At 56.5% G+C, this 55351-nt stretch carries 57 protein-coding genes, 1 tRNA gene and 1 pseudogene (1 of these 59 cut by a window edge); 31 read left to right on the forward strand and 28 right to left on the reverse strand.

Annotation, left to right across the window (positions count from 1 at the left end; all coding sequences use genetic code 11):
- Nucleotides 1–241: 241 nt before the first annotated feature.
- The 8 genes from metK (at nt 242) to ruvX (ending at nt 7301) form a co-directional block, all read left to right on the forward strand.
- Nucleotides 242–1396 carry a methionine adenosyltransferase gene (gene metK, locus ACMGG5_RS02005; RefSeq protein WP_010435443.1) on the forward strand — a complete coding sequence of 385 codons (1155 nt, stop codon included), beginning with the start codon at nt 242–244 and terminating at the stop codon, nt 1394–1396.
- Between the two features lie 335 nt (nt 1397–1731).
- Nucleotides 1732–3129 carry a galactose/proton symporter gene (gene galP / locus ACMGG5_RS02010; RefSeq protein ID WP_048991665.1) on the forward strand — a complete coding sequence of 466 codons (1398 nt, stop codon included), beginning with the start codon at nt 1732–1734 and terminating at the stop codon, nt 3127–3129.
- 58 nt (nt 3130–3187) lie between these two features.
- Entirely contained in the window at nt 3188–3685 is a 498-nt protein-coding gene (locus ACMGG5_RS02015; protein WP_032650144.1) for a SprT family zinc-dependent metalloprotease, read from the forward strand.
- Nucleotides 3686–3779: 94 nt separating this feature from the next.
- Nucleotides 3780–4487, forward strand: a complete 708-nt coding sequence (endA, locus tag ACMGG5_RS02020; RefSeq protein ID WP_248272393.1) for a deoxyribonuclease I — start codon at nt 3780–3782, stop codon at nt 4485–4487.
- Between the two features lie 51 nt (nt 4488–4538).
- Nucleotides 4539–5270 (forward strand): 16S rRNA (uracil(1498)-N(3))-methyltransferase, encoded by a 732-nt coding sequence (gene rsmE / locus ACMGG5_RS02025; protein ID WP_024906558.1) that lies wholly within the window; start codon nt 4539–4541, stop codon nt 5268–5270.
- A 19-nt stretch (nt 5271–5289) separates the two neighbouring features.
- Nucleotides 5290–6237, forward strand: coding sequence for a glutathione synthase (gene gshB / locus ACMGG5_RS02030; protein WP_420277425.1), 948 nt, complete (start codon nt 5290–5292; stop codon nt 6235–6237).
- An 87-nt stretch (nt 6238–6324) separates the two neighbouring features.
- Nucleotides 6325–6885 (forward strand): YqgE/AlgH family protein, encoded by a 561-nt coding sequence (locus tag ACMGG5_RS02035; RefSeq protein WP_032645077.1) that lies wholly within the window; start codon nt 6325–6327, stop codon nt 6883–6885.
- Nucleotides 6885–7301, forward strand: coding sequence for a Holliday junction resolvase RuvX (gene ruvX / locus ACMGG5_RS02040; RefSeq protein WP_235402081.1), 417 nt, complete (start codon nt 6885–6887; stop codon nt 7299–7301). The genes ACMGG5_RS02035 and ruvX overlap by 1 nt, the downstream gene beginning before the upstream one ends.
- 10 nt (nt 7302–7311) lie before the next feature.
- Here the strand turns inward: ruvX and ACMGG5_RS02045 are convergent, their stop codons facing one another.
- Complete coding sequence (locus ACMGG5_RS02045; RefSeq protein WP_267217302.1) at nt 7312–8292, reverse strand: type IV pilus twitching motility protein PilT; 981 nt, start codon at nt 8290–8292, stop codon at nt 7312–7314.
- Nucleotides 8293–8309: 17 nt separating this feature from the next.
- Between ACMGG5_RS02045 and ACMGG5_RS02050 the strand changes: the two genes are divergently transcribed.
- The 6 genes from ACMGG5_RS02050 (at nt 8310) to ACMGG5_RS02075 (ending at nt 12026) form a co-directional block, all read left to right on the forward strand.
- Nucleotides 8310–9011 (forward strand): YggS family pyridoxal phosphate-dependent enzyme, encoded by a 702-nt coding sequence (locus ACMGG5_RS02050; RefSeq protein WP_420277427.1) that lies wholly within the window; start codon nt 8310–8312, stop codon nt 9009–9011.
- Between the two features lie 21 nt (nt 9012–9032).
- The gene (locus ACMGG5_RS02055; protein WP_090418613.1) at nt 9033–9599 is read left to right on the forward strand and encodes a YggT family protein; all 567 of its coding nucleotides are present in this window, start codon (nt 9033–9035) and stop codon (nt 9597–9599) included.
- Complete coding sequence (yggU, locus tag ACMGG5_RS02060; protein WP_023333349.1) at nt 9596–9892, forward strand: DUF167 family protein YggU; 297 nt, start codon at nt 9596–9598, stop codon at nt 9890–9892. The genes ACMGG5_RS02055 and yggU overlap by 4 nt, the downstream gene beginning before the upstream one ends.
- Before the next feature lie 3 nt (nt 9893–9895).
- Nucleotides 9896–10489: an XTP/dITP diphosphatase gene (locus tag ACMGG5_RS02065; protein ID WP_420277430.1), complete on the forward strand. Its 594-nt coding sequence runs from the start codon at nt 9896–9898 to the stop codon at nt 10487–10489.
- A complete protein-coding gene (hemW, locus tag ACMGG5_RS02070; RefSeq protein WP_061714494.1) occupies nt 10482–11624 on the forward strand; it encodes a radical SAM family heme chaperone HemW in 1143 nt (380 codons plus the stop codon). The genes ACMGG5_RS02065 and hemW overlap by 8 nt, the downstream gene beginning before the upstream one ends.
- A gap of 63 nt (nt 11625–11687) precedes the next feature.
- Nucleotides 11688–12026 (forward strand): endonuclease domain-containing protein, encoded by a 339-nt coding sequence (locus tag ACMGG5_RS02075; protein WP_157189709.1) that lies wholly within the window; start codon nt 11688–11690, stop codon nt 12024–12026.
- An 82-nt stretch (nt 12027–12108) separates the two neighbouring features.
- Here the strand turns inward: ACMGG5_RS02075 and ACMGG5_RS02080 are convergent, their stop codons facing one another.
- The 3 genes from ACMGG5_RS02080 to trmB are packed head-to-tail and all read right to left on the reverse strand — an operon-like array spanning nt 12109 to nt 13927.
- The gene (locus ACMGG5_RS02080) at nt 12109–12825 is read right to left on the reverse strand and encodes a DUF2884 domain-containing protein (protein WP_024906551.1); all 717 of its coding nucleotides are present in this window, start codon (nt 12823–12825) and stop codon (nt 12109–12111) included.
- Nucleotides 12826–12881: 56 nt separating this feature from the next.
- Nucleotides 12882–13208 carry a YggL family protein gene (locus ACMGG5_RS02085; RefSeq protein ID WP_014885198.1) on the reverse strand — a complete coding sequence of 109 codons (327 nt, stop codon included), beginning with the start codon at nt 13206–13208 and terminating at the stop codon, nt 12882–12884.
- Complete coding sequence (gene trmB / locus ACMGG5_RS02090) at nt 13208–13927, reverse strand: tRNA (guanosine(46)-N7)-methyltransferase TrmB (RefSeq protein WP_023333355.1); 720 nt, start codon at nt 13925–13927, stop codon at nt 13208–13210. The genes ACMGG5_RS02085 and trmB overlap by 1 nt, the downstream gene beginning before the upstream one ends.
- A gap of 138 nt (nt 13928–14065) precedes the next feature.
- On the opposite strand from trmB, the gene mutY reads away from it, so the two are divergent.
- The 4 genes from mutY to ACMGG5_RS02110 all read left to right on the forward strand — a co-directional run bounded on the left by mutY (nt 14066) and on the right by ACMGG5_RS02110 (nt 18031).
- Nucleotides 14066–15124, forward strand: coding sequence for an A/G-specific adenine glycosylase (mutY, locus tag ACMGG5_RS02095; RefSeq protein WP_370884336.1), 1059 nt, complete (start codon nt 14066–14068; stop codon nt 15122–15124).
- A gap of 26 nt (nt 15125–15150) precedes the next feature.
- Complete coding sequence (locus tag ACMGG5_RS02100) at nt 15151–15423, forward strand: oxidative damage protection protein (RefSeq protein ID WP_023309138.1); 273 nt, start codon at nt 15151–15153, stop codon at nt 15421–15423.
- A gap of 56 nt (nt 15424–15479) precedes the next feature.
- Nucleotides 15480–16556, forward strand: coding sequence for a membrane-bound lytic murein transglycosylase MltC (gene mltC / locus ACMGG5_RS02105; RefSeq protein WP_024906549.1), 1077 nt, complete (start codon nt 15480–15482; stop codon nt 16554–16556).
- Between the two features lie 218 nt (nt 16557–16774).
- Complete coding sequence (locus ACMGG5_RS02110; protein WP_008499767.1) at nt 16775–18031, forward strand: nucleoside permease; 1257 nt, start codon at nt 16775–16777, stop codon at nt 18029–18031.
- A gap of 79 nt (nt 18032–18110) precedes the next feature.
- Here the strand turns inward: ACMGG5_RS02110 and citG are convergent, their stop codons facing one another.
- From citG to ACMGG5_RS02150, 8 genes are read right to left on the reverse strand one after another with little or no spacing between them, the layout of a single operon-like run.
- Nucleotides 18111–18914 carry a triphosphoribosyl-dephospho-CoA synthase CitG gene (gene citG / locus ACMGG5_RS02115; RefSeq protein ID WP_420277431.1) on the reverse strand — a complete coding sequence of 268 codons (804 nt, stop codon included), beginning with the start codon at nt 18912–18914 and terminating at the stop codon, nt 18111–18113.
- Nucleotides 18892–19431, reverse strand: a complete 540-nt coding sequence (citX, locus tag ACMGG5_RS02120) for a citrate lyase holo-[acyl-carrier protein] synthase (protein ID WP_420277433.1) — start codon at nt 19429–19431, stop codon at nt 18892–18894. Before citX ends, citG begins: the two co-directional genes overlap by 23 nt.
- On the reverse strand, nt 19428–20951 hold the full coding sequence (gene citF, locus ACMGG5_RS02125) for a citrate lyase subunit alpha (protein ID WP_048029064.1): 1524 nt from the start codon (nt 20949–20951) through the stop codon (nt 19428–19430). The genes citX and citF overlap by 4 nt, the downstream gene beginning before the upstream one ends.
- Nucleotides 20952–20961: 10 nt before the next feature.
- A complete protein-coding gene (gene citE / locus ACMGG5_RS02130) occupies nt 20962–21837 on the reverse strand; it encodes a citrate (pro-3S)-lyase subunit beta (protein ID WP_029740740.1) in 876 nt (291 codons plus the stop codon).
- Nucleotides 21834–22127, reverse strand: coding sequence for a citrate lyase acyl carrier protein (gene citD, locus ACMGG5_RS02135; RefSeq protein ID WP_148768549.1), 294 nt, complete (start codon nt 22125–22127; stop codon nt 21834–21836). The genes citE and citD overlap by 4 nt, the downstream gene beginning before the upstream one ends.
- A 16-nt stretch (nt 22128–22143) precedes the next feature.
- Nucleotides 22144–23166 (reverse strand): [citrate (pro-3S)-lyase] ligase, encoded by a 1023-nt coding sequence (gene citC, locus ACMGG5_RS02140; protein ID WP_407859021.1) that lies wholly within the window; start codon nt 23164–23166, stop codon nt 22144–22146.
- 13 nt (nt 23167–23179) lie between these two features.
- Nucleotides 23180–24043 (reverse strand): fumarylacetoacetate hydrolase family protein, encoded by an 864-nt coding sequence (locus ACMGG5_RS02145; RefSeq protein WP_420277435.1) that lies wholly within the window; start codon nt 24041–24043, stop codon nt 23180–23182.
- 17 nt (nt 24044–24060) lie between these two features.
- Complete coding sequence (locus ACMGG5_RS02150) at nt 24061–25422, reverse strand: 2-hydroxycarboxylate transporter family protein (protein WP_032650157.1); 1362 nt, start codon at nt 25420–25422, stop codon at nt 24061–24063.
- Between the two features lie 345 nt (nt 25423–25767).
- On the opposite strand from ACMGG5_RS02150, the gene ACMGG5_RS02155 reads away from it, so the two are divergent.
- Nucleotides 25768–27393: a sensor histidine kinase gene (locus ACMGG5_RS02155; RefSeq protein WP_248272401.1), complete on the forward strand. Its 1626-nt coding sequence runs from the start codon at nt 25768–25770 to the stop codon at nt 27391–27393.
- Nucleotides 27383–28075 (forward strand): response regulator, encoded by a 693-nt coding sequence (locus tag ACMGG5_RS02160; protein WP_090418633.1) that lies wholly within the window; start codon nt 27383–27385, stop codon nt 28073–28075. Before ACMGG5_RS02155 ends, ACMGG5_RS02160 begins: the two co-directional genes overlap by 11 nt.
- Before the next feature lie 54 nt (nt 28076–28129).
- Here ACMGG5_RS02160 and ACMGG5_RS02165 read toward each other — a convergent pair whose 3' ends face one another.
- The gene (locus ACMGG5_RS02165) at nt 28130–30265 is read right to left on the reverse strand and encodes an ornithine decarboxylase (RefSeq protein ID WP_420277436.1); all 2136 of its coding nucleotides are present in this window, start codon (nt 30263–30265) and stop codon (nt 28130–28132) included.
- A 181-nt stretch (nt 30266–30446) separates the two neighbouring features.
- Between ACMGG5_RS02165 and ACMGG5_RS02170 the strand changes: the two genes are divergently transcribed.
- The 3 genes from ACMGG5_RS02170 (at nt 30447) to ACMGG5_RS02180 (ending at nt 32089) form a co-directional block, all read left to right on the forward strand.
- On the forward strand, nt 30447–31163 hold the full coding sequence (locus ACMGG5_RS02170) for a DUF554 domain-containing protein (protein WP_048989588.1): 717 nt from the start codon (nt 30447–30449) through the stop codon (nt 31161–31163).
- Nucleotides 31164–31258: 95 nt separating this feature from the next.
- A tRNA-Phe gene (locus ACMGG5_RS02175) sits at nt 31259–31334 on the forward strand.
- Between the two features lie 272 nt (nt 31335–31606).
- A complete protein-coding gene (locus ACMGG5_RS02180; protein ID WP_061714485.1) occupies nt 31607–32089 on the forward strand; it encodes an Hcp family type VI secretion system effector in 483 nt (160 codons plus the stop codon).
- A gap of 24 nt (nt 32090–32113) precedes the next feature.
- On the opposite strand, the gene ACMGG5_RS02185 is transcribed toward ACMGG5_RS02180, so the two are convergent.
- The 3 genes and pseudogenes from ACMGG5_RS02185 to ACMGG5_RS02195 all read right to left on the reverse strand — a co-directional run.
- Nucleotides 32114–32431 carry a DUF1493 family protein gene (locus tag ACMGG5_RS02185; protein WP_024906537.1) on the reverse strand — a complete coding sequence of 106 codons (318 nt, stop codon included), beginning with the start codon at nt 32429–32431 and terminating at the stop codon, nt 32114–32116.
- A complete protein-coding gene (locus ACMGG5_RS02190; RefSeq protein ID WP_024906536.1) occupies nt 32431–32883 on the reverse strand; it encodes an STM2901 family protein in 453 nt (150 codons plus the stop codon). The genes ACMGG5_RS02185 and ACMGG5_RS02190 overlap by 1 nt, the downstream gene beginning before the upstream one ends.
- A gap of 108 nt (nt 32884–32991) precedes the next feature.
- Nucleotides 32992–33192, reverse strand: a pseudogene (locus tag ACMGG5_RS02195) (hypothetical protein); the annotation flags it as partial.
- A 321-nt stretch (nt 33193–33513) separates the two neighbouring features.
- Between ACMGG5_RS02195 and ACMGG5_RS02200 the strand changes: the two are divergent.
- The gene (locus ACMGG5_RS02200) at nt 33514–34332 is read left to right on the forward strand and encodes a DUF4225 domain-containing protein (protein ID WP_024906534.1); all 819 of its coding nucleotides are present in this window, start codon (nt 33514–33516) and stop codon (nt 34330–34332) included.
- Here the strand turns inward: ACMGG5_RS02200 and ACMGG5_RS02205 are convergent.
- Together ACMGG5_RS02205 and ACMGG5_RS02210 are read right to left on the reverse strand one after the other, a co-directional pair.
- Complete coding sequence (locus ACMGG5_RS02205; protein ID WP_071994442.1) at nt 34310–34636, reverse strand: hypothetical protein; 327 nt, start codon at nt 34634–34636, stop codon at nt 34310–34312. The genes ACMGG5_RS02200 and ACMGG5_RS02205 overlap by 23 nt on opposite strands.
- A gap of 284 nt (nt 34637–34920) precedes the next feature.
- The gene (locus ACMGG5_RS02210; protein WP_048990453.1) at nt 34921–35448 is read right to left on the reverse strand and encodes a helix-turn-helix domain-containing protein; all 528 of its coding nucleotides are present in this window, start codon (nt 35446–35448) and stop codon (nt 34921–34923) included.
- Nucleotides 35449–36120: 672 nt separating this feature from the next.
- Between ACMGG5_RS02210 and pgaA the strand changes: the two genes are divergently transcribed.
- Genes pgaA through pgaD form a run of 4 tightly spaced genes read left to right on the forward strand, consistent with a single transcriptional unit; the run spans nt 36121 to nt 42257 of the window.
- On the forward strand, nt 36121–38559 hold the full coding sequence (pgaA, locus tag ACMGG5_RS02215) for a poly-beta-1,6 N-acetyl-D-glucosamine export porin PgaA (protein WP_420277437.1): 2439 nt from the start codon (nt 36121–36123) through the stop codon (nt 38557–38559).
- Between the two features lie 8 nt (nt 38560–38567).
- Nucleotides 38568–40505, forward strand: coding sequence for a poly-beta-1,6-N-acetyl-D-glucosamine N-deacetylase PgaB (pgaB, locus tag ACMGG5_RS02220; RefSeq protein ID WP_420277438.1), 1938 nt, complete (start codon nt 38568–38570; stop codon nt 40503–40505).
- Nucleotides 40498–41829: a poly-beta-1,6-N-acetyl-D-glucosamine synthase gene (pgaC, locus tag ACMGG5_RS02225; protein WP_208763251.1), complete on the forward strand. Its 1332-nt coding sequence runs from the start codon at nt 40498–40500 to the stop codon at nt 41827–41829. The genes pgaB and pgaC overlap by 8 nt, the downstream gene beginning before the upstream one ends.
- Nucleotides 41826–42257: a poly-beta-1,6-N-acetyl-D-glucosamine biosynthesis protein PgaD gene (pgaD, locus tag ACMGG5_RS02230; protein ID WP_061714482.1), complete on the forward strand. Its 432-nt coding sequence runs from the start codon at nt 41826–41828 to the stop codon at nt 42255–42257. The genes pgaC and pgaD overlap by 4 nt, the downstream gene beginning before the upstream one ends.
- A 52-nt stretch (nt 42258–42309) precedes the next feature.
- Here the strand turns inward: pgaD and gss are convergent, their stop codons facing one another.
- The 6 genes from gss to ACMGG5_RS02260 all read right to left on the reverse strand — a co-directional run bounded on the left by gss (nt 42310) and on the right by ACMGG5_RS02260 (nt 49667).
- Nucleotides 42310–44172: a bifunctional glutathionylspermidine amidase/synthase gene (gene gss, locus ACMGG5_RS02235; RefSeq protein WP_024906527.1), complete on the reverse strand. Its 1863-nt coding sequence runs from the start codon at nt 44170–44172 to the stop codon at nt 42310–42312.
- Between the two features lie 111 nt (nt 44173–44283).
- On the reverse strand, nt 44284–45261 hold the full coding sequence (locus tag ACMGG5_RS02240) for an ABC transporter ATP-binding protein (protein WP_090418654.1): 978 nt from the start codon (nt 45259–45261) through the stop codon (nt 44284–44286).
- On the reverse strand, nt 45258–46235 hold the full coding sequence (locus tag ACMGG5_RS02245; protein ID WP_024906525.1) for an ABC transporter ATP-binding protein: 978 nt from the start codon (nt 46233–46235) through the stop codon (nt 45258–45260). Before ACMGG5_RS02245 ends, ACMGG5_RS02240 begins: the two co-directional genes overlap by 4 nt.
- Complete coding sequence (locus ACMGG5_RS02250; protein ID WP_248272407.1) at nt 46228–47073, reverse strand: ABC transporter permease; 846 nt, start codon at nt 47071–47073, stop codon at nt 46228–46230. Before ACMGG5_RS02250 ends, ACMGG5_RS02245 begins: the two co-directional genes overlap by 8 nt.
- A 5-nt stretch (nt 47074–47078) precedes the next feature.
- A complete protein-coding gene (locus ACMGG5_RS02255; protein WP_024906524.1) occupies nt 47079–48032 on the reverse strand; it encodes an ABC transporter permease subunit in 954 nt (317 codons plus the stop codon).
- 45 nt (nt 48033–48077) lie between these two features.
- Nucleotides 48078–49667, reverse strand: coding sequence for an ABC transporter substrate-binding protein (locus tag ACMGG5_RS02260; protein WP_420277441.1), 1590 nt, complete (start codon nt 49665–49667; stop codon nt 48078–48080).
- Nucleotides 49668–49912: 245 nt separating this feature from the next.
- On the opposite strand from ACMGG5_RS02260, the gene yghU reads away from it, so the two are divergent.
- Together yghU and ACMGG5_RS02270 are read left to right on the forward strand one after the other, a co-directional pair.
- Nucleotides 49913–50779: a glutathione-dependent disulfide-bond oxidoreductase gene (yghU, locus tag ACMGG5_RS02265; protein WP_008499796.1), complete on the forward strand. Its 867-nt coding sequence runs from the start codon at nt 49913–49915 to the stop codon at nt 50777–50779.
- A gap of 158 nt (nt 50780–50937) precedes the next feature.
- Entirely contained in the window at nt 50938–51270 is a 333-nt protein-coding gene (locus tag ACMGG5_RS02270; RefSeq protein WP_008499797.1) for a glycine zipper domain-containing protein, read from the forward strand.
- A 119-nt stretch (nt 51271–51389) separates the two neighbouring features.
- Here ACMGG5_RS02270 and ACMGG5_RS02275 read toward each other — a convergent pair whose 3' ends face one another.
- The 3 genes from ACMGG5_RS02275 to ACMGG5_RS02285 form a co-directional block, all read right to left on the reverse strand.
- Nucleotides 51390–51662 (reverse strand): hypothetical protein, encoded by a 273-nt coding sequence (locus ACMGG5_RS02275; RefSeq protein ID WP_024906522.1) that lies wholly within the window; start codon nt 51660–51662, stop codon nt 51390–51392.
- Between the two features lie 202 nt (nt 51663–51864).
- The gene (locus ACMGG5_RS02280; protein ID WP_024906521.1) at nt 51865–52119 is read right to left on the reverse strand and encodes a hypothetical protein; all 255 of its coding nucleotides are present in this window, start codon (nt 52117–52119) and stop codon (nt 51865–51867) included.
- A 126-nt stretch (nt 52120–52245) separates the two neighbouring features.
- Nucleotides 52246–53793 carry a methyl-accepting chemotaxis protein gene (locus tag ACMGG5_RS02285; protein ID WP_024906520.1) on the reverse strand — a complete coding sequence of 516 codons (1548 nt, stop codon included), beginning with the start codon at nt 53791–53793 and terminating at the stop codon, nt 52246–52248.
- 219 nt (nt 53794–54012) lie between these two features.
- Between ACMGG5_RS02285 and ACMGG5_RS02290 the strand changes: the two genes are divergently transcribed.
- Nucleotides 54013–55053, forward strand: a complete 1041-nt coding sequence (locus tag ACMGG5_RS02290) for an aldo/keto reductase (RefSeq protein WP_420277442.1) — start codon at nt 54013–54015, stop codon at nt 55051–55053.
- Between the two features lie 61 nt (nt 55054–55114).
- Here ACMGG5_RS02290 and ACMGG5_RS02295 read toward each other — a convergent pair whose 3' ends face one another.
- Nucleotides 55115–55351 carry the final stretch of a TIGR00645 family protein gene (locus ACMGG5_RS02295; RefSeq protein ID WP_023333400.1) on the reverse strand. 252 nt of this gene lie beyond the right edge of the window, so 237 of the gene's 489 nt are visible here — the last part of the coding sequence; its start codon lies off the right edge, out of view; its stop codon occupies nt 55115–55117.

Here is a 55351-nt window from a genome sequence, read left to right on the forward strand (position 1 = left end):
TGCCGGGGCCGTCAGGAATTATTGCCAGCAGCAATTTCAACTGAGTGAGAGGTTAGTCAAAAAAAACTGGAAATCGGGCGAAGAAGTGACCTAAAATAGCCATCCAGATGTTAATCCATCTATACTGATTAACACTCATACTGCCAGTGTCAAAAACCTGCAGGCCTTGGTAGAATTATCTCCTTTGGCTATTCCACACAGCAGCTTGAGCTAACCAAATTCCTCTTAGGTGAAATAAAACATGGCAAAACACCTGTTTACGTCCGAGTCCGTATCAGAAGGACATCCTGATAAAATTGCTGACCAAATCTCCGATGCGGTGCTGGATGCGATCCTGGCGCAGGATCCAAAAGCGCGCGTAGCGTGTGAAACCTATGTCAAAACCGGCATGGTTCTGGTTGGCGGTGAGATTACCACCAGCGCATGGGTTGATATCGAAGAGATCACCCGTAACACGGTGCGTGAGATCGGCTATGTGCATTCTGATATGGGCTTTGATGCCAACTCCTGCGCGGTACTGAGCGCGATTGGCAAACAGTCTCCAGACATCAACCAGGGCGTTGACCGTGCCGATCCGCTGGAACAGGGCGCGGGCGACCAGGGTCTGATGTTCGGCTATGCAACCAACGAAACCGACGTGCTGATGCCAGCACCGGTCACCTACGCACACCGTCTGGTGCAGCGTCAGGCTGAAGTTCGTAAAAACGGCACCCTGCCGTGGCTGCGCCCGGATGCGAAAAGCCAGGTCACTTTCCAGTACGACGACGGCAAAATCGTCGGTATTGACGCGGTAGTGCTTTCTACCCAACACTCCGAAGATATCGATCAGAAATCCCTGCAGGAAGCAGTGATGGAAGAGATCATCAAGCCGGTTCTGCCGACCGAATGGCTGAGCTCTGCGACCAAATTCTTTATCAACCCAACCGGACGCTTCGTTATCGGCGGCCCAATGGGTGACTGCGGTCTGACCGGTCGTAAAATCATCGTTGATACCTACGGCGGCATGGCGCGTCACGGTGGCGGTGCGTTCTCCGGTAAAGATCCGTCTAAAGTTGACCGTTCTGCGGCGTACGCTGCACGTTATGTGGCGAAAAACATCGTTGCCGCCGGCCTGGCTGACCGCTGTGAGATCCAGGTTTCCTACGCTATCGGCGTGGCTGAACCAACCTCCATCATGGTTGAAACCTTCGGTACTGAAAAAGTGCCTTCAGAACAGCTGACGCTGCTGGTGCGCGAGTTCTTCGACCTGCGTCCATACGGCCTGATTCAGATGCTGGATCTGCTGCACCCAATCTACAAAGAAACCGCGGCATACGGTCACTTTGGTCGTGAACATTTCCCATGGGAAAAAACCGACAAAGCCGCCCTGCTGCGTGAAGCTGCCGGTCTGAAGTAATCGACTGACATCGCTTTTAAAAGGCCAGCCTTCGGGCTGGCCTTTTTTTATGTTTGAAACCGATTACACCATGCCAAATATATCCCGCTTTCAGAATAATCTCTTTGCCTGATCGCCTTTCTTCTGCTGTTACATTTCATTTCAGTTAAGTCCGAAATTATAACAAACGCGATGCACATCACCTCGTTTACCTCTATATTTTCAAAGCTTTAATTATTTTTACGGTTCCACGTTAGTGTAACCGATTACACCTATGTGATTAATCTCACATATTTTTACGAGTTGCTCACCTACCCTTTACATCAATAAAACTGATAACCCAACTGGAGGGCATAATGCCTGACAATAAAAAACAGGGGCGTACGTCCAACAAGGCGATGACATTCTTCGTCTGTTTCCTCGCCGCCCTGGCAGGATTACTTTTTGGCCTGGATATCGGCGTGATTGCCGGTGCATTACCTTTCATCACTGACGAGTTCCAGATCAGCGCTCACACCCAGGAATGGGTGGTCAGCTCCATGATGTTTGGCGCTGCCGTCGGGGCCGTCGGCAGCGGCTGGCTCTCCTTCAAGCTCGGGCGTAAAAAGAGCCTGATGATCGGCGCGATCCTGTTCGTTGCCGGTTCACTCTTCTCGGCCGCTGCGCCTAACGTTGAGGTTCTGCTGGTTTCCCGCGTGCTGCTCGGCCTGGCCGTGGGCGTGGCGTCCTATACCGCCCCGCTTTACCTGTCTGAAATCGCGCCGGAGAAAATCCGCGGCAGTATGATTTCGATGTACCAGTTGATGATCACCATCGGTATCCTGGGCGCGTACCTTTCCGATACCGCGTTTAGCTACAGCGGCGCATGGCGCTGGATGCTCGGCGTGATCATCATCCCGGCCATCCTGCTGCTGATTGGCGTCTTCTTCCTGCCGGACAGCCCGCGCTGGTTCGCTGCCAAACGCCGCTTCGTGGATGCTGAACGCGTGCTGCTTCGCCTGCGCGATACCAGTGCGGAGGCAAAAAACGAGCTGGAAGAGATCCGCGAAAGCCTGAAGGTCAAACAGTCCGGCTGGGCGCTGTTTAAAGAGAACAGCAACTTCCGCCGTGCGGTGTTCCTTGGCGTGCTGCTGCAGGTCATGCAGCAGTTCACCGGGATGAACGTCATCATGTACTACGCGCCAAAAATCTTTGAGCTGGCGGGTTATACCAACACCACCGAGCAGATGTGGGGGACCGTCATCGTGGGTCTGACCAACGTGCTGGCGACCTTTATCGCCATCGGTCTGGTGGACCGCTGGGGACGTAAGCCAACCCTGACGCTGGGCTTCCTGGTGATGGCGGCCGGTATGGGCGTCCTCGGTACCATGATGCATGTGGGCATTCACTCCCCAACCGCCCAGTACTTTGCGGTAGGCATGCTGCTGATGTTTATCGTCGGCTTTGCGATGAGCGCCGGTCCGCTGATCTGGGTACTGTGCTCGGAGATTCAGCCGCTGAAAGGGCGTGATTTTGGTATCACCTGCTCTACCGCAACCAACTGGGTTGCCAACATGATCGTCGGCGCAACGTTCCTGACCATGCTCAATACCCTGGGCAACGCGAACACCTTCTGGGTATACGCCGGTCTGAACATCTTCTTTATTGTGCTGACCATCTGGCTGGTTCCAGAAACCAAACACGTTTCGCTGGAACATATTGAACGTAACCTGATGAAAGGTCGTCCTCTGCGCGAAATCGGCGCTCACGACTAATTATCTTGCGGGAGGCGCCTCTTGCGCCTCCCCGCTTCGCGCTTTATGCTCTGCCCCTATGAAAGCACCCCGTCTCCCCATCGCCATTCAGCAGGCCGTTATGCGCAGCCTGCGGGAAAAACTCGCCCAGGCGAACCTGAAGCTCGGTCGCAATTATCCTGAACCCAAACTCGTCTACCAGCAGCGTGGAACCTCGGCCGGTACCGCCTGGCTCGAGTCGTATGAGATCCGCCTTAACCCGGTGCTGATGATGGAAAACCAGCAGGCGTTTATCGAGGAAGTGGTGCCGCACGAGCTGGCACATCTGCTGGTGTGGAAACACTTTGGCCGCGTCGCGCCGCATGGAAAAGAGTGGAAGTGGATGATGGAGGCAGTGCTCGGCGTTCCGGCACGCCGTACCCATCAGTTCGAGCTGGAATCGGTGCGCCGCAATACCTTCCCCTACCGATGCCAGTGTCAGCAGCACCAGCTTACCGTCCGTCGCCATAATCGCGTGGTGCGCGGTGAGGCGACCTACCGCTGCGTCAAATGCGGCGAGCCGCTGGTTGCGGAATAATCATCTGAACTTTCAGGAACTTTCCTGATCTGACTGATTGCATACAGGAACAACATTCGTTACGTTGCGGGCTCGTTTTGACACGGAGTGTAAGATGTCCCGTAATTTTTCTCTCGCGGTCGCCTTTCTGACGACGGCGCTCTCAGGCCATTCTCTGGCCGACGGTATCAACAGTTTTTCCCAGGCCAAGGCCGCAGGCGTGAAGGTCAACGCTGACGTGCCGGGCGATTTCTACTGCGGCTGTAAAATTAACTGGCAGGGTAAAAAAGGGGTCGTTGACCTTGAGTCCTGCGGCTATAAGGTGCGTAAAAACGAAAACCGCGCCAGCCGTATTGAATGGGAGCATGTCGTTCCGGCCTGGCAGTTTGGCCACCAGCGCCAGTGCTGGCAGGATGGCGGACGTAAAAACTGCGCCAAAGATCCGGTGTATCGCCAGATGGAAAGCGATATGCATAACCTGCAGCCTGCCGTGGGTGAAGTGAACGGCGACCGGGGTAATTTCATGTACAGCCAGTGGAACGGTGGCGAAGGCCAGTACGGCCAGTGCGGTATGAAGGTTGATTTTAAAGAGAAAGTCGCCGAGCCCCCTGCCCGCGCGCGCGGCAGCATTGCCCGCACCTACTTCTATATGCGTGACCGTTACGACCTCAACCTTTCCCGCCAGCAGACGCAGCTGTTCAACGCCTGGGACAAGCAGTACCCGGTGACGGAGTGGGAATGCCAGCGCGACGAACGTATCGCCAGAGTCCAGGGGAATCACAACCCTTACGTCCAGCGGGCTTGCCAGGCGCAAAAGAGCTAACCTACACTACGGCAATTCGCTTATATCGCATGACACATGGAATTTCTGACTATGCGCATTCCCCGCATTTACCATCCTGAACTGATTACCGCAGGCCGCGAAATCGCCCTGTCTGATGACGCTGCCAACCACGTTGGCCGCGTGCTGCGCATGGGCGCAGGTCAGGCAATACAGCTGTTCGACGGCTCGAACCAGGTTTTCGACGCGGAAATCACGCGGTCTGATAAAAAAAGCGTACACGTTAACGTCCTGCGTGGCGAAGTGGACGACCGGGAATCACCGCTGCACATTCATCTGGGCCAGGTGATGTCGCGCGGCGAGAAAATGGAGTTCACCATTCAGAAATCCATTGAACTGGGTGTAAGCCTCATTACGCCACTTTTTTCTGAGCGCTGTGGCGTTAAACTGGATGCGGAACGTCTGAACAAAAAGATCCAGCAGTGGCAGAAAATTGCCATTGCGGCTTGCGAACAGAGTGGCCGCAACCGTATTCCGGAGATCCGCCCGGCGATGGATCTGGAGGAGTGGTGTGCAGAAGAGGACAGTGGGCTGAAGCTCAATCTTCATCCGCGCGCCAGCGCCAGCATCAATACGCTGCCCCTGCCCGTTGAGCGCGTACGCCTGCTGATTGGCCCCGAAGGCGGCCTGTCGGCGGACGAAATTGCGATGACGGCACGTTACCAGTTTACTGATATTCTGTTGGGACCTCGCGTTCTGCGCACTGAGACAACGGCACTCACGGCCATTACCGCGCTACAGGTACGGTTTGGCGATCTGGGTTGAAGCATTAACGGAGAAGAACATGATCAAGCTCGGCATCGTGATGGACCCCATCGCAAACATTAACATCAAGAAAGATTCCAGCTTCGCCATGCTGCTGGAAGCGCAGCGTCGCGGCTATGAACTCCACTATATGGAGATGAACGATCTTTACCTGATCAACGGTGAAGCCCGCGCGCGCACCCGCATCGTTAACGTCGAGCAGAACTACGACAAATGGTACGAATTCGGCACCGAGCAGGACATTTCCCTGGCCGATCTCAACGTCATCCTGATGCGTAAAGATCCGCCGTTCGACACCGAATACATCTACTGCACCTATATTCTCGAACGCGCTGAAGAGAAAGGCACGCTGATCGTCAACAAGCCCCAGAGCCTGCGCGACTGTAACGAGAAGCTCTACACCGCCTGGTTCTCTGACCTGACGCCGGAAACCCTGGTGACCCGCAGCAAAGCGCAGCTGAAAGAATTCTGGCAGAAGCACGGCGATATCATCATGAAGCCGCTGGACGGCATGGGCGGCGCATCGATTTTCCGCGTGAAAGAGAGCGACCCAAACATTGGCGTGATTGCCGAAACGCTGACCGAACTGGGCACGCGCTACTGCATGGCGCAGAACTATATTCCAGCGATCAAAGACGGCGACAAACGCGTTCTGGTGGTGGATGGCGAACCGGTTCCTTACTGCCTGGCACGTATCCCGCAGGGTGGCGAAACCCGCGGTAATCTGGCCGCCGGTGGCCGCGGCGAGCCGCGTCCGCTGACCGAAAGCGACTGGGAAATTGCCCGCCGCGTTGGCCCGATGCTGAAAGCCAAAGGTCTGATCTTCGTCGGACTGGATATCATCGGCGATCGTCTTACCGAAGTGAACGTCACCAGCCCGACCTGCATTCGTGAAATTGAGGCGGAATTCCCTGTCTCAATCACCGGCATGCTGATGGACGCTATCGAAAAGCGTTTACAAAAATAACCTAACAATACTATTAGTGACAGCGCCTGAGTTTGTCCCCATACTGGGCGCTGTCGCTTTTTAAACCAGGAAACAGTACCTCTGACAATGAATTTACAGCATCACTTTCTTATTGCCATGCCTGCTCTCCAGGACCCGATTTTTCGCCGCGCCGTGGTTTATATTTGTGAATACAATGAAGACGGCGCGATGGGCATTATCATTAATAAACCGCTGGAAAATCTTCAGGTTGAAGGGATTCTGGACAAGCTGAAAATCCCGGCTGAAGCGCGACTGCCGGAAATCCGGCTTGATAAGCCCGTGATGCTGGGTGGACCTCTTGCAGAAGATCGCGGTTTTATCCTGCATACGCCGCCGGTATTCTCTTCCAGCATTCGCATCTCCGACAAGACCGTTATCACGACCTCGCGTGACGTACTCGAAACGCTGGGCACCGCAGAGCAGCCTTCTGAAGTGCTGGTGGCGCTGGGCTATTCGTCGTGGGAGAAAGGCCAGCTTGAGCAAGAGATCCTCGATAACGCCTGGCTCACCGCCCCTGCGGACATGAATATCCTGTTTAAAACCCCTATCGCCGATCGCTGGCGTGACGCGGCAAAGCTGATTGGCATTGATATCCTGACCATGCCTGGCGTAGCGGGGCACGCCTGATGAGCGGAACGCTTCTTGCCTTCGATTTTGGTACTAAAAGCATTGGCGTCGCCGTGGGGCAGCGCATCACCGGTACCGCGCGTCCGCTTACGGCCCTGAAGGCCAACGACGGCACGCCGGACTGGAACCTCATTGAGCGCCTGCTCAAAGAGTGGCAGCCGGATGACGTGATTGTTGGGCTGCCGCTCAACATGGACGGTACCGAACAGCCGCTGACCGCCCGGGCGCGTAAGTTTGCCAATAAAATCCATGGCCGCTTTGGCGTCTCCGTGAAGCTGCACGACGAGCGTCTGAGCACCGTCGAAGCGCGCTCGGGTCTGTTTGAGCACGGCGGCTTCCGGGCGCTGAACAAAGGCAGCGTGGACTCCGCTTCTGCCGTCATCATCCTCGAAAGCTATTTCGAGCAGGGCTTTTAAGCACAGGGGCCTACAGCCGCCCCTGCGCCCGTCTCTCCGCCAGGCTCTGGTCAAAGTTCTGCATGCCTGCCTGCTGACCGGTTTGAATGATGCCGGGCAGTTGCCACGTTTTCCCTTCACGAATGAGATTCGCCGCCGCTGCGGTGTTCACCAGCAGCTCATACAGCGCGACGCGCCCGCCCTGTAGATCGGGAAGCAGCTTTTGCGCCAGCACCGCCCGCAGGCTGCCGGCCAGCTGGTTACGCACCGGATCTTTCTCCTGCGCCGGGAACGTATCGACCAGCCGTTCAATCGCCTGCGATGCCCCGCGCGTATGCAGCGTCGCCAGCACCAGATGCCCGGTCTCCGCCGCCGTCAGCGCCAGGCGGATCGTTTCGCTGTCGCGCAACTCCCCAAGCAGAATCACGTCCGGATCCTGGCGTAAGGCACCGCGCAGCGCTTCTGCAAATGACGGGCTGTGCTGGCCTATCTCCCGCTGCTGGATCAGACAACGCTCGCTCCGGTAGATAAACTCCACCGGATCTTCAAGCGTGAGGATATGGCCATCAGCATGGCGGTTAAGAAAATCGACCATCGCCGCCAGCGTAGTTGATTTACCGCTGCCGGTTGCTCCTGTCACCAGAATCAGTCCGGCGTCATTGGACAACAGTTCCGGGATTGCCCGCGGCGCGCCCAGCGAAGCGAGCTGCGGGCAGGTACGCGGCAACAGCCGGAGCGTTACAGAGATACCGCTCATCTGCTTAAAGGCACTGCCGCGCAGACGCTGGCCTCCCGCCACCGTCACGGCAAAATCCACCTGCCCGATGGCCCACCAAATCCCCTGCTGCTCGTCGTTGAGCCACGCTTTTAATAACGCCCCGACGTCAGGAGGAGGAAACGGTGCCGGTTCAAGGCGGCCCGTTCTGCGCCAGCGGGGTGGCGAATCACTGCACAGGTGTAGATCGGAGACGTTATGCTTTACACTAAGGGCCACAATTTCTTCCACATCCATACACTACTCCTCGGAAAATGAACGACATTGCGCATAACCTGGCACAGGTCCGGGACAAAATCTCAGCCGCCGCAGCGCGTTGCGGCCGGGCTTCAGAAGAAATTACGCTGCTTGCAGTCAGCAAAACCAAGCCTGCGAGCGCTATCGCAGAAGCCATTGACGCAGGCCAGCGGGCGTTTGGTGAAAATTACGTGCAGGAAGGCGTGGATAAAATTCGCTACTTCCTGGAACAGGGGAAGACGGATCTGCAGTGGCACTTTATTGGCCCGCTGCAGTCGAACAAAAGCCGTCTGGTGGCAGAGCACTTCGACTGGTGTCACACCATCGACCGTCTGCGTATTGCGACACGTCTGAACGACCAGCGTCCGGCAGAGATGCCAGCGCTTAACGTGCTGATTCAGGTCAACATCAGCGACGAAAACAGCAAGTCCGGCATTGCGCTGAGCGAGCTGGACGCGCTGGCCGCAGAGGTGGCCGAACTGCCGCGCTTAACCCTGCGCGGGCTGATGGCCATTCCGGCGCCTGAGTCAAGTTATGAAAGGCAGTTTGCCGTGGCACAGCAAATGGCTGTAGCATTTGAGGCGCTTAAAGCGCGCTATAACACGGTAGACACGCTTTCTCTGGGCATGTCGGATGATATGGAAGCCGCCATCGCGGCAGGCAGCACTATGGTGCGCATCGGCACGGCAATTTTCGGTGCGCGCGACTACTCAAAATAATAAGGAAACCTGAGGAACGCCATGAAGACGTTGACTTTCCTGCTCTCAACTGTGCTTGAGCTGTATACGATGGCGCTTTTGCTGCGCGTCTGGATGCAGTGGGCCCGCTGTGATTTTTACAATCCGTTCTCGCAGTTTGTCGTGAAAATCACGCAGCCTGTTGTCGGACCATTGCGCCGTATTATCCCGGCCATGGGCCCCATCGACAGTTCGTCTCTGCTGGTGGCGTTTATTCTGAGCGTTATCAAAGCGATCGTGCTGTTTATGGTCATTACCTTCCAGCCGATTATCTGGATTGCTGCGGTCCTGATTCTGGTCAAAACCATCGGTCTGCTTATTTTCTGGGTGCTGCTGGTGATGGCCATCATGAGCTGGGTCAGCCAGGGGCGTAGCCCGGTGGAGTATGCTTTGATTCAGCTGGCAGAGCCGCTGCTGCGTCCAATCCGTAACCTGCTTCCGTCTATGGGCGGCATCGATTTTTCCCCGATGATCCTGGTTCTGCTGCTCTATGTGGTCAACATGGGGATCGCTGAGCTGTTACAGTCCACGGGCAATATGCTGCTGCCGGGGCTGTGGATGGCGCCATGAGTGCCGTAAGCACCTGCGCTGACGGGCTGGTTTTGCGGCTGTATATTCAGCCAAAAGCCAGCCGTGACAGTATTGTTGGGCTGCATGGCGACGAGTTAAAAGTCGCCATCACCGCCCCGCCGGTTGACGGCCAGGCGAACGCGCATCTGACTAAATATCTGGCAAAACAGTTTCGCGTCGCCAAAAGCCAGGTCATCATTGAAAAAGGTGAACTTGGGCGACATAAACAGGTAAAAATCCTTAATCCGCAATCTATCCCGACGGAAGTCGCGGCACTGAAAGAACAGGACTAAACCATGCAGAAAGTTATTCTCGCGACCGGCAACGCTGGTAAAGTGCGCGAGCTGGCCTCGCTATTAAATGATTTTGGGCTGGACGTGGTCGCCCAGACCGATCTTGGCGTGGATTCCGCCGAAGAGACGGGGCTGACGTTTATCGAAAACGCGATCCTGAAAGCGCGCCACGCCGCGCAGATTACGGGCCTGCCCGCGATTGCCGACGACTCCGGCCTGGCCGTGGATTTTCTCGGCGGCGCGCCGGGGATTTACTCCGCGCGCTATTCCGGCGCTGACGCTACCGACCAGCAGAATCTGGAAAAGCTGCTTGTCGCCCTGAAAGACGTACCGGACGAACAGCGTACCGCGCAGTTCCACTGCGTACTGGTTTATATGCGTCACGCGGAAGACCCTACGCCTATCGTCTGCCACGGCAGCTGGCCGGGCGTGATCACCCGTGAAGCGGCTGGTAACGGCGGCTTTGGCTACGACCCGATTTTCTTTGTCCCGACCGAGGGCAAAACCGCTGCGGAACTGACCCGCGAAGAGAAAAGCGCGATTTCCCACCGTGGACGCGCGCTGAAATTGTTACTGGAAGCACTGCGTAATGGCTAATTTGCCGCCTCTGAGTCTTTATATTCACATCCCGTGGTGCGTGCAGAAATGCCCGTACTGCGATTTCAACTCGCACGCGCTGAAGGGCGAAGTGCCGCACGATGATTACGTTGCGCATCTGCTGGCCGACCTGGACGCCGATGTACCTTACGCACAGGGACGTGAAGTTAAGACCATTTTCATTGGTGGCGGTACGCCGAGCCTGCTGTCCGGTCCGGCTATGCAGACCCTGCTGGACGGCGTGCGTGCGCGCCTGAACCTGGCAGCGGATGCTGAAATTACGATGGAAGCCAACCCCGGCACCGTTGAGGCCGACCGTTTTGTCGACTATCAACGCGCGGGCGTAAACCGCATCTCCATCGGCGTGCAGAGCTTTAGCGAACCGAAGCTAAAACGTCTTGGGCGCATTCACGGCCCGGAAGAGGCGAAGCGCGCGGCAAACCTGGCGACAGGGCTTAATCTTCGCAGCTTCAACCTCGATTTGATGCACGGCCTGCCGGATCAGTCGCTGGACGAGGCGCTGGATGACCTTCGCCAGGCGATCGAACTGAACCCGCCGCACCTGTCGTGGTACCAGCTCACCATCGAGCCAAACACGCTGTTCGGTTCCCGCCCGCCGGTGCTGCCGGACGACGACGCGCTGTGGGATATCTTCGAGCAAGGTCACCAGTTGTTAACCGCTGCGGGCTATCAGCAGTACGAAACGTCCGCGTACGCGAAGCCGGGCTACCAGTGTCAGCACAACCTGAACTACTGGCGCTTTGGCGACTATCTCGGGATTGGCTGCGGCGCGCACGGCAAGGTGACCTTCCCGGACGGGCGCATTCTGCGTACCGCCAAAACCCGCCACCCGCGCGGGTATATGGAAGGCCGCTACCTGGAGCGTCAGCACGACGTCGAGGCGGCGGATAAGCCGTTTGAGTTCTTTATGAACCGCTTCCGCCTGCTGGAGGCCGCGCCGCGCGCGGAATTTACACGTTACACCGGGCTGCCGGAGTCGGTGATTCGCCCGCAAATCGACGAGGCGCTGGCCCAGGGGTATCTCACCGAGTGTGATGAATACTGGCAGATCACCGAGCACGGCAAACTGTTCTTAAACTCCCTTCTTGAGCTGTTCCTCGCCGAAGAATCCTGAAGGATGATTCAGGATTTTGCATCCCGTTCTGCCGGCTGAGGGAAAGGCTGGCAGAGTGCGGGGATGGACAAACCAAAACAACTCCGCAAACAAATGACGCCCGAAGAGTTACGCCTCTGGTATTTACTCAGGGGACGCCGCTTCTTTGGCTATAAGTTTCGCCGCCAGATGCCGATTGGTGCGTATATCGTGGATTTTGCCTGTTTTAAGGCAAAGCTGATTATCGAGCTGGACGGTGGACAACATCAGAACAACGAAATGTATGATTCACGTCGTGCTGAATTTTTGAATGTAAACGGCTGGGAAATACTACGGTTCTGGAATAATGAATTCAGAGCTAATGAGGAGGAGGTAATGATGGCAATTCTGCAACGACTGCAATGCCTGATGCCCTCACCCTAACCCTCTCCCACAGGGAGAGGGAACGATTACACCCTCTCCCCTGGGGAGAGGGATGGGGTGAGGGGCCCAGCGCGCAGAGATCTTACTTCAGCGTCCCCACCAGCGCCTTCCGGCTATCTTCCAGCGACACCACGCGTTTACACACGTCTTTGCCGAACTGCTGGAAATCATCTTCCTGGTTCTTCCACTCGTTCTGAATAGAGGTTTGCAGGCCGCCCAGACTGCCCAGCACGCCCTGCAGCGGGTTACCGCCGCCTTTCAGCACCGCTTTGGCGCCCATCTCGTTGATGCTGTCCTGCAGGATGCCGCCCATCGCCTGGTTCACCAGCTGCTGCCCGTCGGCACGGACCTGATCAATCGCCTTGTAGTGGAAAGTCAGGCCGTCGGAACGCGTCTCGATAATCCGGTTCATCTGTTCTTTAAGCTGCTTATCAAGCTTCGTCAGGCGGGTGCGCATATTGCTGCTCTCCCCCACCTCTTTAGTGATGATCTTATCCAGCGCCACGCGGCTCTTTTCGACGCGCGTCAGGGCACCTTCATTAATCCACGGCAGCGCGGTACGCAAATCGGCCTGATAGTCTTTCGCCTGCTCACGCTGTGCGGCAGTCAGGTTGTACTGCTTGCCGTTAAAGGTGACGTTCCCCTGCGGCGTAATCACCAGATTGCCGTTCTCGCCTTTGACCTGCACGGTTTGCGGGCTTAACACCACGTCATCACGCGGGGTGACGCTACACTGATAATCCGCATGGGCGGTGAATCCAGTTGCCATCAAAGCAACAGCCAGCAACGTTTTGCGCATCTTAAACACTCCCTCAGACAAAATGGGCCAGCTAATGCTGGCCCCTGACTTCTTTATTAGTCCCACCAAACGTCGAAAAGTTCGCTGACGCGGACATCTTCCAGCTTGTGGTCCTCAAGCCATTTACGCACCAGCGCCTGATGTTCTTCGGTGCATTTACCCACTTCCTGGGTGCAGATCAGACCTTCCCATGCCAGGTAGCCGCTACCGTCGAAGGCCAGCTTGTTTGGCTCAATCACGTCGTTGATGAACGCATCCACGTCCTGATCGATCTGTTCTACACTGGTGCCTTCCGGGAAACGCCACGCAACGGAGAAGCCCACTTCCTGGAATTCTTCGATGTGCATCTTTTTACGCAGACGACGGCTACGATTCTTTGCCATTATTTCACCCTCTCGAACATTAAGTCCCATACACCGTGACCAAGACGATGGCCACGCTGTTCAAATTTCGTTACCGGACGCGATTCCGGACGCGGTACATAGTCGTTGCTCGCAGACTGGTTTTTGTAACCGTCCAGCGACGACATCACTTCCAGCATATGTTCCGCATACGGTTCCCAGTCGGTCGCCATATGGAAGACACCGCCCAGCTTCAGCTTGCTTTTCACCAGCTCGGCAAACGGTGCCTGAACGATACGGCGTTTATTATGACGTGCTTTGTGCCACGGGTCAGGGAAAAAGAGCTGAACCATGGTTAAAGAATTGTCAGGAATCATTTTGTGCAGCACTTCCACCGCGTCGTGACACATCACGCGCAGGTTCTCAACGCCCTCTTCATGGGCCGTTGCCAGGCATGCACCCACGCCCGGGGAGTGGACTTCAATACCGAGGAAGTTCTGCTCCGGGCGGGCTTTCGCCATGGTCACCAGCGAGGTGCCCATACCAAAACCGATCTCCAGCGTGACGGGTGCTTCGCGGCCGAACAGTTCAGTAAAGTCCAGAGGCTGCTCGCTGAACTCAACGCCCATCACCGGCCAGTAGTTGTCCAGCGCGTGTTGCTGACCTTTTGTCAGGCGGCCCTGACGACGGACAAAGCTGCGAATACGGCGCAGCGGGCGACCGTTTTCATCAAATTCCGGTGAAATGACGTCGTTTTTCATAAAAGAGTTGTCTGCTTGTGAGAATGTTCGGGAAACGGGCATTATCCAAAGTTAAGGCTTCTATGCAAGCATGGGAAAGATCCGGTTTACAGCAGATTGACGCTGTGCTGCAATCTGCGTCCCTGATTATGCGAATCGATGACCATGCAAGCCTCTCAATTTTCAGCCCAGGTGCTGGACTGGTACGACAAATACGGGCGTAAAACCCTGCCCTGGCAAATTGAAAAAACGCCTTACAAAGTATGGCTCTCCGAGGTGATGTTGCAACAAACGCAGGTCGCCACGGTGATCCCTTACTTCGAGCGTTTTATGGCGCGCTTCCCGACGGTGACCGATCTGGCCAACGCCCCGCTGGACGAGGTCCTGCACCTGTGGACCGGTCTTGGCTATTACGCCCGCGCGCGTAACCTTCACAAGGCCGCACAGCAGGTCGCGACGCGCCACAACGGGAAATTCCCGGAAACCTTCGACGAGGTGGCCGATCTCCCCGGCGTCGGACGCTCAACCGCAGGTGCGATTCTTTCCCTGTCGTTAGGCAAGCATTTTCCGATCCTCGACGGCAACGTAAAGCGCGTGCTGGCACGCTGCTACGCCGTCGAAGGCTGGCCTGGGAAGAAGGACGTTGAAAAACGTCTTTGGGAAATTAGTGAAGAGGTCACCCCGGCCAACGGCGTCGAGCGTTTCAACCAGGCGATGATGGATCTCGGCGCCATGGTCTGCACGCGCTCAAAACCAAAATGCGAACTCTGCCCGGTGAATACTCTCTGCGTGGCGTATGCCAACCATTCCTGGGCGCAGTATCCGGGTAAGAAACCCAAACAGACGCTGCCGGAGCGAACCGGCTATATGCTGCTGATGCAGCACGGCGACGAGGTCTTCCTGGCCCAGCGTCCGCCGAGCGGCCTGTGGGGTGGTCTATACTGCTTCCCACAGTTTGAAGATGAAGACTTGCTGCGTGAATGGCTTAAAAAGCGCGGGATTGCTGCCGATAACCTGACGCAGTTGACCGCGTTTCGCCATACCTTCAGCCATTTCCACCTGGATATTGTACCCATGTGGCTTCCCGTGTCGTCATTTGCCTCGTGCATGGATGAAGGCACCGCTCTCTGGTATAACTTAGCGCAACCGCCATCAGTCGGACTGGCGGCTCCCGTGGAGCGCCTGTTACAGCAATTACGTGCCGGTGCAATGGTTTAGCATCGACAAGAAAAAGAGGAATGTGTATGGCCAGAACGATTTTTTGTACTTTCCTGCAGCGTGACGCTGAGGGCCAGGATTTCCAGCTTTATCCGGGCGACCTGGGTAAACGCATCTACAATGAAATCTCCAAAGAAGCCTGGGGACAGTGGCAGAAAAAGCAGACCATGCTGATTAACGAGAAGAAACTCAGCATGATGAACCCGGAACACCGCAAGCTGCTGGAGCAGGAGATGGTGAGCTTCCTGTTCGAAGGTAAAGACGTACACATCGAAGGCTATACGCCACCGGAAAAATAACAGCGTGCGGGGGAAACCCCGCCGTTAAAGCAAACACAACACGCACTCCCGGAATGATGAAAAAACTTTTAGCGCTAGCCCTTGTTGCGCCGTTGCTTGTCTCGTGTTCGTCAAAAAAAGGCGAAGATTACAACGAAGCCTGGATCAAGGACACCAACGGTTTTGACATTTTGATGGGGCAGTTTGCCCACAACATCGAGAACATATGGGGATTTAACGAAGTTCTTATTGCCGGACCCAAGGACTACGTTAAGTACACCGACGCCTATTTGACCCGTAGCCACATCAACTTTGATGAGGGTACGATCACGATTGAGACTATTGCAGGCACTGACCCTGCAGCGCGCTTACGTCAGGCCATTATCAAAACCCTGCTGATGGGTGACGATCCGGGATCTATCGATCTCTACTCCGATGCCGACGATATTACGATCTCGAAAGAGCCGTTCCTGTACGGCCAGGTTGTCGATCAGACCGGCCAGCCGATCCGCTGGGAAGGTCGCGCCACGAAATTTGCCGACTACCTGCTGCAGACGCGCCTGAAAAGCCGCTCTAACGGTCTGAAGATTATCTACAGCGTCACCATCAACCTCGTCCCGAACCACCTCGACAAGCGTGCGCATAAGTACATTGGGATGGTGCGTCAGGCCTCACGTAAGTACGGCGTGGATGAGTCGCTGATCCTGGCGATTATGCAGACCGAATCCTCGTTTAACCCGTACGCGGTAAGCCGTTCCGATGCCCTGGGGCTGATGCAGGTGGTACAGCACAGCGCCGGGAAAGACGTCTTCCGCGCGCAGGGGAAATCCGGCACGCCGAGCCGTAGCTATCTGTTCGACCCGCAGAGCAACATTGATACCGGTACCGCCTATCTGGCGATGCTGAATAATGTGTATCTCGGCGGTATCGATAACCCAACGTCGCGTCGCTATGCGGTGATCACCGCCTATAACGGCGGCGCGGGCAGCGTGCTGCGCGTCTTCTCGAATGACAAAGTGCAGGCCGCGAACATCATCAACAGCATGGCACCGGGGGATGTTTATTCCACCCTCACCACCCGCCACCCGTCTGCGGAATCCCGCCGGTACCTGTATAAGGTGAATACGGCGCAGAAAAACTATCGTCGTCGGTGATCGGCACACCTTCTCCTGCAAGGAGAAGGTGTTCTGCTTCCCCCCACCCATACGAAAATGTTATTTGCATCACAATCCAAACTGCAAATTAATGTGGATTGCATTTTTTTGCGGGAGGTAACAAAACATATCGTTGCCAACTGATAGAATTGCATCAAATAACAACCCTGAATGTTCCTATAACAACATATCTCCCGCTCACTTGTGAGGAAAGTAACATGAACCTTAAGCTGCAGCTTAAAATATTGTCGTTTCTGCAGTTCTGCCTGTGGGGTAGCTGGCTGACTACACTCGGCTCCTATATGTTTGTGACGCTCAAGTTCGATGGTGCGTCAATCGGTGCCGTATACAGCTCGCTCGGTATTGCGGCGGTCTTCATGCCAACGCTGCTGGGGATCGTAGCGGATAAATGGCTAAGCGCCAAATGGCTGTACATGCTTTGCCATCTGGTGGGCGCGGGGACGCTGTTTATGGCAGCCCAGGTGACCACGCCGGGGGCAATGTTCATGGTGATCCTGCTTAACTCGCTGGCCTATATGCCAACGCTTGGGCTGATCAACACCATCTCCTACTACCGCCTGAAATCCGCGGATATGGATATCGTGACCGATTTCCCGCCAATCCGTATCTGGGGCACCATCGGCTTTATCATGGCGATGTGGGGCGTGAGCTTCGCGGGCTTCGAACTGAGCCATATGCAGCTCTATATCGGTGCGGCGCTCTCCGTGCTGCTGGCGATCTTCACCCTGACGCTGCCAACCATTCCGGTGTCTAACCAGCAGAAAAACCAGAGCTGGAGCACCATGCTCGGCCTGGACGCCTTCGCGCTGTTTAAAAACAAACGCATGGCGATCTTCTTCATCTTCTCCATGCTGCTGGGCGCGGAGCTGCAGATCACCAACATGTTCGGCAACACCTTCCTGCACAGCTTCGATAACAACCCGCTGTTCTCAGGCAGCTTTATCGTTGAACATGCGTCGGTGATGATGTCCATCTCTCAGATCTCTGAGACGCTGTTCATCCTGACCATCCCGTTCTTCCTGAGCCGCTACGGCATCAAGAACGTCATGCTGATCAGTATCGCAGCGTGGATGTTGCGCTTCGGTCTGTTCGCCTATGGCGACCCAAGCCCGTTCGGCACCGTGCTGCTGGTGCTGTCGATGATTGTTTACGGCTGCGCCTTCGACTTCTTCAACATCTCCGGTTCGGTGTTTGTGGAAAAAGAAGTGAAGCCTGAAATCCGCGCCAGCGCGCAGGGTATGTTCCTGATGATGACCAACGGCTTCGGCTGTATTCTGGGCGGCGTGGTGAGCGGTAAAGTGGTGGAGATGTACACCACCAACGGCATCACCAACTGGCAGCCCGTGTGGCTGATCTTCGCGGCGTACTCGCTGGTGCTGTTCTTCGCGTTCATCGCGCTGTTCAAGTACAAGCACGTACGTGAACCACACGGTGCGCAGCCAATCGCGCATTGATTGTTGTGCCCGGTGGCGCTGCGCTTGCCGGGCCTACAAAACCAGACCGTAGGCCGGGTAAGGCGAAGCCGCCACCCGGCTATTTTATTCCAGACAGCACCCACCCTACCGACAGTAAATCCGCGCTGCCGCCCGGGCTCAAGTTCCGTTCAATCAGTGCGTTATCCATTCTAAGCAACGCCTCGCGGTCCCAGCCGTTAGCCAGCAGTTCCCGCGCGTAGCCCTGAACGTAGCGCAGCCCTTCCATGCCGCCGCGAGATACCAGATTGCTGTCCTGATTGACGGCCATCAGGCGTAACAGCAGGCCGTGAAGTGAATGTCCATTCCACTGCGCCAGCGCCTTACGCACCGTCGCAAAGCCGCTCTCCGCCTCACCGCGCGCGCCGGTTAAGCCGTACTGATGGAACTGTCGCTCGCCCGCCGTCGCCTGTCCGCTGCGTGCGGCCAGCTCCCGCGACACCAGCCCGCGGCAGATGTTACTCACCTCACAACAGAGGCTGTCTGCGGAGACATTTTTCACACGACCGGCGGCGAAGCACAGTAAACCCAGGGCAAAAATCCCGCCTTTGTGCGTGTTCACCCCGTTCGTCGCGGCATACATCGCCTGCTCGCAGGCCAGCCCCATCGGGCGGAGAAACCGTAGCTGTTCGCCAGCGGGTTTATCCGCATGCGCGCTGCCCAGCTCGGCAAAACGCGAAAACCACGGCGTAATCGCCGCGATGCTGCGGACGAACAGCGCGTGGTCCATATCCCGATGGGAACCGTTGTTGAGCGTGTCCACCAGTCCCGGCTTGGGCGTCAGCTCCAGCTCCTGCCACAGCGCCGCTTCGGCAAGCGCGGGCACGTCAGCCGGGCGCGGTTTAGTCGCGAGCAAACCAGTCATCGATCGTCTTCTCCACGCGGGAAACCACCTGCTTAACGGGGTGGTTACGCGAACGGGAACAGGCGTGGGCGGGCGCGTCGCAGATCAGGCAGCGCCTGAGATTCGCCCCCAGCGACTGACGCCCGACGTGGCCGTGCTGAGGGCAAATCACGTCCAGATCCCACAGCCTGCCGAGCGGGTGCGTCTGCTCCAGATCCGTACAGTGCGCTTTGATTTCCACCGCCGGATGGGCCACGCACCAGAGGGCTTCAGGTCCGGTCGGGAGCCACAGCACCTGACGATCCAGCACCTGCCAGCGGTTTTCCCACAGCAGCTGGTCGCACATCTGCAGCGCCACGCCCATGGTATTGCGGTAGCGCAGGCTGTCCTTGATTTCCCCTGGCGTGACCAGCGTGAGGGAAATCACCGGTTGTTGATAGTGCTCAAGCATGTCAGCCTGGCGCTTTGCGCGGCGCTCTTTCGCCGCCAGCAGTTCGTCAAGGCTGACACCCGCCCGCACGGGTGTCGCTAAAGTCATACTTCCTCCTTCACCTGTCGCACGGTGTCGATCACGCTGCCGTCGCGGTAGCGGATCACCCCGACGATTTTGTCGGTAAACTCAATCGGTTTCGGGACGCCGGTCAGGGAGATCGCCCGCTCGTACAGCGCGTTGATATCCACAACCTTCAGCCCGGCCTCCAGCAGCCGCTCGCGGATTTCCGGGCGCGCCGGGTTGACCGCGATGCCGTGGTCGGTGACCAGCACGTCAATGCTTTCGCCCGGCGTGAGGCGCGTGGTAACCCGCTTCACCACCGTCGGAATGCGGCTGCGCAGCAGAGGGGCAACGACGATGGTCAGGTTCGCCGCGGCGGCCACGTCGCAGTGCCCGCCGGACGCGCCGCGCATCACGCCGTCGGATCCGGTGATGACGTTGACGTTGAACTCGACGTCGATTTCCAGCGCGCTGAGGATCACCACGTCGAGCTGGTCGCAGCTTGCCGCCTTGCTGCCTGGGTTAGCGTAAACGTTGGTGGAGATCTCCACGTGGTTCGGGTTGCGCGCCAGCGAGGCCGCCGCCTGGCCGTCAAAGCACTGGGTATCGAGCAGCTTTTCGATGAGCCCCTTCTCGTGCAGATCCACCAGGCTGCCGGTGATGCCGCCGAGCGCAAAGCGCGCCTTCACGCCGCTGCGCTCCATCTTCTCTTCCATAAAGCGGGTGCAGGCCGTGGCCGCCGCGCCGGAGCCGGTCTGCATCGAGAAGCCCGGTTTGAAGTAGCCGGAGTGTTCAATGACGTCCGCCGCATAGCGGGCGATCATCAGCTCGCGCGGGTTGCTGGTGACGCGCGCCGCGCCGACGCTGATTTTCGCCGGGTCGCCCACGCTTTCAACCTGCACGATGTAGTCCACCTGGTCCTGCACCAGGCTGGCGGGCATATTGGGGAACGGCACCAGCTCTTCAGTCAGCAGCACCACCTTGCGGGCAAAGTGGGCGTCTACCATCGCGTAACCGAGCGAACCGCAGCACGATTTGCCGTGCGTGCCGTTGGCGTTGCCAAACTCATCGCTGCACGGCACGCCGAGAAACGCCACGTCGATATTCAGCTCGCCGTCCTGGAGCAGCTTCACGCGCCCGCCGTGGGAGTGAATTTGCACCGGCTCGTCCATCAACCCGTGGGAGATGGCGTCCGCCAGCCTGCCGCGCATGCCGGAGGTGTAAATCCGGGTGATGACGCCGCTTTTGATATGCTCGATCAGCGCGTCGTTGCAGGTCATCAGCGAGCTGGAGGCCAGCGTCAGGTTTTTAAAGCCCATCCGCGCCAGCAGCGCCACGACGGTGTTGATCACCCGGTCGCCTTCGCGAAACGCATGGTGGAAGGAGATGGTCATCCCGTCCTGCAGGCCGCAGCGCTTAACCGCCTCTTCAACAGAGGCGCACAGCTTGCGGCTGTGCTTCGCATCGCTGTCCGCCAGCCACGGCGTGGTGCTATGGGCGGTATCAAAGGGTTTTAGGTCCCGCAGATGGGGAAAATTCACATGAAGAAGTTCTGTCTGATTCATTGTCTTATCCTTACCGACGCACGCCGGAGGCTGCCGCGCGCTCCAGCACCACCTGCGCGTGGTTAATAATCGGTGCATCCACCATTTTGCCGTTGAGCGACACCACGCCCAGGCCGTTACGCTCGCCCTCTTCTGCCGCCTCAATCACCCTTCTGGCGTGATCCACCTCTTCCTGCGTCGGGGCGTAGGCGTTGTGCAGCAGGTCAATCTGACGCGGGTTGATCAGCGATTTGCCGTTGAAGCCCATCTTGCGGATCAGATCGACCTCGCGCAGGAACCCGGCCTCGTCGTTAACGTCTGACCACACCACGTCGAAGGCGTCGATGCCCGCGGCGCGGGCGGCGTGCAGCACGGCGCAGCGGGCGTAGAACAGCTCGGTGCCGTCGCCGCGCTCGGTCTGCATGTCCATCACGTAGTCAAAGGCGGCCAGCGCGATGCCGATGAGGCGCGGAGAGCTGCGGGCAATCGCCACGGCGTTGATGACGCCAATGGCCGACTCAATCGCCGCCATCACGCGGGTGGAGCCGACCTCGCGGCCGCACTCGCGCTCGATACGCTCAAGGTGGCCCTCCAGCTCGTAGATGTCGTCCGGCGTGTCGGTTTTCGGCAGGCGGATCACGTCCACGCCGGCCCGCACGGCGGCCTCCAGATCCAACAGGCCAAACGGCGTGCTGAGCGGGTTAATGCGCACCACGGTTTCGATATCCTGATACATCGGGTGCTGCAGCGCGTGAAACACCAGCATGCGCGCGGTATCCTTCTCGCGCAGGGCAACGGCGTCCTCAAGGTCAAACATGATGGAGTCGGGACGGTAGATAAAGGCGGTGGAGAGCATGGCGGCGTTGGCGCCCGGCAGGAACAGCATACTGCGGCGGAGTTTGCTCATTTCAGCGCCCCCCAGTTGATGGTCTGTTCGTCGGCGGCACGCATCAGCGCGCTTTGCAGGCGGGCGCGGATCACACAGTCCAGCGCCCCTTTGTCTTCAATAATGATTAATCCCTGGTGCACGTTCATGGCGCGCAATGTGTCGTTGACCACCTGGCGAATATGCTCGCCAAACTGCTTAATCACTTCGCTGTGGATGACGATCTCCAGCTCGCCGTGAGCGGGAGCGATTTTCACCATCAGGTCGCTGGACTCCTGCGTTCCGGCCAGCGCCTCCCTTACAATTTTCATGATAAATTCCTGGTAGTTAAGCGACTTCCGCACTCGCACGGTAATGCGTTTCGAGATGCGCGAAGGTGGAGTCCGGGACAATCTCCCGGATCCGGGAAAACTGCTGTGTCTTCAGTAATCGGCGCACTTCGGACGCCGATATGGCGTTGCCGGTGGCCTTGATGCGCGGCATCTCCACCACCTCGATATGCGAGGCCAGCAGGTCGTGCAGCGTCTGGTTGTACTGGCGGGTGATATCGCAGAACGGCTCCGAGCCGATGAAGCGGTGCGTGATGCCGAGCGCCGGGGCGATAAAGTCCCGGAAGATCAGCACGTCAATCTCGCTCCACGCCTGCTGCACTTTGCCGGTCTCCTTCAGGAAGTAGGCCGGAAACGTGGCGCGAGAGATGATGTACTGCGAGCCTTCATGCACCACCACGTTGGGCAGATGCGCCACGCCCGCGCGCACCATCTCAAGGCGCGCGCTGAACGGGAAGAACGACGCGTCTTCACGCACCACGAACAGGTGCAGGGCGTCGCACTGCGCCGCCGCCTGCTCCACCAGATGGCGGTGGCCGAGGGTGAACGGATTGGCGTTCATCACGATGGCGCCAATCTTCTCCCCGCACCTGCGGTTCGCGCGCAGAGAACGGCAGTAGCGCTCGATCCCCTGCGGGGTGTTCTCCATCAGCACGGCGTTGTTCCCGCTCTGGGCAATCGGCCAGAAGCCGCTGCGGGCAAAGCGCTCCCGGTTGCACGGACGGGTGCAGAGGAAGAGGTGAAAATGGCCGCGCTCCAGCGCCGCATGTTCCACCTCTGCCAGCAGCCGCGCACTGAGGTTCTCGCCGCGAAGCTGCTCGTTGACCGCCACGCACTTAATGACGTTGGCGGCAAGCCCTGCGCAGCCCACCAGCTGCGAGCCGGACCAGGCTTCGACGAACAGCGTGATGTCGTTGTCCAGGCCAAGGCCGCTGTCTGCCAGCAGGTAACGGATCTGGCTTAAGCGTTCCGGGTGCTTCGCCACCAGCGTGTGGCGAAAATCGATGGGTTGCGAATGCATGCTGCCGCCTTACCTAATGTGCTGCCGCAAACCCGACGGCTGGCGCTTCCACGATCACGTTGCTCAGATGACCGATATGCTCGATCTCCACCTCAATGCGGTCGCCCTCTTTCATAAACAGCGGCGGGTTACGCTTTTTACCCACGCCGCCCGGGGATCCGGTGATGATCACGTCGCCCGGGCTTAAGCGGGTAAAGGTGCTGATGTACTCGATCAGCTCCGCAACCTTGTGGATCATGCTGCTGGTGTTGTCTTCCTGCACCATGCGGCCGTTCAGCCAGGTGCGGATTGCAAGCCTGTGCGGATCCGGGATCTCATCCGCCGTTGCCATCCACGGGCCGAACGCGCCGGTCTGACGCCAGTTTTTACCGGCGGTAAACCAGGTGTGCTGCCAGTCGCGGGCGGAGCCGTCCATATAGCAGCTGTAGCCCGCCACGTGGCGCAGGGCATCATCACGGCTGATGTTCTCCCCGCCTTTACCGATGATCACCGCCAGCTCGCCTTCGTAGTCGAATTCGCTGGAGTGGCGCGGCTTCAGCACCGGCTCGTTGTGGCCGGTCTGTGAATCCGGGAAGCGGACAAACAGCGTCGGAGCCGGGTTGTGCTGGTCAAACTCCTTGCGCTTGTCGGCGTAGTTCATGCCCACGCAGAGGATTTTTTCCGGCTGCTCAATCACCGGTAAGAAGGTGATGGCGCTCATCGGCACGTCCACGGTATCGTTCAGGTAGCGGGTGGCCTGTGTCAGCCCGTTGCCCTGCAGCAGCGCCTTGAGGTCGCTGTAGCGGTCGCCCAGACGGCGGCCTAAATCAATCACGCCGTCGGCCTGGACGATGCCGTAGCTGCGTTTTCCCTGGTATAAAAAGCTTGCGAGTTTCATTGTTCTTTCCTGAAAACTTAAACGAGGAAGTTGCCCAGAATCAGCAGTGAGACAGAGACGTTAATCGCGCCGCCGATACGGGTAGCAATCTGGGCGAACGGCATCAGGCTCATGCGGTTGCCTGCGGTCAGGATCGCCACGTCGCCGGTACCGCCCTGGCCGCTCTGGCAGCAGGAGACGATGGCGACATCAATCGGGTGCATACCAATCTTTTTGCCGACGAAGAAGCCGGTGGCGACCAGTGCAGAAACGGTGCTGACAATCACCAGCAGGTTGCTGACGGTGAACGCCGCCACCAGTTCATGCCATGGGGTGATGGCCACGCCAACGGCGAAGAGGATCGGGTAGGTCACAGAAGTCTGGAAGAATTTGTACACCACCTGAGAACCTTCCAGCAGGCGTGGAGAAGCGCCGTTGCAGAGCTTCACCAGCACCGCCATAAACAGCATGCCGACCGGAGCAGGCAGGCCAATCAGCTTGTGGCCGAGCATGCCCAGCATGTAGAGCAGCACCGCCAGCAGCGCGCCGGAGGCGATAGTGGTCACATCCGCTTTGCCGGAGAACGCAGGCTGAGAGACGGTGGTATCGGCATTGGCGCGGTTAGGCATCAGCTGGCCTTCACCGGTCAGGTGCGGGAAACGTTTACCGAGCTGGTTCAGGCAGCCGGAGATGATGATCGCCGTCAGACCGCCGAGCATCACCATCGGCAACACGCGGCCGAGCGCCACGCCCTGGTCCATGTGCAGTAAGGTGGCATAGCCGATGGAAAGCGGGATCGCCCCTTCCCCGACGCCGCCCGCCATAATAGGCAGAATGATAAAGAAGAAGATCTGGAACGGCTCAAGACCCAGCGCCAGACCGACGCCCATCCCCACCAGCATGCCGACGATTTCGCCGCACAGCATCGGGAAGAAGATGCGCAGGAAGCCCTGAATCAGCACCGTGCGGTTCATGCTCATGATGCTGCCGACAATAATGCAGCAGATATAGAGATAGAGAATGTTGGTGGATTTGTAGAACTTGGTGGTGGACTCGACCACCACGTCCGGCAGCAGGCCATAGTAGACCAGCGCGGAAGGAATAAAGGTGGCGCAAATCGCCGCCGCGCCGAGCTTGCCGACAATCGGCAGGCGTTTGCCAAACTCGCCGCAGGCAAAGCCGAAGAAGGCCAGCGTTGCCACCATCACCACGATATCGCTCGGCAGTTTTCCGCCCAGGCAATCAATCGCGATCAGTGCACCCGCCAGAACGAACAGCGGCAGAGGAATAATCCCAATTTTCCAGGTATCCATAATATGCCACCAACGCTCTTTGAGCGAAGGTCGCTGAATTTCAATCGGGTCGTGGGTAACAGAGAAAGAATCGTCAGTTGTGCTCATAATAAGCCCCTTGGTTATTTTGTGCGTTCAGCTTAGAGTCACAAAGGCTTACTTTATGTGAGGAATGGCATATTAAAAGCGAAGTTTTAATGGCAGCTATGGTTTTAATGGTTTCTTTTATTTAATGTGATTTATACCTTATTTATTAGCGTGGTTTTTATGGTTTCTTTTCCGAATCGAACAAACAAATAACATTTGTTCATGCAGCCAGAGGCACGGCAGACTTTAGGATAACGCTTTTACAGCGCCCGCTGTGCAAGGGATCACAAGTTTTCGGCAAAGCGGGCGTCCGCGTGAAAAAAGATGATATATTGGCGATCTTTGCTGCTACCTTGCGTGATAGTTATGAAAGTCTCTTTCCAGATCAAGTTGTTTATTTCGCTGGTTGCCTTTTTCTCAGTACTTTTTGCGTTACTGGGCGGATATTATTATGCCGACGTCGGGAAACAGCTATATCAGGAAATGAGTACGCGAGCCAAAATACAGGCTGAAGAAATTGCACTTATTCCGACATTGCGTAATGAAGTTGAACAAAAAAATATCAGCGCCATCCATGATTTTATGCAGAAGATTTCTGCGCACAGTGACGCCAGCTTTATTGTGATTGGTGATAATAAGGGTCAGCATCTTTTTCACTCCGTCTTTGCCGACAGAGTGGGCACAACCCTGGTTGGCGGAGACAACGAAGCCGTATTGCAGGGTAAAAGCACCACCACCATTCGCAAAGGCGGGTTGGGTATTTCGCTGCGCAGTAAGGCCCCCATCTTCAACGCTGCCGGACAGGTGGTCGGCATTGTTTCTGTCGGCTATCTCACCAGCTACCTGGACACCATTACCGTCAGTAAGGTGGTCAATATCCTGATTGCCGCCGTGCTGCTGCTGATCGCTCTCTTTATCTTCTCCTGGTTCTTTACCCGCAGCATCAAGAAGCAGATCTTCTCTCTTGAGCCGCGAGAAATCGGGTTGCTGGTGCGCCAGCAGAAGGCGCTAATGGAGTCTATTTATGAAGGGGTGATTGCCATTGACGATCGGCGACGGATTGAAGTGATCAACCAGGCGGCGCGCAAGCTGCTGGGTCTGAGCCAGCCGGCCCGGGAGCTGCGCGGGCAGCTGATAAGCCAGGTTATCGATCCGGTCCCGTTCTTCGACACGCAGACGATGCTGGCGAAAGATACCCATGACGAGATTTGCCGTTTTAACGATCTCACGGTAATTGCCAGCCGGGTGCACATCATGCTTGAGGGGTCGCTGCAGGGGTGGGTGATCACCTTCCGCGATCGCAATGAAATCGACTCGCTGAGCGCCCAGCTCAGCCAGGTAAAACGCTATGTCGATAACCTGCGTATTATGCGCCATGAGCAGTTAAACCGAATGACCACGCTCTCCGGCCTGCTGCATATGGGCCGCTATGAGGAAGCCATTGGCTACATTCAGGCGCAGTCGGAGCATGCCCAGGAGTTGCTGGACTTTATCTCTTCGCGCTTCAGCTCTCCGACCCTGTGCGGCCTGCTGCTGGGGAAAGCCGCCCGCGCGCGGGAGAAAGGCGTCGAGCTGTGCTTCGACCCGGCCTGTCGGCTGGACAGACCGTTCCTGCCGCTGGGGGAACAAGAGCTGATTTCAATTATTGGCAACCTGCTGGATAACGCCATCGAAGCGACGCAGCGATCGCCGCTTCCCCATGCGCCGGTAGAAGTGCTGATAAAACTCAGCGACCAGGAGCTGATTATTGAAGTCGCCGACCAGGGCGTTGGCATTACACCGGAGATCCGTGACCGGATCTTTGAACGCGGCATCACCACCAAAACACGCGGCGATCATGGGATTGGCCTGTATCTGATCGAAAGCTATGTCACACAGGCTGGCGGCGCGATAGAAGTTGCCGATAATACCCCGCGCGGCGCCATTTTCTCCTTGTTTATCCCGGCCACGGGAACCGCCCGGCAACTGGAAGACACCGACTATGCAACATGAACTTATCGACGTACTGATTGTTGAAGACGAGAACGAGCTGGCGCAACTGCACGCGGAGCTGATAAGCAAACATCCGCGACTGAGGCTGGTGGGCATTGCCTCGTCGCTGGCTGCGGCTCAGGCAGAACTTGCAAACAAACAGCCGCAGCTGGTGCTGCTGGATAACTATCTGCCGGACGGCAAAGGGATCTCGTTGATCAATAACCCCATGCTGGCCCGCGCCAACTGCTCGGTGATTTTTATTACCGCCGCCAGCGATATGGACACCTGCAGCCAGGCGATTCGCAACGGCGCGTTCGACTACATCCTCAAACCCGTCTCCTGGAAGCGGCTCAGCCAGTCGCTGGAGCGGTTTGTGCAGTTTGCCGAACAGCAGCGGGTCTGGAAGATTGTCGACCAGCAGAACGTGGATTCGCTGTATCAGCTACAGGCGAAAAACTACCGCCTGGACAACGGCAGCAAGGGCATTGAGGAAAATACGCTGGCGCGGGTGCAGTCGCTGTTTAACGACAAGGCAACGCACTGCTTTACCGTGGATGAGGTGGTGAGCGAAACGGGATTAAGCAAAACCACCACCCGGCGCTATCTGGAACACTGCGTGGAGGCGGGTTTTCTGACGGTGGAGATGCTGTACGGCAAGATTGGGCATCCGAGGAGGATGTACAAGCGTAGTGCGGTTTGATGAAAGGTTCCCTCTCCCTGTGGGAGAGGGTTAGGGTGAGGGCTGCAGCCCGCACTATCTCAACACATACCCATACAGCCGCTTGATCCCGTCAGCATCCTTCTCGCTGTAAACCCCCTGCAGCTCCGGCGAGAAGCCCGGCAGCAGGTTGATCCCCTCTTCCAGCGCCAGGAAGTAACGCTGTACCGCCCCGCCCCAGACTTCACCCGGCACCACGCACAGCACGCCCGGCGGATAGGGCAGCGCTCCTTCGGCCGCAATTCGCCCTTCGGCATCCCGTATGCGAACCAGCTCAACCTCTCCGCGAATATACGCCTGATTGGCATCCTGCGGGTTCATCACCACATCAGGCAGGCTCTCCTTGCGGAACATCGCCTTCTGCAGATCCTTGACGTCAAAGCTGACGTAGAGATCGTGCATCTCCTGGCACAGTTGGCGAAGGGTGTAATCCCGGTAGCGCACCGGGTATTTCTGGAAGATCGTCGGCAGCACGTCCGCCAGCGGCGTGTCGTCTTCAATATGCTGTTCAAACTGGCCCAGCATCGCCACCAGCTGCGCCAGCTTCTCGCTGCTTTCGGCAGGCGTCAGCAGGAACAGGATCGAGTTGAGGTCGCATTTCTCCGGCACGATGCCGTTTTCGCGCAGGTAGTGCGCCAGAATCGTCGCCGGGATCCCGAAATCAGTGTACTCCCCGGTTTCGGCATCGATGCCCGGCGTGGTCAGCAGCAGCTTGCACGGGTCGACAAAGTACTGCTCGTGAGCATAGCCCTCAAACCCGTGCCATTTGGCCCCCGGCTCAAAGCTGAAGAAGTGCAGCTCGCTGGCAATGGCGTGCGTCGGATGATCCTGCCACGGCCGCCCCGCCACCACCGGTGGGATAAACGGTTTGATCATATGACAGTTGGCAATGATTGCCTTACGCGCTTCAATCCCCAGCTCAACGCACTCGGCCCACAGCCTGCGCCCGCTTTCCCCTTCGTGGATCTTGGCATTCACATCCAGCGCGGCGAACAGCGGGTAAAACGGGCTGGTGGAGGCATGCAGCATAAAGGCGTTGTTCAGCCGCTTGTGCGGGCAGAAACGCGCCTGACCGCGGATGTGGTTATCCTTTTTATGGATCTGCGACGTTTGTGAGAACCCGGCCTGCTGTTTGTGCACCGACTGGGTCACAAAAATGCCCGGATCGTTCTCGTTCAGCTCCAGCAACAGCGGGGACGTTGCCGCCATCATCGGAATAAATTGCTCGTAGCCCACCCAGGCGGAGTCAAAGAGGATGTAGTCGCAGAGATGGCCGATCTTGTCGATCACCTGACGGGCGTTGTAGATCGTCCCATCGTAGGTGCCGAGCTGAATGATCGCCAGGCGGAACGGACGCGCCTCGTCGGCTTTCTCCGGCGCCGCCTCGCGGATCAGGTCCCGCAGATACGCGTCGTCAAAGCAGTGCTCGTCAATCCCGCCAATAAAGCCAAACGGGTTACGTGCAGCCTCCAGATAAACCGGCGTGGCACCCGCCTGGATCAGCGCCCCGTGGTGGTTAGATTTATGGTTGTTGCGGTCGAACAGCACCAGGTCGCCGCGGGTGAGCAGCGCGTTGGTCACTACCTTGTTGGCCGCCGACGTTCCGTTCAGCACGAAGTAGGTTTTATCCGCGTTGAACACTTTCGCCGCGAACTTTTGCGCGTGCTTGGCGGACCCTTCGTGGATCAGCAGATCGCCCAGCTTCACGTCGGCATTGCACATGTCGGCGCGAAACACGTTCTCACCGAAGAAATCATAGAACTGCCGCCCTGCCGGGTGTTTTTTGAAAAAGGCGCCGTGCTGGTGTCCCGGGCAGGCGAAAGTGCTGTTGCCCATCTCCACATACTGACTCAAGGTGTCGAAAAACGGCGGCAGCAAATTCTCTTCATAACGGCTGGCAGCAGTTTCCAGTTCCAGAAACTCCTGAGCTTTACCCGAGATGACCGCGGTGGCACCGTCAGGTACGTCCGTTGCCTCCTGCGAGAAAATAAACACCGGTAGCTGAAAGCCCGTACGTTTCAGCAGTGCAAGAATGCCGCTGCGACTTTCAGCTGTTGTGATGACGACGGCCGCCACATCGGTAAAATCAGTGCTGTCCAGCGTCACCTTTTCGCGGTGCGTAGACACGGTGGAGACCAGCTCGCGGCTGACGGCAATTTTCATGGTTTTCATAGGCGCAGTTACCCTCACCGAGCGGTGAGACAGGGAGGAGAAAATTCGCGCAATAATGTCACCTTTTATTTTGAGGTGCAAGAAGGAATCAGTATGCACGAAACCACCCAAAGCTAAGGCTCGAGCAGGCCTGACGTGCCATAATAATGCAATATCAATGATTAAATAACAGGAGTTAACTTTGGTTATCGGGCCATTTATCAACGCAGGAGCCGTATTGCTGGGCGGCGTACTCGGCGCCGTGCTGAGCCAGCGGTTGCCGGAGCGGATTCGCACCTCCATGCCCTCGATATTCGGCCTGGCATCGTTAGGGATCGGTATTCTTTTAGTCATCAAATGCGCCAACCTGCCGGTGATGGTGCTGGCCACCCTGCTCGGCGCGCTGATTGGCGAGTTCTGCTATCTGGAAAAAGGCATTAACGGCGCGGTGAGTAAAGCCAAAAACCTGATTGCCCGACCCGGCGGCAAGGCGAAACACGGCACGCACGAGTCGTTTATTCAAAACTATGTCGCCATCATCATTCTGTTTTGCGCCAGCGGCACCGGGATTTTCGGTTCGATGCAGGAAGGGATGACGGGCGACCCGAGCATATTGATTGCGAAGGCGTTTCTTGATTTCTTCACCGCCACCATTTTCGCCACTACTCTTGGCGTCGCCGTGGCGGCGATTTGCGTCCCGATGCTGCTGATCCAGCTGGCACTGGCTACCTGCGCCACGTTGATTCTTCCGCTCACCACGCCAGCGATGATGGCAGACTTTACCGCCGTCGGCGGCCTGCTGCTGCTGGCTACCGGGCTGCGTATCTGTGGGATTAAGATGTTTGCCGTGGTGAACATGCTGCCCGCACTGCTGCTCGCCATGCCGCTCTCCGCGCTCTGGACGCACTTTTTCGCTTAAGGATGCGGCGAAATGGTGAGAGATTGCGCAGTCTGTAACGAAAACAACATTTTTCGTTGACGCCACCGGGCAGATCGGGTTTAATGCGCCCCGTTGCCCGGATAGCTCAGTCGGTAGAGCAGGGGATTGAAAATCCCCGTGTCCTTGGTTCGATTCCGAGTCCGGGCACCACTATTTAAAGAACCCGCCCTCGTGGCGGGTTTTTGCTTTTGCGCTAGTCCAGCAGTTCATACAGCCAATCACTGACATAGTATTACGCTTCCAGCGTCAGACTTACTTTTAATTTTTGATTAAAAAATAACAAGTCATTGTCTTAAAAAAACAAAGACAGGCCGTAAACATGATCTGTTTTGAACTTCTATACCAGCTACGCGTATACGCTTGCCCGAATGGTCTGCGAAAGCAGGATGGAGATCCACACGCAAAAAGGAAGGAATATTCGAATGGCTATACCGGCTTATCTATGGCTGAAGGACGATGGTGGCGCGTTGATTAAAGGCGGAGTTGATGTTCAACACAGAGAATGCAGCATTGAAGTGAAAGGTTTTCATCATAACCTTGTTATCCCAACAGATAACGCAACCGGTAAAATAACCGGTACGCGAATGCACTCACCTATGTTGATCATTAAGGAATTCGATTGTTCAAGCCCATACCTCTACAAAGCCGTTGCGACAGGTCAAAACCTGTCATCAGCTGAGATAAAGTGGTATCGGATAAATTACTCTGGCATGGAAGAAGAGTATTTCAACATGTTGCTTGAAGACGTTAGGATAGTGTCGATTTCCCCTGCGATGGCTTCAGGCGATAACCCTAACGAAAACCATATGGAAACCATCGAACTCAGGTACGAGAAAATCACCTGGAAGCATAACGATGGGAACATCATCTTTAGTGATGCATGGAACGAGCGTCAATCGGCGTAAACATCATAAGGGGCTTTCAGCCCCTTAGTCATATAGCCAGCGCCCCGCTTTTGCCGACTCAATAATCATTTCGAGATTTAGCGGCTTGTACTGCCGATCGCGGAATTTTTTTCTGAGCCGAAATTGAAACCAATACAGCTCCGGTTCAAAATAATGGTCCATCACAAAGTTGCTATATTCAATTCCATACCGGGTGAAAAGGTCAAGCAGCATGTCCTCAAGATCTTCTGGTACGAGATTGAAATGCTCCTGGAAGGTCCATTCTTTCCTTGCCGGAGTTTTACGGTCACTATAATTCTCAGTGATGTAATCTAGTAATTCTTGCTCATCAGGAAGCAACATCAGAAGTATGTCCAGGCAATACGATCTTTAGGTCGCGCGATGAGGTTGTACTTGCTTCTCGTTTCTCTGGCAACCGTAATAAAAATAATCACCGCCTGAGTATAGCCAACATACGGAACCGCCCGCCCTACTGCTGCCCCGACCTTGTTTGTTAGACGTGTCTTACCCATACCAATGGTGGTTTCGACCCTTATGCCATCGGGGAAACGTGCTCCCTTTAAAATACGCCGCGCCACTTTCGAGGCAATACTTGTCCGTGATCCGGATGCACCCAGGACCTTTCGCTTAGGCAGAAGGGGTTGCCCAGCCAAAATGGTTGCAGCAGTCTCAACCGTCACCCCTATATGATTTGCAAGACCTTCAGCAAATATGAGCAAAAATAGCTCCTGCGCTGTTACGTTAGCATTACCGTGATAGAAATATGTTCCACCAGACTCTTCAACCGTGTCCATTACAGCGTCCTTTCTCTCGTTTTGAGCCAGAGTAAATCCATATCTGAAACAAGGATGCTGTCACCGTCCATTTTTCTTAAAACTCAGAATAGCGCCCGCAAGACAGTTTTATGCTTTTGGTCTCTCCCCAACCCAGGGATCGTTACTACCTGCGCCCAGCAGTTTGTTTTTGAAGATAAACAAACACGCCTCATTAAAATTCTCCGCCCCCAGCCGTTCCGAGAGCGCCGTCCGTTTACGATAGAGACTTTTCACCGACGTATTCAGCTCGCCTGCAACCTCCTCCATTAACATCCCTGCCCTCAACATGGACTGACCCCGCCAACCACTCAGCGAAATGAGTAAATTACTCAACAGGATAGGGGCTCTCCCCGTCATCCGGCTTTATCGAAAGTGCAAAGATTGCTTTCAGATATGTAGGGCAGCTATTCACTGGAGCAGGAGTGGCACAACACATGTGAGCACCGGCGACAAAGCAGGCCGAGGAGCGAAGCTGCAAAAAGCGACTTCTGCTTCAGACCCCGTAACTACATTGCTACTATATTGTCCATGCGTTGGCACGCATGGCTGTCAGAGGGAGCCGTTTATCAGTCTAAACAGATGCCGGTAAAGCAATTGAGAGGAATTACAATGGATGCAGCATTGCTTAACATGATGCAATCAGGTGGAAGAAATAAAGCCTGGGCGGAAACGATGGTGAATATGGAAGCCAGAAAACTGGTAAATACAGCCAACACTCTGTCGGCTTTTCATCTCAGCGATGGTCTGACTCGAATGAAGTTTATTCAGGAAATTCGGGACCTCATAGAACAACAGTTTACGTTAGCTCGTCGGGCTAAATCAGATGAAGAATGCATGGAATGCGTTAAAAAACTTAGAGAAGAAAACTATAACCTTCTGGAACAAGCTCGTTTATTACGAACTAAGGCAGCGAAGCTTTACGCTAAAGTCGAGTTCATCCGAGAGAATAACAAAATTGTTGGGTATGTTATCTCGGCAGTTAGTGTTGTCCTGGCCGGTGCTGAAATAGCCGCAGGATTTACCCTTATTGGCACTATGACTCCTCTCGGGGTCCTTGCTGGTGCGGTTCTGGTTACTGACGGGGCAAACAGCATCAGTAAAGAAGTGGCTCGCTACGCAACGAACAACACTACCAGTGAAGGGCTGGTCGCGGATGCCGCGATGTCTACAGCTGAGTTTATGGGCTTTAGTCGTGAGAACGGGTTAGGTGTCTACAAATCAATTTCACTGGCCGCTAACGCTTATACCATTTTTGGCTTGTTGCGGCGACCAGGTACCTGGCGACTGTTTCGTTATATGCCCACAGACTATTACCGAAAGGTGAGCACACTGAGCCGCCCGCAGCTTACAATGAAAATTGCTGGTTATGGGGTCAAAGCTAAGATTATTTTTGATCTTTTGTCCGTCAGCGATCCGTCCCAGAATTAGTCAGCATTTTACGATAACGCCAGGATTTGTAGCCAAGTTTTGCTGGCGTTATATACCAGATAAAAGGGAGTACAATCAATAACGTGAGCGCAAGTGTCAGACTTGTATCCCTGGATGCAAGTAAAAGAGTTAAAGCCAGTATGATAAAGGCAATAATAGTTATCCACTTCATTGCCTTAAAACGATTGGCCAGATCATGAGTTACGCTATCAAACGAACCACCGTAATTCTCGATATTGTTTTTTAGCTTTTGAAGATCTCGTTTACTAAAACCTGATTTTAAAAGTGCTTCTTCGCTCGTCATTCTGCCATCCGTCCCATAACTCACTGAAACCTGTGACGAAGTTTAACTTAATTTGACGGATAAATCGCTCCTTGACGATATTTGTAAAATTTTTATTTAAATCAAATATTTGAAGATATGCTACACAGTAGCGGTGACTAGACTCTTCAATCGTGTCCATGACAACGTCCTTGTGTCGTTTTGAGCCAGAGTAAATCCAAACCCAAGGCCAGGAAGTTGTCCTCATCCAGCATTCTCAAAGCTCAGAATACCGCCCGCAATTTTGCTTTTGATCTCTCCCCACTCTAGGGATCGTTCCCACCTGCGTCCAACAGTTTGTTTTTAAAGATAAACAAACACGCCTCATTAAAGTTCTCCGCCCCCAGGCGTTCCGAGAGCGCTGTTCGTTTGCGGTAGAGGCTTTTCACCGACGTATTCAGCTCATCGGCAATGGCTTCCATCGACATCCCTGCCCTCAGCAAGCGCAGCATGATCGCTTCGTGCGTGCTCAGCCGTAAATTCAGCAGCCACTTCGTGGTCAGGCGCCTGCCCTTCATATTGAGCACCAGGTTAAACAGCGAGGCCATATCCGGCGCAGTAAGCGACGTGTTCATAAACAGCTTCATACTGAGCAGATTCTCCTCGCGGTGACGCATATCAAGCATAACGCAGCAGATTGTTTTTTTCGTTCTGGCCGGATGGCGTATCAGGTAATCATATAAACGGAGCGGACAACGACTATCAATCAATACAGAATATTCATCTGCACCGTTATCAAATATGTTTCTGTCAATCGAATCGAGCAGGATAATATCCGGAAAAAATATCCGCATTCCCCTGACAAGGTAGCAATCCTGAGTCACTAACACTATTGAAGTTGCCACTAACCATCCCTTTTAGATTAAAGCAAGAACGATCCTTCAGAAAGAAGGCCGCCTTCGTTTTATAGCGCTGTTATATTAACGATAAATGTATTCTGGCTTTGGACATCCCTCAATACAGACATTGATGAGTAAGACTTCCTGTAGACTATCATTCAATGTCTGCCATTAATTATAAATAAAAAACAATCGCAGAAAAGTCACTTCTCTAAACATTAAGAATTTTTGTCATGAAACTTCCCAAACATGCACCAGAAAGTACTTTAATTGAGGCGGATAAACGTCATTAAAAATATATACAAAACTGTCACAATAAAAATAAAATCATTTTATTTCAGTTAGTTACGATTAATCCTCCAATTCAAAATAATCATTAAAACCTGCTCATTCCAGAATTATCTCAAAACTACTCAGCCGCTTTTCAGCATATTTATCCGGCAACATATCAGGTGTACATTACCTCCCATCCAGTCTACTGAGATGAGGATCCATAATTACCTTTAAGTAAGTACCCCGTAACATCACTGCATTCAGATTTAATGTTCTCATTTATGGCCTTTTACGCTGAGCTTAAAGGCGGCCGTGTTATGCAATGGATTCATGATAAACAAATGGCAAATAGATATGGAAAGATCACTTAGCTTCAGTACATTATTCTTTTATCGCACCCCAACATTATTGTTTCTGTTATTACTCTTTCCTGTTCTGGTTCAGGCTACGGAATCCGTTTATGAGCAACAGATTCAACAGGCGCGTAACGGTAATTACACGTCGTTTCTCGATTATCTTCAGCGTTATCAGCAGCAGCATGCCCTGACGCCTGAACACGTCGCGGACTGGTTACAGGTGGCGGCCTGGGCAGGTCATGATGACGAGGTTATTCAGGTCTGGCAGCGCTACAGCATTTATATGCCGCTACCCGCCCGCGGCGTTGCGGCTGTCGCGCAATCCAGGCGAAATCAAAAGGCGTGGCAGCCCGCCCTGGCGCTCTGGGAAAAGGCGCGCAGCCTTGCGCCGGATAACGACGATTATCGTATCGGCTATATCAAAACCCTGGCCGATGCCCGCAAAGATACGCTTGCCCTGCAGGAAGCCCGGCGGCTGGTGGCGGAAAATCCCTCTCAGGCGCATCTTCAGACGCTGGCGTATGTCTGGTTACGCCAGGGAAAAAGCTGGGATCGGCTCTTAGCAGACACGCGCGCGCTGAATATCGCACCTGAGAATAAAACGCTCCTCAGGGAGCTGATTGATGCGCTAACGGATAACCGGGTCAATACCCCCGCGCTCCTTCTTTCACAAAAGGTGGCGCTGTCCCCCGCAGAGCGTCGTCGCCTTGAGCTGAATGCCGCAGCCGAAAGCGTTCGCCTTGCCGATGTGCCTGGCCGAACAGAAAAGGAGCGCCTGCAGCTTGCGCAATCTGCGCTGAATCGTTACGGCGCGCTGCTTGCTCGCTGGCAACGCGAGCCGCAGGCGGCGGAAGACATCATCCTTGCGCGTATCGACCGGCTCGGCGCGCTGTACGCCCATGGTGATTACCCGCGGGTCATCAGCGAATATCAGGATCTGACGGCAGCCCAGCATCCGGTGCCGGGCTGGGCAATCGGCTGGGTGATCTCCGCGTACCTGCAGGAGAAAAACGCGGCTGCCGCCTTCTCGCTTCTGCAACGCTATCCGCAATACGCTTCCGACCCGCAGGACGAGGAGCACGCGCTTTTCTACGCCTGGCTGGATACGGGAGAGTATCCGTCCGCCCGCCGGTATGCAGAGCGCCAGACCCGCAACGTCCCCTGGACCCGTTACGATTTCGGCTCCCCTACCCCTCAGCCTAACGATCTGTGGCTTACCGGGCAGTCGCTCCGTTTTAACTATTTGCTGGCGACGAATGCCCTGCCGGAAGCCGAAAAGCTGGCACACCATCTGGCGACAACGGCGCCGGGCAATCAGGGATTACAGATTGACTACGCCACGCTGCTTCAGGCGCGGGGTCTGCCGCGCGCGGCCGAGCAAACGCTGAAAATGGCGGAGGCGCTGGAGCCCTCGAATCTGGAACTTGAGCAGCAGCAGGCTTACGTCGCCATGGATCTGCAGGAGTGGCGGCAGATGGATTTACTGGCCGACGACGTCATCACCCGCACGCCCGTCGATCGCAGCGCCAGGCGTCTGGACAGGCTACGCACCGTCCACCATATGTCCGAACTGCGCCTCAACGCGAGCAAGGGCTTGCACTCCGATAACCCCGTCAGCGGGACACACGACCTCAACTGGGACGCCACGCTCTATGGCCCGCCCGTAGCGGATAACTGGCGGCTGTTTGCCGGCACCCGCTATGCGCAGAGTAATTTCGAAGAAGGCGAAGGCACCAGCCGTCACCTGTTGGGCGGCGTCGAATGGCGACCACGCGACCTCCAGCTCGAAGCCGAGCTCTCCAGCAACCGCTATCACGGGGCAAACAAGCCGGGCGCTCGCCTCTCAACCTCGTACGTTCTGACGGATAACTGGCAGGTCAGCGGCAGCCTTGAACGCCTGTCGCGCACCACGCCCCTGCGGGCGTTACGCAACGGAATTAGCGCCAACCGGGGTGAAGGCGGGGTGCGCTGGTATCAAAACGAGCGCCGTGAGTACCAGTTCAGCGCCGCCCTCAGCCGCTTCTCAGACCATAACCGCCGTCAGGAATACACCCTCATGGGTAAGGAGCGTCTCTGGCAGACCCCGTCCCTGACGCTGGATCTCGAACCAGGGATCGCCGCCAGTAAAAACAGCCTGCACGACACGCTCTATTACAACCCGGCGCGGGACCTGTCCGTGACGGCCGCCCTGTCCATCGACCATGAAATGTATCGCCATTACGACACCCTCTGGAGCCAGCAGTTCGTGGCGGGTGGCGGCGGCTACTGGCAGAAAAATCAGTCCGCTGGCGCCATCACCCTGCTGGGTTACGGACAACGCGTTCAGTGGAACAACGTCATGGACACCGGCGTGATGCTGAACTGGGACAAGCGCCCTTACGACGGCAAACGCGAGAGCAACCTCTCCGTCACGTTTGATGCGACTTTACGCTTTTAAGGATGATGATGATGAACACACGTTTTTCCGTGAGCCTGATACTCATCGGCTGGCTCTGCCTCAGCGCGAGCGTCTGCGCGCAGGCATTTACGTTTATTGCGCCCAACGCGCGGCCACAGCTGGAGGCGAGCAAACCCTGGCCGCAGAACCAGTTTCTGGTACTGGCCTACCACGACGTCGAAGACGATGCCGCCGATCAGCGCTACCTCTCCGTGCGTACCAGCGCGTTAAACGAGCAGATAAGCTGGCTGCTGCACAACGGCTATCACGTCATCAGCGTGCAGGACATCCTGGATGCCCATGACGGGAAAAAAACGCTGCCGCCCAAAGCCGTTCTGCTCAGCTTTGACGACGGCTACAGCAGCTTTTACACCCGCGTCTGGCCGCTGCTTCAGGCGTGGAACGTTCCTGCGCTGTGGGCGCCGGTGGGCAGCTGGGTGGATACGCCGGAAAATCAAAAAGTTAACTTCGGCGGCCTGATGACGCCCCGCGATCGCTTCGCGACGTGGGACATGGTGCGCGAACTCAGCCAGTCCCCGCTGATTGAGATTGGATCGCATACCTGGGCCTCGCATTACGGCATTCCGGCCAACCCGCAGGGCAGCCGCGAACCGGCGATCGCCAATCGCTTTTATGATAAAGCAACGGGCCGCTATGAAACCGACCATCAGTTCAACCAGCGGATCGGCGATGACGTTCGTAAAGTGACCGAAAAAATCACGCAGGTGACGGGCAAGGCGCCGCGCGCCTGGGTCTGGCCCTACGGCGCTGCTAACGGTACGTCGCTTGCGATCGCCAGACAGCAGGGTTACCAGCTGGCCTTTACCCTTGAGGACGGGCTGGGGAACGTTCAGGAGCTGGGGAACATCCCTCGTCTGCTGATCGCCGGTAATCCGTCCCTCAAGGCGTTTGCCAGTACGGTAAGCCAGGTTCAGGAGCGCGAGCCCGTGCGCGTCATGCACGTCGATCTCGACTACGTTTACGATCCCGATCCGGCCCAGCAGACTCAAAATATCAACAGGCTGATCCAGCGGGTCTACGACATGAAAATCAGCCATGTTTTCCTGCAGGCGTTTGCCGACCCGCAGGGCGACGGCAGGATCAAGGCGCTCTATTTTCCCAACCGTCGGCTACCGGTCCGGGCCGATCTCTTTAATTTTGTCTCCTGGCAGCTGCAAACCCGCGCGGGCGTGAAAGTCTTCGCGTGGATGCCGGTGCTCTCGTTCGATCTCGATCCTGCTCTGCCGCGCGTGCAGCGCCGGGATCGCCAGACAGGCCAACTGAGCGAGGCCACCGAGCCCTATATCCGGCTCTCCCCGTGGGACCCGCAGGTGCGCCAGCAGGTGACGGACATCTATGAAGATCTGTCCCGCTATGCCAGCTTCAATGGGATTTTGTTTCATGACGATGCGGTGCTGACGGACGTGGACGATGCCGGGCAGGACACGACTCGCCAGAAGAGCCAACTGCTTATCGGGTTTACCCACGCCCTGAGCCTGGCGGTGAAGCATATCCGTGGCCCGCAGATAAAAACCGCGCGCAATATGTTCGCCTTACCCATTCTGCAGCCCGAAAGCGAGGCGTGGTTCGCGCAGAATCTTGACGATTTTCTGGCGGAGTATGACTGGACGGTGCCGATGGCCATGCCGTTGATGGAGTCCGTCCCGGTAGACGAAAGCGATGCCTGGCTGACGCGTCTGGTTAAAGCGGTCGCCACGCGTCCCGGCGCGCTCGATAAAACCATTTTCGAGCTGCAGGCCAGAGACTGGGATAAGCAACCGCCGCGCGCCGTTTCCGACAGCCAGCTGGCACAGTGGATGCGCGTGCTCCAGCTGAACGGCGTCAAAAACTACGGCTACTACCCCGATGATTTCATCAACAACCAACCTGATATCTCACGTATCAGGCCTGTATTTTCTTCGTACTGGTATCCTGACAATGACTGATCGCATTATCGCCTTTTCTATTTTATGTCTGGTATTCGGGTTGCCGTTAGGCGTGGCCGCCCTCTTTACCGGTGAGCTGATTCTGGATTTTGTGTTCTTCTGGCCGCTGTTCATGTCGGTGCTCTGGATAACCGGCGGCCTCTATTTCTGGTTTCAGCTTGAACGCCACTGGTCGTGGGATAAAGACACGCCCGCGCCGACGCTCGCCGGTGAGCCGCTCATCTCCATTCTGATCCCCTGCTTTAACGAGGGACGAAATGCCCGGGAGACCATCAGCGCCGCGCTGGATCAGCGGTATGAAAATATAGAAGTTATCGCCATCAACGACGGTTCGTCTGACAACACGGCGGAGGTATTGCAGGCTCTGGCGCAGGAACATCCGCGCCTGCGGGTGATTAACCTCGCGGAGAACCAGGGGAAGGCGCTGGCGCTCAAAGCCGGGGCAGCGGCGGCCCGGGGCGATCTGCTGGTCTGCATTGACGGTGACGCCCTGCTCGATCGCGATACGGCAGCGTATCTGGTGGCACCGCTGATTCAGTATCCCCACGTTGGGGCAGTCACCGGCAATCCACGTATTCGCACGCGCTCCACGCTGATTGGTCGCATCCAGGTGGGCGAGTTCTCATCGATTATTGGGCTCATCAAGCGGACGCAGCGGATCTATGGCCGGGTCTTTACCGTCTCGGGCGTTATTGCCGCCTTTCGCCGACAGGCGCTGGCGGACGTCGGGTACTGGAGCCCGGACATGATCACCGAAGACATCGACATCAGCTGGAAGCTCCAGCTGCGCCACTGGGATATCTTTTTCGAGCCGCGGGCGCTGTGCTGGATCCTGATGCCGGAGACGCTCAAGGGTCTGTGGAAACAGCGTCTGCGCTGGGCCCAGGGCGGCGCGGAGGTGTTTCTGGTCAACCTGCGCAGGATTGTGCGCTGGGAGCATCACCGCATGTGGCCCCTGTTTCTTGAGTATGCCCTGTCAACGCTGTGGGCCTTCGCGTACGCGATGACGGTGCTGTTATTTATCCTCAGCCATATCGCCCCTGTTCCTGCCAGGCTGACCGTGGAGAGCCTTTTTCCACCGGAGTTTACCGGGCTGCTGCTGGGGGTGATGTGCCTCCTGCAGTTCCTGGTCAGTTTGTACATCGAGCGGCGCTATGAACGGAAGGTGGCCAGCTCGCTTTTCTGGGTGATCTGGTTCCCGATGGTGTACTGGATGATTGGCCTGTTCACCACCCTCGTCGCATTTCCAAAAGTCATGCTTAAACGCCAGCGCGCCCGCGCGCGCTGGATCAGTCCGGACCGGGGAAAAGGAAGCATTCAATGAACGAAAATACCTTAATTTTGACCGAACATCGGCTATTGCCACGTGTTTTCGATGCCGCGTTAACGCTGGTGGCGTGGGGAGGCTTTCTGTTTTTCCTGTATGCCCGGCTCTGGATGCAGCTCACCGAGGAGAGCGACCACCGCTGGGGCGTCATTATTGCGTCCTTTAATACGGTGTTGATCTATTTACTGTTCGCCGCGCTCAACGGCTGGCTGCTGATTTTGTGGTATCAGTACAACCGCCGCCGCGCCCACGTGAGGCGGCGTCAGCCGGGCTATTTTCACCAGGAGGAGCTGGCCCGCAGCTTTAATGTCTCACCGCAGATCATCTCCGAGATGAGCCAGTACAACCTGCTGACGGTCTATCATGACCAGATTGGCCGCATCATCGATCTGAAGATCAACGGGCTGGAAGAGGAAGAACAGTAACGAAAAGCCCCCGCAGAATGCCCTGCGGGGGCTTTTTTACTGCGGGTAAGAGCTACTTATCTTTAACTACAATCAGCGGCTCGATATCACTCTCTTTCTTCACCACCAGCGAGTCATCGCCGCGCAGGCAGGTTCCGCCGTAGTTCCCACCCACGGTGAAGGTGCAGACCTGAATGTACTTGCCGTCGACCTTCGGCAGGCACCACAGCTGCTGGTAGATGTTTTTACGGTCGACAAACTTGCCGCTGGATTTATCCAGCAGCTCGTCCTGGGCGCTAATCAGGTCGATATTGCTGCCGCAGCGTCCGGCAATCGGCTTGACGGCATAGCCGGTCTGCTTCAGCAGATCGTTAACCTCAAAATCGGTGTCGAGCAGGTAACGGTGGTTCGGGAACAGCTGCCACAGTACCGGGAGAATCGCCTTGTTGCCGGGAATGACGGTCCACAGCGGTTCAAAGACCAGCACCTCCGGGCGCAGCAGGACGTCAATCAGGCGCACCTCGCCTTCAGGATGTCCGGTGCGGATCGGCACGGCGGCATATTCGGTTTCGCTGACCTCACGGATCTGCTCTATCGCCGTCTCCCACGCCCAGGTTTTCCACACGCAGTTGACGTGGCGACCTTCGTCGTCAATCAGCTGTCCGGCGGCATCCCAGCTCAGAGCCCCCAGCCCGTGCAGGATTTTGGTTTCAAACCCGGCCTGCATCAGCGAACGCTGGATAAAGAGCGCGTGATAGTCCTCTTCGACATCGTTGTCCTGCATGATGTGGACAAACGGCCGCGCGTGACTGTGCTTCCAGGCGCCGGTCAGCTCTTCCAGCAGCCCTTCCGCCGGGTTATGCCCGTTGCCGCGATAGCCGTTTTTCACCCACTCTTCGAGAATCAGCCCGCCCTCGGTATGGCATGAGGCGGAATCCGCGTTGTACTCGTAGACCTTGATGCCGCGCTCATCCATGCAGAAATCCATACGACCGGTGATCATATGGTGACGACGCCACTGCCAGGAGAGGCGCAGGCGCGGCCAGAGGATTTTCGGGATGTCGAAAAGCGCCAGCAGGCTGTCGTCTTTCAGCACCTTGTCCGTCGCGTGCAGGTACATCAGATGCAGTTCGTTGGTGGCCTTGATCAGCTCCTGCTCGGCGCTTTCGGTAATGGTGAAGTACTGGCAGGGATCTTTGTTGATCACATGGCCGTTGGCGCGGATATACGCCTGCTGCAATGCGTCATTTTCGTTAAGCCATTTTCCGTCGAACTGACGCCTGTTTTTCAGCCGCGCGCCGCTGATTTTCAGCAGTTCGCCGTCGATTTCCGGCTGGGGAATGCTGTGTTCCGTGTCGTCGGTCTGGATCATCCAGCCGAGGATCTCCGTGTCGTTGAAAGTGTCATGGATCGTATAACACCCGTTCTCCACGCTCAGACGCAGCTCGCGCGTCCATTGCTGCCCGAGCGGCAGCGGAGAGTGAATCACGTTCTGCTCGGCGATACGCACCTTATCGTCCAGAAGCTGGGTGATCACCGCCACGTGGCCGGTCTCATGGAACTCGCCGCCCTTTTGCCAGATCAGCAGCGCCCCGGCCCGCGGCGCGCGTTTTGAGCCATTAGCAAAAGCCTGAAGGGGCAGGATGTTATCGTTCACCACCTGACGCAAAAAGCGCAGGGAGAAGATCTCCCATGCCATGCCGACGTCGGTAAACACGAAGCCATAGTTGAGAAACAGGAAACGGCGGGCAAATTCAACGCACTGCCACTTGTGGCCCATGTATTCGTTGCCAATATAGCTGCGAAAATCCGCATCTTCCGGGTAGTTGCGCGGGTCCAGACTGCCGTAATTTGAAGAGTAAATCGCCACGCCACCGGGCGCATAGCCTAACAATGTCCCGAATGGCGCATCACTGCTTAACTTTCCTTTACGCATGTATCCAACCTAAAACAGGCAGGCGGCAATTTTTTTAAGGGTTGTCGTCGTCTGCACGTTGTAATTAACCTGACAGAGGGGCATTTATCATACACCTGCGTGGGGCATTAATTACACGTTAAACAACCAGCACGCCGCGAAATGCCCTGGCGCAATCTCCCGCATGGCAGGCTCCTGCGTCTGGCAAACCGGCATGGCGTGCGGGCAGCGGCTGCAGAACTTACAGCCCGGCAGCGCGGACGTGGGGCCTGGAATGTCGCCGCGCAGGGTGGCGTCTTCGAGATTGCGGATGCGCGGATCGGGCCGGGGAACCGCCGCCAGCAGCGCGCGGGTGTAGGGGTGCGCCGGACGCTGATACAGTTCATTCGCCGGGGCCACCTCCACCAGCTTACCGAGATACATCACCCCAATGCGGCTGGAGATATGGCGCACCATGGAGAGATCGTGGGCGATGAACAGATAGGTCAGCCCCAGCTCCTGCTGCAGATCCTGCAAAATATTCACCACCTGCGCCTGCACCGAGACGTCCAGCGCCGAAAGCGGTTCATCGCACAGCACAAATTCAGGACGCACGGACAACGCGCGGGCAATACTGATGCGCTGACGCTGCCCCCCGCTGAACTCATGCGGGAATCGTTCAAGGTGTTCGTGCTTCAGCCCCACTTTGTAGAGCAGCGTTTCCGTACGTTCCCGCTGTTCTTCGCGGCTGTAGCCGTGGATCTGCATCGGCTCGGCCACCAGCTGTCGTACCGTCATGCCGGGGTTGAGCGAGGAGTAAGGATCCTGAAAAATCGCCTGCATCCGCTTACGCAGCGGCTTGAGCTCTTTTTCGCGGGCGTGAGCGATCGCCTGCCCGGCAAAGTGGATCTCGCCAGAGGTAATATCGAAAAGGCGCAGGATGGCGCGCCCGAGGGTGGATTTCCCACAGCCGGACTCTCCCACCAGGCCAAACGTCTCGCCGGGCTGAATATCAAAGCTCACGCCATCAACCGCCTTCACGGCCACGCCTTTATGCAGCAGACCGCCGTTGAGCGGATAGTGTTTGCGCAGATCGCGAACGCTCACTAATGGCGCCTGTTGTTCACTCATGCCTGAATCTCCTTATCGGCCCATAGCCAGCAGGCGGCGCGATGGCCCTCTCCGGCGGTGTAAAATGCGGGCTGCCGTTCACACTGGGGCATGCGTTTCGGGCAGCGTTCGGCGAACGGACAGCCCGGCGGCGGGTTAAGCAGGCCAGGCGGCGCGCCTTCGATGGGCGATAAGCGTTGGTTAACCTCATCCGGGCGCGGCAGCGAGGCCAGCAGACCCTGAGTGTAAGGATGCGCAGGGCGATAAAAAATGTCCTCCACGCTCCCCTCCTCCATCACCAGCCCGCCGTACATCACCACCACGCGGCTGCAGACCTGCGCCACCACGCCGAGATCGTGGGTGATCAGCAGAATCGCGGTTTGGGTCTGCTGTTGCAGGCTTTTCAGCAGACGCAGGATCTGCGCCTGAATGGTCACGTCCAGCGCGGTGGTTGGCTCATCGGCAATAAGAAGCTTAGGGTTGCAGGAGAGCGCAATCGCGATCATCACCCGCTGGCGCATCCCGCCGCTAAACTCGTGGGGATACTGGTCGTATCGGCGTTCCGCTTCGGCAATCCCCACCTGTTCCAGCATGGCGATCGCCGCCGCTTTGGCCGCTTTTTTGGTCAGTCCTTTATTGCGCATCAGGATCTCCGCCATCTGTTTGCCGATGGTCAGCACCGGGTTCAGGGCGGTCATCGGATCCTGGAAAATCATCGCGATCTCGTTGCCGCGAATAGCGCGCATCTGCTCAGGGGTTTTCTGCGCCAGATCGTCATTCTGGAAGCGGATGCTGCCGCCGGTTATCCGTCCGTTGTTCCCCAGAAGCTGAATGATCGACTTACAGGTGACGCTTTTCCCGCAGCCCGACTCGCCGACGATACCGACGAGTTCGCCCGGCTGAACCTGAAAGCTCACGCCGCGCACAGCGTGAACCTCGCCCTCGCGGGTGCGGAAGGTGGTTTGCAGGTTCTCAAGCGCTAATAAGTTACTCATCGCGATTCGCTCCTGGCTCAAAGGCGGTACGGAAGACATCGCCCAGCACGTTAAAGCTGAACACCGTCAGCAGGATCAAAATGCCGGGGAACATCGCCAGCCACGACGCTTCGCCAATATACGACTGGGCGTTGTTGAGCATGCTTCCCCACGATGCCGCAGGCGCCTGCACGCCCAGCCCTAAGAAGCTGAGCGTCGACTCCATCAGAATGGCCGAGGCGATATTGAGCGTGGCGGCCACGATAATGGTCGGCAGCACGCCGGGAATAATGTGGCGCACGATAATGCGCAGCGGGTTTTCCCCCGACGCGCGGGCATAAAGCACATACTCGCGCTCTTTCACCGATAAGGTTTCTGCGCGCACCAGCCGCGACATGTTCATCCACGTCAGCAGGCTGATGATCAGAATGATGTTATCCACGCCCGGCTTGAGGTAAGCATTCACCACCAGCAGCAGGAAGAAGGCCGGAATGGCCATCAGGATATCCACGGCGCGCATCATCACGTTATCCAGCCAGCCGCCAAAATAGCCGCTCACCGTTCCCACCACCGTGCCGATAAGCGTGGAAAAGAGCATGGCGAGAAAACCGACCATCAGGGAGATCTGGCCGCCATACAGCGCGCGGGTGAAGTAGTCGCGGCCATACTCGTCGGTGCCGAACCAGTGCGCGGCATCCGGCGGTAGCGTGCGTGCGCCGAGCGCCATCCGATCCGGATCGTACGGACTTAGGCCCGCACAGAGCGCGGCGACAACAAAAATAAAAAGCACAAACAGGGAGAACTGCGCCGGACGGTTGCGGCGCAGCTGGTGACGAACCTGCTGCCAGCGTCTGCTCATCCGGGTTACCTCAGCGTACGAATGCGGGGATCGGCGAAGCGATAAAGCAGATCGGCGATCAGGTTACCGACGATCAGCATCATCGACGAGAGCATGATGATAGCCATGATCAGCGGGTAGTCCAGCGAGGCGATCGACTGGATCCCGAGCAGCCCCATCCCCGGCCACGAGAAGACGCTTTCCGTCACATAGGCCCCCACAATCAGCTCACCGAACGACAGGCCGAACAGGGTAATCACCGGCAGCAGCACGTTTTTCAGCACGTGGCGGAACAGAATGCTGGAACGCGTGGCGCCGTAGGCCAGCTGGGTCTGCACGTAGTCAGCCGAGAGCTGCGAGATGGTGTTGGAGCGGATGTAGCGCACGTAGCTGGAGAGGTTGTAGAACGTGAGGGCAATACACGGCAGCACGCCGTGACGCAGCACGTCCAGCGCGTTATCTTCCATGCCGATGGTGCGCATACCCATGCTGGGGAACCAGTTAAGCTGCACGGCAAAGACCGTAATGAGCAAGATGCCGAACCAGAAAATCGGCACCGAGATGCCGATATAGGCGAACAGGTTCAGCAGGTGATCCAGCCAGCGGTGCTTAAATGCCCCCGCCAGCAGGCCCAGCGGGATCGCCAGCACGATCGCCATCAGCAGCGACGCGCCCATCAGCCCCAGCGTGGCCGGAATGCGTTCGCCGATCATCTCCAGCACCGGGCGGTGGTAGATAAGCGAATAGCCGAGATCGCCCTGCAGGACGTTTTTCAGCCACAGGACGTACTGCGTGACCAGGGGCTTATCCAGCCCCAGGCTCTGGCGAATACGTTCAATATCTTCCGGGGCCATGCGCGGCGTAATGTACGCCGCCACCGGATCGCCGGGCGCAAGTTTGACCAGCAAAAACGCCACCAGTGAAATAAAGAACAGCATCGGCAGCAGCTGCAGCAGCCGACGGGTGAGGAGTGTGTTCACGACATGCCCTTACAAAATCCCCGACCTGACGGCCGGGGCAATCACTTATTTCTGATAGATTTTTGACAGATCCTGGAACAGATAGACCGGTTTCGGCTCTGCCTCCTGGGTGCCGCCGAAGCGCTTGTCCACCGCGACGGTCGCATTGGTATAGGCAATCGGGTAGTAGGTCATGTCGTTCGCCACGGTCTGCTGAATGTGCTTGTAGATATCGGCACGTTTCGCGGCGTCGGTTTCCACGGCGCCTTTATCCCACAGGGCATCAAACTGCGGATTTTTGTAGTGCGCGTAGTTATAGGCTTCGTTGCTCATGAACAGCGATTTGTAACCGTCCGGCTCGGAGCCCATGATGTAGCCGCCCAGGTTCAGCTCCCACGCGGTGTTGTTCATATCAAGGCTGCGCTGAGACATGGCGTTGGAGTCCAGCGGCATCAGCTCCACGTTCACCCCAATCGCCTTCAGCGCCTGCTGAATATAGAGTGCCATGCTCTCCTGGGTTTTGTTGGTGTTCACATACGCCAGGCGCAGCTTGAGGTTGTCCGGCGCGCCGGACGCTTTAAGCAGCTCTTTGGCTTTTTGCAGATCGAATTTGTACTGTTCAACGTCATCCGTCTTGTAAAGCGTATCGGGCGTCAGGAACGAGGTCGCCGGTTTAGCGTAGTCCGGCGAGGTAAACGCGGTCTGGGTGAGCTCGTCTTTGTTGATGGCATACGCGATGGCCTGACGCAGCGCTTTGCTCTTCATCACCGACACGTTCTGGTTGAACGTCATATAGGCCAGGCGGCCTTCCGGATAGACCACGAAGTCAAACTTACCGGTATTTTTCAGGCGGTTTACATCCTGCGGGTCAACCATCTTGAGGTTGATTTCTCCGTTTTGCAGCGCCAGGTTGGCGGCGTTGCTGTCTTTGGCGAAACGGTAGGTAACCGAATCAAGCTTCGCTTTGCCGTTCCAGTAATCGTCAAAACGGGTCAGGGCGTAGTATTGTCCGGCGCGGTACTCTTTGAATTTGAACGGCCCGGAGCCGACCGGCGCATCGTTTTTGCTGCTCTTTTCCAGGTCACCTTCACCTGCGAACACGTGCTGCGGAATCGGGTAGATTTGAACCAGAGTGCCGGTAAAGGCCGCGCTAACCTGCGGTAAGGTGAACTTAACGGTGCGGTCGTCAACCTTGCTTACCTGTACCGGCTTATCGCCGTAGGTGAACATGCTGCGGAAGAAGCTGTGCTGTTTGGCATCCAGCAGCTTATTGAACGTAAAGACCACGTCGTCCGCCGTCAGCGGCTGTCCGTCCTGCCATTTCAGGTTGGGTTTTAACGTCAGGGTATAGCTCAGGTTGTCGGCGGAGGGCGTCAGGCTTTCCGCCAGGCCCCACTCGATCTTACCGTTGTTGAAGCTATAGAGCGGGGCATAGAGCGCCTGCATGATCGTTAACGTCGTACGGTCACTGGCATAGAGCGGATTAACGGCTAACGGGTCGCCGGAGGTAATACCGATAATCAGCGAACCGCCCTCTTTTGGCGCGTCGCTTTTTGCCGCAGGGGGGGTATTGGTCTCTTTATTTTTCGCATCATCACAGCCCGCCAGGCCTAACGCGAGCGAAACGACCACTGCCGATAACAGAAGCTTGCGCATCTCACTAACTCCTTGCCTTATAAAGTGTTTATTACTGCATCTTTTATTTATGTTGAAGCATCATATGCAGCTTTATCCGTTTACGCATTAATTATGAAAATGCGATTTTCGATTAAGCTTATGCCGGATTTGATATATATAAGCGCCGGAAGGAATAGCGGCAGATCGATTACGCTCAGTTGGTTAAACGCTTCACAAATCTCCTGCTACACTGCCTCAACACATCACTCAAAAGGCAGGCCAACATGTCAGACAACACGTATCAGCCACCAAAAGTGTGGGAATGGAAAAAGAACAACGGCGGCGCGTTCGCCAATATTAACCGCCCGATCTCCGGCGCAACGCATGAGAAGGATTTGCCCGTAGGTTCGCACCCGCTGCAGCTTTACTCTCTCGGTACGCCGAACGGCCAGAAAGTGACGATCATGCTCGAAGAGCTGCTGGCGCTGGGCGTGACGGGCGCGGAGTACGACGCGTGGTTGATCCGCATCGGCGAGGGCGATCAGTTCTCCAGCGGCTTCGTTGAGGTGAACCCGAACTCGAAAATACCGGCGCTTCGTGACCACTCCACGAACCCGCCAACGCGCGTATTTGAGTCCGGCAATATTCTGCTCTATCTGGCGGAGAAGTTCGGCCACTTCCTGCCGAAGGATCCGGCGGGACGCACCGAAACGCTGAACTGGCTGTTCTGGCTCCAGGGCGCGGCGCCGTTCCTCGGCGGCGGTTTTGGCCACTTCTACAACTACGCGCCGGTGAAAATTGAGTACGCGATTGACCGCTTCACCATGGAAGCCAAACGCCTGTTCGACGTGCTGGATAAACAGCTGGCGCGCGGCCGCTACGTGGCGGGTGAGGAGTACACCATCGCGGATATCGCTATCTGGCCATGGTTCGGCTGCGTGGCGCTGGGCAGCGTGTATAACGCCGCCGAGTTCCTCGACGCAGAAAAGTACACCAACGTGCAGCGCTGGGCGAAAGACGTGGCGAACCGCCATGCCGTTAAGCGCGGACGCATCGTTAACCGCACCAGCGGCGAGCTGAACGAGCAGCTCCACGAACGCCACGCGGCGAGCGACTTCGAGACCAATACAGAAGACAAACGTCAGGCGTGACGACTAGCCGGGCGGATCGCCGCCCGGCCACAGAGATCCTTGCTCAGGGCATGATTAGCCTAAAGGTTGAGCCGGTATTGCTGGCACTATCTGTGCGTTTTTCTCACCTCAGAGTGAGAAGCAACGTATCAACCGACAGCAGTCACAAAGGATCTGTTATGAAACTTATTAAAACAACGCTGGTTATCAGCGCCCTCATTTTTTCCACCTCGGGAATGGCCATCGACAAAACCGCCGCTGGCGCGGTAGCAGGTGCTGCCATTGGTGCGGCCACGGGCAAAGATCTGAAATCGACCGTTGGCGGTGCCGTTGTTGGCGCAGGCACCGGTGCCATGTTCAAAAACGGCGACAAAGGTAAAGCCGCGCGTAAAGGTGGTGCGGTAGGTGCTGCCGTGGGCGCAGGTGCCGCAGCGGTTACCGGCAAGAGCGTGCTGAAAGGTGCAGCCGTTGGCGCGGGAACGGGCGCGCTGATTGGTGAAGCGACGCACTAATAGATTTCGCCGGGTGTCGCAGCGCGTGCCCGGCCTCATGACTGTTCAGTAATAACTCCCTGCACCCAATCACGACTATTTGCCCTCAACTTATGGTCAGAAATGTCACCCGGAATACATCAATGGTGATCGTCATACTGATGCTCAATCACCATCCCTTCCGCCACGCTCGCCACATGACGTGCACGCGGATGATAGACCGGTGCAGGGGCGGCATACGTTGTTTGTGCAGGTGCAGGCGCAACGCTTACCGCCTCAGGAACCGTGGCTGACTGCGGAACAATCACGACCTTATACCCGGCAGGGACATCGACCGTGACGCTCTGGGCCATAGCTGTATTGAACACAGCAAAACCTGCCAGGGCAGCAAATAAAATAATACGGTTTTTCATAAATTGAATTATTTCCGGTATCAAGAAGATAATTCATTATGTCGACTGAATCTTAAGACAATATTAATTTTCATGTTCTGGAATGTGCAGAAAATGCCAAATATATTGTTACAAGCAAATACTTTAATATTTAAAAAATATTGACTTACGTTTTTTAAAAAGGCGGCAAGAAATACGCTTGCATGCCGCCTCACCTGTTATGTTAATACTTAATATCCCGCGCTTTTTGCCGTCCGGACTGTTTCATCTGGCGCTTGTCCTGGCGGCAGTCGTGATTACTCTGGTTATTGTTTGCCACGCAGGTCTGCTTCACCTGCCGTGACGCATCGCGGGTTTCCTGCCTGACATCACGCGCCACGCGCCGTTCCTGCGCCTGCTGGGTCGCACTGGCAAAAACCGAAAACAGCATCAGAAAAATGAAAGAGAGAACAGGGATGACAGATAACGATCTGTTCATAGCAACACCTCATAGAAGAGAGCCCAGAACGTCAGGGGATTAGCAAAAGAATAGCAGTTTCAGCGCGAGCTGGAGGGGAAGACGTTAATAATGCAAGGCCGCACAAGGCGGCCTTGCAGCGCTGCGTTATGCCGTCAGGCGGAACTTCTGCACCGAGCGCTGAAGATCTTCGGTCTGGCGCTCCAGCGCCGCCGCCGCCGCGGAAACCTCTTCAACCAGCGAGGCGTTTTGCTGGGTAACGCCGTCCATCTGGGTAATGGCAACCCCGACCTGCGAAATGCCCTTGCTTTGCTCCTCAGAGGCAGAGGCTATTTGCTTCATAATGGTCGTCACTTCCGTCACGTCACGCAAAATCGCATCCATAGTGGTGCCGGTGTCGCCCACCAGCTTCGCCCCCTGCTCGACGCGGGAAACGGAGTCGGTAATCAGCCCCTCAATCTCTTTGGCCGCGTTGGCGCTGCGGCTTGCCAGGTTGCGGACTTCGCCTGCGACTACCGCGAAACCACGGCCCTGTTCGCCCGCGCGCGCCGCTTCAACCGCCGCATTGAGTGCCAGAATATTGGTCTGGAAGGCAATGCTGTTAATGACGTTGGTGATTTCAGCAATTTTCTTCGAGCTTTCCGAAATCCCGCTCATGGTGGTCACCACCTCTTCCACCAGCGAGCCGCCGCGGCTGGCAGTGGTAGAGGCCACATCGGCCAGCTGGCTTGCCTGACGCGCGCTTTCCGCGTTCAGCTTCACCGTGGCGGTCAGCTGTTCCATGCTGGCGGCCGTCTCTTCCAGTGCGGCCGCCTGCTCTTCGGTACGGGACGAGAGATCGTTGTTACCGCTGGAGATCTCCGTTGCGCCGCGCCAGATATTCTCACTGCCGGAGCGGATCGTGCTGACCGCTTCGCGCAGGCTGTCCTGCATGGCGCTCAGCAGCGGTACCAGCTGTCCCACGCAGTTGCGGCCGAACGGCTCAATGGGCTGGCTGAGATCGCCCTGGGCAATCTGGCGGAACTGCTGGCGAATGCGATCCAGCGGTTTGACCAGCATCGCCACCAGGTAGCGGTCGGTAAAGAGCAGGATCAGCAGGCCGATTATCGTGGCAACGATAATCACCGTGCGGGTCATGCTGGTCAGGCCGTCCACCACCACGCGGGTGCTGTCGAGCGACTTCGCGGCAGCATTGTTGAACTCTTCAGCCGCCGCGCCGAACGCGCGGCTCAGCGGTGGGGTGACGTTGTTGGCCTGCTGACGGTAGCCGTCCAGCGCGCCCAGCTTCGCCTGCTGCATTTGCGGCGTCACGCCCTGTTCAAGCAGCGCCTGCCAGGTGCCGATCACCCGGGAAGAGATCTGCTCATCCATCGGGCCAGGGGAAATGGCTTTCATTTCAGCCAGCTTCTTGCCCATGTTATCCAGCGCCTGCTGGGCAGAGGCCAGATCCGGCGTGCCGCCTGCAGCTTTGACTTCCATCGCTCGGCTCAGACGGGTCACAAAGCGGAAATACTGATCGTTGCCCTGACTGAGCACCGTCATCTGTTTGACCAGCTGGCGGTCCACCTCGTTGCCATCTGTAACGCGAGACAGGGACCAGGTGCTGTACAGTCCAACACCCGCCCACATTAAACAAAAGATCCCGAGAATCGCCAGCATGACGAAACGGATCGTGAAATTACGGAGCATATTCATAAGTCTTCCTTGCCGTGAGGGTGAGTTCGCCCAGAGGCGAGTACTACTCTCGTTATCGGCAGGAACGAGGGAAATTATAACGTTTTGTGATCATTTTTAATTAGCGTGGCTTCACTGGTCGCACAGCCGCCGTTAACCATTATCTTCGCGCATAGTGATGTGATAAGTTCAGAATGAAAACGACGTTTCAAAAAATTATCGATAAGAAAAGGAGACATCATGTCCTGGTTCCCTGACGCTACCCGCTATGAACATATGCAGTACCGCTACTGTGGAAAGAGCGGTCTGCGCCTTCCTGCGCTGTCGCTGGGACTGTGGCACAGCTTCGGCCACGTTCAGCCTCTTGATGCCCAGCGCGCGCTGCTGCGCAAAGCCTTCGACCTCGGCATCACCCATTTCGATCTCGCCAATAACTACGGACCTCCGGCGGGTAGCGCGGAAGAGAATTTCGGCCGCCTGTTGCGGGAGGACTTCGCCGCGTACCGCGACGAGCTGATTATCTCCACCAAGGCGGGTTACGACATGTGGCCAGGGCCGTACGGCTCGGGCGGTTCACGCAAATATCTGCTCGCCAGCCTCGATCAGAGCCTGAAGCGTCTGGGCGTCGAGTATGTGGATATTTTCTATTCCCACCGCGTGGATGAAAACACGCCGATGGAAGAGACGGCCGCCGCGCTGGCCCACGCCGTACAGAGTGGAAAAGCGCTGTATGTGGGCATTTCCTCCTACTCAACCGGGCGCACACAAAAAATGGCCGAGCTGCTGCGCGAGTGGAAGATCCCCCTGCTGATCCACCAGCCGTCCTATAACCTGCTCAACCGCTGGGTCGATAAGACCGGTTTGCTGGATGCGCTGGAAGCAAACGGTACGGGGTGTATCGCCTTTACCCCGCTGGCGCAGGGTTTGCTGACCGGAAAATACCTGAACGGTATTCCTGAAGATTCACGCATGCAGCGTGAAGGCAAGAAAGTCCGTGGTCTGAACGAAAAAATGCTGACCGAAGCCAACCTGAACAGCCTGCGTTTACTGAGTGAAATGGCGCAGGCGCGCGGTCAGACCATGGCGCAGATGGCGCTAAGCTGGCTGCTGAAAGATGCGCGCGTGACGTCCGTGCTGATTGGCGCAAGCCGCCCGGAACAGCTGGAAGAGAATGTTCAGGCGCTGGAAAACCTGCGCTTTACGGAGGACGAACTCAAGCGGATTGACCAGCATGTTGCGGATGGGGAGTTGAATCTGTGGCAGGCGTCGTCGGATAAATAGTGCGGTCTGATGCCCTCACCCCGGCCCTCTCCCTGTGGGAGAGGGTTAGGGTGAGGGGGAATTACTTCTTACTGATCTTATCCAGATACCCCATCACAAACGCAGAGAGCACAAACGTCAGGTGGATAATGACGTACCACATCAGTTTGTTATCCGGCACGTTCTTCGCGTCCATAAACACGCGTAGCAGGTGGATAGAGGAGATCGCCACAATCGACGCGGCCACTTTATTCTTCAGCGATGACGCATCCATTTTGCCCAGCCAGCTGAGCTTCTCTTTACGCTCGTCGATATCAAG

Source organism: Enterobacter sp. BNK-34 (assembly GCF_048684445.1).
Classification (GTDB): Bacteria; Pseudomonadota; Gammaproteobacteria; order Enterobacterales; family Enterobacteriaceae; genus Enterobacter; species Enterobacter pseudoroggenkampii.

Bases quoted from the DNA above. Each gene is read 5' to 3' on its own strand.
- metK (WP_010435443.1), top strand. From the start codon at position 242: ATGGCAAAACACCTGTTTACGTCCGAGTCCGTATCAGAAGGACATCCT.
- galP (WP_048991665.1), top strand. From the start codon at position 1,732: ATGCCTGACAATAAAAAACAGGGGCGTACGTCCAACAAGGCGATGACA.
- ACMGG5_RS02015 (WP_032650144.1), top strand. From the start codon at position 3,188: ATGAAAGCACCCCGTCTCCCCATCGCCATTCAGCAGGCCGTTATGCGC.
- endA (WP_248272393.1), top strand. From the start codon at position 3,780: ATGTCCCGTAATTTTTCTCTCGCGGTCGCCTTTCTGACGACGGCGCTC.
- rsmE (WP_024906558.1), top strand. From the start codon at position 4,539: ATGCGCATTCCCCGCATTTACCATCCTGAACTGATTACCGCAGGCCGC.
- gshB (WP_420277425.1), top strand. From the start codon at position 5,290: ATGATCAAGCTCGGCATCGTGATGGACCCCATCGCAAACATTAACATC.
- ACMGG5_RS02035 (WP_032645077.1), top strand. From the start codon at position 6,325: ATGAATTTACAGCATCACTTTCTTATTGCCATGCCTGCTCTCCAGGAC.
- ruvX (WP_235402081.1), top strand. From the start codon at position 6,885: ATGAGCGGAACGCTTCTTGCCTTCGATTTTGGTACTAAAAGCATTGGC.
- ACMGG5_RS02045 (WP_267217302.1), bottom strand. From the start codon at position 8,292: ATGGATGTGGAAGAAATTGTGGCCCTTAGTGTAAAGCATAACGTCTCC.
- ACMGG5_RS02050 (WP_420277427.1), top strand. From the start codon at position 8,310: ATGAACGACATTGCGCATAACCTGGCACAGGTCCGGGACAAAATCTCA.
- ACMGG5_RS02055 (WP_090418613.1), top strand. From the start codon at position 9,033: ATGAAGACGTTGACTTTCCTGCTCTCAACTGTGCTTGAGCTGTATACG.
- yggU (WP_023333349.1), top strand. From the start codon at position 9,596: ATGAGTGCCGTAAGCACCTGCGCTGACGGGCTGGTTTTGCGGCTGTAT.
- ACMGG5_RS02065 (WP_420277430.1), top strand. From the start codon at position 9,896: ATGCAGAAAGTTATTCTCGCGACCGGCAACGCTGGTAAAGTGCGCGAG.
- hemW (WP_061714494.1), top strand. From the start codon at position 10,482: ATGGCTAATTTGCCGCCTCTGAGTCTTTATATTCACATCCCGTGGTGC.
- ACMGG5_RS02075 (WP_157189709.1), top strand. From the start codon at position 11,688: ATGGACAAACCAAAACAACTCCGCAAACAAATGACGCCCGAAGAGTTA.
- ACMGG5_RS02080 (WP_024906551.1), bottom strand. From the start codon at position 12,825: ATGCGCAAAACGTTGCTGGCTGTTGCTTTGATGGCAACTGGATTCACC.
- ACMGG5_RS02085 (WP_014885198.1), bottom strand. From the start codon at position 13,208: ATGGCAAAGAATCGTAGCCGTCGTCTGCGTAAAAAGATGCACATCGAA.
- trmB (WP_023333355.1), bottom strand. From the start codon at position 13,927: ATGAAAAACGACGTCATTTCACCGGAATTTGATGAAAACGGTCGCCCG.
- mutY (WP_370884336.1), top strand. From the start codon at position 14,066: ATGACCATGCAAGCCTCTCAATTTTCAGCCCAGGTGCTGGACTGGTAC.
- ACMGG5_RS02100 (WP_023309138.1), top strand. From the start codon at position 15,151: ATGGCCAGAACGATTTTTTGTACTTTCCTGCAGCGTGACGCTGAGGGC.
- mltC (WP_024906549.1), top strand. From the start codon at position 15,480: ATGAAAAAACTTTTAGCGCTAGCCCTTGTTGCGCCGTTGCTTGTCTCG.
- ACMGG5_RS02110 (WP_008499767.1), top strand. From the start codon at position 16,775: ATGAACCTTAAGCTGCAGCTTAAAATATTGTCGTTTCTGCAGTTCTGC.
- citG (WP_420277431.1), bottom strand. From the start codon at position 18,914: ATGACTGGTTTGCTCGCGACTAAACCGCGCCCGGCTGACGTGCCCGCG.
- citX (WP_420277433.1), bottom strand. From the start codon at position 19,431: ATGACTTTAGCGACACCCGTGCGGGCGGGTGTCAGCCTTGACGAACTG.
- citF (WP_048029064.1), bottom strand. From the start codon at position 20,951: ATGAATCAGACAGAACTTCTTCATGTGAATTTTCCCCATCTGCGGGAC.
- citE (WP_029740740.1), bottom strand. From the start codon at position 21,837: ATGAGCAAACTCCGCCGCAGTATGCTGTTCCTGCCGGGCGCCAACGCC.
- citD (WP_148768549.1), bottom strand. From the start codon at position 22,127: ATGAAAATTGTAAGGGAGGCGCTGGCCGGAACGCAGGAGTCCAGCGAC.
- citC (WP_407859021.1), bottom strand. From the start codon at position 23,166: ATGCATTCGCAACCCATCGATTTTCGCCACACGCTGGTGGCGAAGCAC.
- ACMGG5_RS02145 (WP_420277435.1), bottom strand. From the start codon at position 24,043: ATGAAACTCGCAAGCTTTTTATACCAGGGAAAACGCAGCTACGGCATC.
- ACMGG5_RS02150 (WP_032650157.1), bottom strand. From the start codon at position 25,422: ATGAGCACAACTGACGATTCTTTCTCTGTTACCCACGACCCGATTGAA.
- ACMGG5_RS02155 (WP_248272401.1), top strand. From the start codon at position 25,768: ATGAAAGTCTCTTTCCAGATCAAGTTGTTTATTTCGCTGGTTGCCTTT.
- ACMGG5_RS02160 (WP_090418633.1), top strand. From the start codon at position 27,383: ATGCAACATGAACTTATCGACGTACTGATTGTTGAAGACGAGAACGAG.
- ACMGG5_RS02165 (WP_420277436.1), bottom strand. From the start codon at position 30,265: ATGAAAACCATGAAAATTGCCGTCAGCCGCGAGCTGGTCTCCACCGTG.
- ACMGG5_RS02180 (WP_061714485.1), top strand. From the start codon at position 31,607: ATGGCTATACCGGCTTATCTATGGCTGAAGGACGATGGTGGCGCGTTG.
- ACMGG5_RS02185 (WP_024906537.1), bottom strand. From the start codon at position 32,431: ATGTTGCTTCCTGATGAGCAAGAATTACTAGATTACATCACTGAGAAT.
- ACMGG5_RS02190 (WP_024906536.1), bottom strand. From the start codon at position 32,883: ATGGACACGGTTGAAGAGTCTGGTGGAACATATTTCTATCACGGTAAT.
- ACMGG5_RS02200 (WP_024906534.1), top strand. From the start codon at position 33,514: ATGGATGCAGCATTGCTTAACATGATGCAATCAGGTGGAAGAAATAAA.
- ACMGG5_RS02205 (WP_071994442.1), bottom strand. From the start codon at position 34,636: ATGACGAGCGAAGAAGCACTTTTAAAATCAGGTTTTAGTAAACGAGAT.
- ACMGG5_RS02210 (WP_048990453.1), bottom strand. From the start codon at position 35,448: ATGCGGATATTTTTTCCGGATATTATCCTGCTCGATTCGATTGACAGA.
- pgaA (WP_420277437.1), top strand. From the start codon at position 36,121: ATGGAAAGATCACTTAGCTTCAGTACATTATTCTTTTATCGCACCCCA.
- pgaB (WP_420277438.1), top strand. From the start codon at position 38,568: ATGATGAACACACGTTTTTCCGTGAGCCTGATACTCATCGGCTGGCTC.
- pgaC (WP_208763251.1), top strand. From the start codon at position 40,498: ATGACTGATCGCATTATCGCCTTTTCTATTTTATGTCTGGTATTCGGG.
- pgaD (WP_061714482.1), top strand. From the start codon at position 41,826: ATGAACGAAAATACCTTAATTTTGACCGAACATCGGCTATTGCCACGT.
- gss (WP_024906527.1), bottom strand. From the start codon at position 44,172: ATGCGTAAAGGAAAGTTAAGCAGTGATGCGCCATTCGGGACATTGTTA.
- ACMGG5_RS02240 (WP_090418654.1), bottom strand. From the start codon at position 45,261: ATGAGTGAACAACAGGCGCCATTAGTGAGCGTTCGCGATCTGCGCAAA.
- ACMGG5_RS02245 (WP_024906525.1), bottom strand. From the start codon at position 46,235: ATGAGTAACTTATTAGCGCTTGAGAACCTGCAAACCACCTTCCGCACC.
- ACMGG5_RS02250 (WP_248272407.1), bottom strand. From the start codon at position 47,073: ATGAGCAGACGCTGGCAGCAGGTTCGTCACCAGCTGCGCCGCAACCGT.
- ACMGG5_RS02260 (WP_420277441.1), bottom strand. From the start codon at position 49,667: ATGCGCAAGCTTCTGTTATCGGCAGTGGTCGTTTCGCTCGCGTTAGGC.
- yghU (WP_008499796.1), top strand. From the start codon at position 49,913: ATGTCAGACAACACGTATCAGCCACCAAAAGTGTGGGAATGGAAAAAG.
- ACMGG5_RS02270 (WP_008499797.1), top strand. From the start codon at position 50,938: ATGAAACTTATTAAAACAACGCTGGTTATCAGCGCCCTCATTTTTTCC.
- ACMGG5_RS02275 (WP_024906522.1), bottom strand. From the start codon at position 51,662: ATGAAAAACCGTATTATTTTATTTGCTGCCCTGGCAGGTTTTGCTGTG.
- ACMGG5_RS02280 (WP_024906521.1), bottom strand. From the start codon at position 52,119: ATGAACAGATCGTTATCTGTCATCCCTGTTCTCTCTTTCATTTTTCTG.
- ACMGG5_RS02285 (WP_024906520.1), bottom strand. From the start codon at position 53,793: ATGAATATGCTCCGTAATTTCACGATCCGTTTCGTCATGCTGGCGATT.
- ACMGG5_RS02290 (WP_420277442.1), top strand. From the start codon at position 54,013: ATGTCCTGGTTCCCTGACGCTACCCGCTATGAACATATGCAGTACCGC.